This window comes from Rhizobium sp. 01T444, assembly GCF_056398305.1.
Genome location: NZ_JBFTPD010000004.1, coordinates 285,672 through 338,558, shown reverse-complemented (window position 1 = coordinate 338,558; position 52,887 = coordinate 285,672). Strand labels below are relative to the sequence as shown.

Sequence of the window (52,887 nt, the reverse complement as noted above, 5' to 3'; positions counted from 1 at the left end):
GGTCTGTCATCCGGGCCTCGCCAACCGTCTGCCCGCCGGCCTCAACGGCACGTCGGGTCTCTTCTCGTTCATATTCCGCGAAGGCATCGACATCAGGGCCTTCGCAGATCACCTCAAGCTTTTCAAACTGGGCGTAAGCTGGGGTGGGCATGAAAGCCTGATCGTACCGGGCGAAGTTGTGCTGCAGCAGAAGGCACAGCCGAATTCCGCACAGGCCTTCGGCATCAGCCCGCGATCTGTGCGCCTCCATATCGGCCTCGAAGGAACCGAGGCCCTGTGGAGGGACATCGAGGAGGCGATTGCCGTCGCCTCTTAACCGAAACCTCACAACAACTACGGAGGGGAACCAAAAATGAAAAAGTTTATTCTCTCAACACTCTTCGCCACGATGATGGCGGGTACGGCTTTTGCGGACACCACGCTGAAGCTCGTGGAAGTTATCACCAGCCCCGAGCGCACCGAAACGCTGAAATCGATCGTCGGCAAGTTCGAAGCCGCCAATCCCGGCACCAAGGTCGACATCATCTCGCTGCCCTGGAACGAAGCTTTCCAGAAGTTCGCCACCATGGTTTCGGCGGGCGATGTGCCCGACGTGATGGAAATGCCCGATACCTGGCTGTCGCTCTATGCCAATAACGGCATGCTCGAAAGCCTGGAGCCCTATCTTGCAAAGTGGGAGCACACCAAGGAGCTGACGCCGCGCGCTCTGGACCTTGGCCGTGACGTCAACAACACCGCCTATATGCTGCCCTACGGCTTCTATCTGCGCGCCATGTTCTACAACAAGAAGCTGCTCGCGGAAGCCGGCGTCAAGGAGCCGCCGAAGACCATGGAGGATTTCACCAAGGCCTCCGAAGCCGTCTCCAAGCTCTCGGGCAAATACGGCTACTGCATGCGCGGTGGTCCGGGTGGCCTCAACGGCTGGATGATCTTTGCCGCCTCCATGGCCGGCGACAACAAGTACTTCAAGGAGGACGGCACCTCGACCATGAACAGCGAAGGCTGGGCAAAGGGTATCGAGTGGATGGTCGATCTCTACAAGAAGGGTTATGCCCCGAAAGACAGCGTCAACTGGGGCTTCAACGAAGTCGTCGCCGGCTTCTATTCCGGCACCTGCGCCTTCCTCGACCAGGATCCGGATGCGCTGATCGCGATTGCCGAGCGCATGAAGAAGGAAGATTTCGGCGTCATTCCGCTGCCGAAGGGCCCGGCCGGCAAGTCCTATCCGACCATCGGCTACGGCGGCTGGTCGATGTTCACGACGAGCCAGAACAAGGATCTCTCCTGGAAGCTGATCGCGACCCTCGAAGGGCCTGAGGGCAATATCGAGTGGAATAAGAAGATCGGCGCTCTGCCGGCCTATACTGCCGCAGAGAAGGATCCGTTCTACGCCGGTGACCAGTTCAAGGGCTGGTTCGAGGAGCTCGCCGACAAGGACACGGTTCCGACTGTTATGCCGACCTACCTCGAGGAATTCGCCTTCTTCAAGGATTCCATGGCGATCAAGACCTCGCAGCAGGCGCTGCTGGGTGACATCTCCGCCAAGGACCTTGCCGATCAGTGGGCCGATTACCTTACCAAGGCGCAGCAGAAGTTCCTCGCCAAGAAGTAAGGTCAACTGCGCAAACGGCGGCGGAGATTTTCCGCCGCCGCTCATGCAACGACAGACGGCGCGCCGAAGCGCCGCAAGGGGAAGTATCGGGTAATGACCATCACCGCTGACACGCTCGAGACGCGCCGCGACCGCCGGCCATGGCTACGCCGCTTGGCGGATGCCTCGGAGCCCTATCTTTACAGCGCGCCTTCGTTGATCCTGATCATCGCTGTCATGCTGGTGCCGCTGGTGGTCGGCGTTTCCTATGCCTTCCGTGATATACAGCTGCTCAACCCCTTCTCCGGCGGCTTTGTGGGGATCGAACATTTCCGCGAACTGTCCCGCGATGCGGCGTTTTATGGTGCCCTCAAAAATACGCTCTGGTGGACCGGCGCTTCCGTCATTCTGCAGTTCATCTTCGGCCTCATCCTCGCACTTCTACTCGACAAGCCATTCTGGGGCAGGGGTATCATCCAGGCTCTGGTCTTCCTGCCCTGGGCCGTGCCGTCCTTTCTTGCCGGCCTCAACTGGGCCTGGCTCTTCAATCCGGTCATCGGACCGATCCCGCACTGGCTCTTTGCACTTGGGCTGATGAACGAGCCGGGCAATATCCTCTCCGATCCGCAATATGCGATGTGGGGGCCGATAATTGCCAATGTCTGGTGGGGCATTCCCTTCTTCGCCATCACACTGCTCGCCGCCCTGCAGGCGATCCCGCGCGATCTCTATGAGGCGGCTTCGATCGATGGCGCCGGCTGGTTCCAGCGCTTCTGGTCGATCACGCTGCCGTTCCTCGCGCCGACGATCGCCATCACCGTCATGCTGCGCACCGTTTGGATCTCGAATTTTGCCGATCTCATCGTCGTCATGACCGGCGGCGGCCCGGCGGACAGAACACAGATCGTCGCCAGCTACATCTTCACCCAGGCCTTCAAGCGGCTCGATTTCGGTTATGCCTCGGCGATCGCGCTGGTGCTGCTGATCCTGCTTCTCGCCTATTCTATGCTGATCATCCTGCTACGGCAGAGCCTGCTGGCCAAGGATTGAGCCATGAGACGTTCCATTCTCCCCACTGTCGCGCACCGTCTGGCGATCCTCGTCTATGTCGTTTTCGCGCTCTTCCCGCTCTTCTGGCTCCTGAAGGTCTCGGTCACGCCGAATGATCTGCTCTATACCGAGGGTGTGCGCATGTGGCCGTCGCGGACCACATGGGAGCACTACAGCTTCGTGCTGGAGCACAGCGCCTTTCCGACGTTCTTCAAGAACAGCGTCATCGTCTCGGCTTCGACGGCGGTGACAGTGACGATCTGCGCCGCGCTGTCGGGCTATGCGCTGTCACGCTTTAACTTCCGTGCGAAATACTGGATCGTGGCGCTGATGCTGCTGACCCAGATGTTCCCGCTCGTCATGCTGGTGGCGCCGATATTCAAGATCCTGTCGCCGCTGCATTTGACGAACAGCCTGACGGGTCTCGTTATCGTCTACACAGCCTTCAACGTGCCCTTCGCAACCTTCCTGATGCAGTCCTTCTTCGATGGCATCCCGAAGGATCTCGAGGAGGCGGCGATGATCGATGGCGCCACCCAGTTCACGGCCTTCCGGCAGATCATCCTGCCGCTGACCCTGCCCGGCATTGCGGCGACCCTCGGCTTCGTCTTCACGGCGGCCTGGAGCGAACTTCTCTTCGCGCTGATGCTGATCAACGGCAATGACGCGGCGACCTTCCCGGTCGGCCTTCTTACCTTCGTTTCGAAGTTCTCCGTGGATTTCGGGCAGATGATGGCGGCAGGCATCATGGCGCTTATTCCGGCCGGCCTCTTCTTCCTGCTCATCCAGCGTTATCTCGTCCAGGGCCTGACGGCCGGCGCGGTCAAGGGTTAGTCACATGGCATCGATCGACATCAAGAATATCCAGAAATCCTATGGTCATATGTCCGTGCTGCACGGCGTCGATCTGGAGATCAAGGACGGTGAATTCGTCGTGCTGGTCGGCCCGTCCGGCTGCGGCAAGTCCACGCTGCTGCGCATGATTGCAGGCCTCGAAGAGGTGACCGGTGGCGAGATCCGTATTGCCGGCAACCGCGTCAACGAGTTGCATCCGAAGGATCGCGACATCGCCATGGTGTTCCAGTCCTACGCGCTCTATCCGCACATGAATGTCGCCGGCAATATGAGCTACAGCCTCAAGCTCAGGAAGACGGCGAAGGAGAAGATCGCCAGCGCTGTTGCCAGTGCCGCCTCCAAGCTCGGTCTCGACCCGCTGCTCGAACGTCGGCCGAAAGCGCTGTCCGGCGGCCAGCGCCAGCGCGTCGCCMTGGGCCGCGCCATCGTGCGCCAGCCGMAMGCCTTCCTGWTSGACGAGCCGCTGTCGAACCTCGATGCGCGCCTGCGCGAGCAGATGCGCGCCGAAATCAAGAAATTGCATGGCGACCTCAAGGCAACCTCGATCTACGTGACCCACGACCAGATCGAGGCGATGACGCTGGCGGACCGGATCGTCGCCATGCATGGCGGGGTCGTGCAGCAGGTCGGCAGCCCCTTGGAGCTTTACGATCGCCCCGCCAACCTCTTCGTCGCGGGCTTCATCGGCTCGCCCGGCATGAACTTCCTCGATGCGAGCTATGAAGCAGGCGGCGTGAAGCTGAAGGATGGCACGATCGTGCCGCTCAACACGTCGCTGCCCTTGTCGAACGGCGAAAAGGTGACGCTTGGCATCCGGCCTGAACATGTCGTCATGACAAATGATGGGGCCGGGATTACCGCCGACGTCGAGCTCGTTGAGCCGACCGGCTTCGGCATCATCCTGCATCTTTCGCTGCATGGTCTGCCGTTCAAGATCTTCACGCTCGATCGTGAGGCGTTGACTGCGGGACCGAAGGTCAATGTCGCCTTTCCGGCCAAGCATCTGCATGTGTTCAACGGCGAGGGCAATCGCGTCGATTGAACGGAAGGAAGGCGATAGAATGTGGCTGTCGCTTTCGCCATACTGCTGTCCTCAGGGATCGAGGGGGCGATATGCTTGTTGCGCAGATATCCGATATCCACGCCAGTCCAGATAGTCCGTCGCTGCTCGCATTCGAAAGAGCAATCGATTGGTTAAAGGCTTTCCGGCCGGATGCGTTTGTCCTGACCGGTGATCTGGTGGACGACGGATGGCAACAGGGCTATCGCCAGATTGCGGAAAGCCTGAATGCGCTGGATTTCCCTACCTATCTCCTGCCGGGTAACGGTGATGATCAATCGGTGATGCGAGCCGAGCTTGCCGAAGTTGGTAACTGGGCAGGCGCGGCGGGGCCGATGCATTTCCGGGCGGCTCTCAATGATACAACCCTTGTTGGCGTCGATGTAACGGTAACCGGCCAAAGCCATGGCGATATCCGGCCGCATCTGTCGTGGCTGAAGAGTACGCTCGCCGATGTTGCGGCGCCTTTTCTCCTCTTCATGCACCAGCCGCCGTTCGGCATCGGCATAGAAGTGCTCGATCAGGTCAGGTGCAGAAATGATGATGATCTTTTTGAGCTTTTGAACGCGGGCAGATCTCCGCCGCTTGGAATTCTCTGCGGCCATGTTCACCGGCCAGTTTCCGCCAGAGTAGGCTTGATTACCCTCCAGACATGCGGTTCGCTTTGCCCGCCCAATCCTCTTCTTCTCGGGGATCGGGCTGATCTTGCCGTTCTCGACGCTTCCTCCTTTCTGGTGCACGAGGTCAGGAGCGACCGGCTGCTATCGCATGTGGTATCGATGCAGACGATTGCCGGCGCTTAGTCCGCTGGGAGCCGAAAAGAGCTTTCATCTCATGGCCCTCGATGGCTATATGATCAGATGATGATCATGCTGGAATGGATATTATGACAGACACTGTTCTCGACCGTTTTCTCCGCTATGTCGTCATCGACACCCAATCCGATCCCGCCTCATCCACGCAGCCGACCACCGAAAAACAGAAGGATCTCGGCCGGGTTCTGGTTGAGGAACTCTTGGAGATCGGCCTTTCGGATGCGCATCTTGACGAGCACGGCTATGTTTATGCGACCATTCCGGCCAATACCGACAAGCGCGTGCCGGTCATCTGCTTCTGCTCGCATATGGACACAGCGCCTGACTTCACCGGCAAGAACGTCAAGCCGCAGATGGTGAAGGCCTATGCGGGCGGGGATATCCAGCTTCCCGGTGATCCGAGCCGGGTGATCCGTGTTTCAGAACATCCTGAGCTGAAGAACCAGATTGGCAACGATATCGTTACGACCGATGGAACGACCCTGCTCGGCGCCGACGACAAGGCGGGCCTGGCGGAAATCGTGGCTGCCGCGCAGATCCTCGTCAATAATCCCGGGATCAAGCATGGGACGATCAAGATCCTGTTTACGCCAGACGAAGAGGTCGGCCGTGGCGTCAACAAAGTCGATCTGAAGAAGCTCGGCGCGGAATTTGCCTATACGATGGATGGCGAAACCGCCGGCCATATCGAGGACGAGACCTTCTCGGCAGATAGCGTCGATATCGTTATCGCCGGCGTGGCAATCCATCCGGGTTTTGCCAAGGACCGGATGGAAAATGCCATCAAGATTGCCGGCGCGATTATCGACCGGCTGCCGAAGGAGATCGCCCCGGAGACGACCGAGGGGAAGCAGGGCTTCATCCATCCGACAGGGGTGGCGGGCTCGATGGAAAAGGCTGCGATCAGCCTCATCATTCGCGATTTCACCGACGAGGGTCTGACCGAGAAAGAGACAATGCTCGAAGCGATCGTCAAGGATGTGATGAAGGCCTATCCGGGCTCTACCTATCGTTTTGACGTTAAGGAACAATACCGCAACATGAAGGTTGTGCTCGACCGTCATCCTGAGATCGTCGAGAACGCCGTCGAGGCGGTGCGCCGGGCGGATATGACGCCAGTGCGCGGCAGTATCCGCGGCGGCACCGACGGCTCGCGTCTTTCCTTCATGGGCCTGCCGTGCCCCAACATTTTCGCTGGTGGTCACGCCTTCCACTCACCGCTCGAATGGGTTAGCCGCCAGGATATGGAAAAGGCCGTCAGGACGATCGTGGAGCTCGCCAAGGTCTGGGAAGAGCGCGCCTAGCGCTCTTCATTCTTCCGCAATCAGCCGCCGTTTGCCGAAATGCCTGGTCGCAACATCACGCTGTCATAGGCAGGGCGCGGTGTCGGGATGGCGATAGGCGTGCCGGGTTCAGGCTCGATCGCGGTCGCTGCTGGTATCGGCAACGGGTTGGTACTTGCCGTCGCCGCGGGGTCTGGGGACGGGATCGGTACCGGAACATCTGACGGGATCAACACCTCGAATTGTGGCGGCAGCATGCTTTCGCCGGGCACATAGTTCATCGCGACTTCGTAGGACGGCAGTGGTGGCGGCGTTTCGAGCGTTCCATCTTCGTCGCGCTTCTCGTAGAAGGCGTTGCCGCCCGCGACCGTCACATAGTGCATGTTATTGTAAGGAAATTTCAATCCTGCGGTGTGGAAGAACATCGCGTCCTTCACGGCCGGATGGCGTTCGCCCTTCAGGATCGCGTCAGCCGCGGTCGCAAGCTCAGGCTCTGCCTGCGGCTTGACCTCGCGTGTCATGACACCGGGCGCAAACTGCCTCTTCTGGGCGACGACGCCGCAGATGGAATCGGCATAGGCGCCGGAGGTCAGCCTGTTCATGACCACACTGCCGACAGCCAGATAGCCATCCTCATCCGAATGCTGCGATTCGAAGTACATCGCCCGCTTCAGGCAGTCGCGATCTTTTGTGGTGTAATTGAAAGTGACCTTTGCCGGTTGAACCTGTTTCGATTTGGCTTTAACCGGCGCTGCCGCCGGTTTCGGTGTCGTCGTGCAGCTCGCGGCTGCCAGTCCTACGAATAAAATCCCGACCAGGGATTTTCCAAAGGAAATCTCCGCCCTCAACGCCAGGTGCCTCCTATTGGAATTAGTCCAGCCCTTTTCGATCTAAGCGAAAACGTTTTTACCCGGCATGTGACAAAAATACAAACAACCGGAGATCACAAAAATAACAAAGGGTTCCCGCCGAAATACGATTCTGGCGGGAACCGGTGATATCAATTCCGGAAAAGCTTCCAGCGTATCGGCTTGAAGGCGACGCGGGACCGGTCGAGCCTGTCGGCTTCGCTCGGCGGAAGCTCGATCTCGATATGCGGGCGGTCCTTGCCGATGTCGAGTTCGATATGGCGGGTACCTGCGACGCGCCGGCTGGCGACTGGTTGGCCGGCGATGCAGTTCTCGGCGGATTCGCAGAGCCGGACATCGTGCGGGCGGAAATAGAGCTGCGCAGCACCATCGGCCTCGCTCTCGGCATTGAGGCCGAGCGAGCGACCCTCGAAGTGGATATCGCCGCCGGCGACCTCCACCTGCAGGCAGTTCGACTGGCCGACGAAGCCGTAGACGAAGGGTGAGTTGGGGCTGTCATAGACCTGGTCCGGCGTGCCGACCTGCTCGATTGCACCCTGGCTCATGACGACGACGCGGTCGGCAAGCTCCATCGCCTCATCCTGATCGTGGGTGACGAAGACGGTGGTGTGGCCGGTGCGGTCATGGATTTCGCGTAGCCATTTGCGTAGGTCCTTGCGCACTTGCGCATCGAGCGCGCCGAAGGGCTCGTCGAGCAGCAGGACGTTCGGCTCGACCGCCATGGCGCGGGCAAGGGCCACGCGCTGGCGCTGGCCGCCGGAAAGCTGCGCCGGATAGCGCTTTTCAAGACCCGAAAGCTGTACGAGGTCGAGCAGTTCCAGCGCTCGCTTGCGGATTTCCGCTTTCGGCGGACGGCGCGACGCATTGCGCACCTTCAGGCCGAAGGAGACGTTGTCGAGCACTGTCATATGGCGGAAAAGCGCATAGTGCTGGAACACGAAGCCGATATTGCGTTGCTGGACTGTCTTCCTCGACGCATCCTCTTCGCCGAAGAAGATCTGGCCCTCGGTCGGGCTTTCAAGGCCGGCGATAAGGCGCAGAAGCGTGGTCTTGCCGGAGCCGGAGGGGCCGAGCAATGCGATCAATTCACCTGAGCGGATATCGAGCGAGACATCGTGCAGCGCCGGAAAGCGGTCGAATTCCTTGCGTATGTTTTGGACGCGTACTTCCATTCTAATTCCTTCAGTGCCGCCGGCTGGCGGCGATTTCGGCGCTATAGCGCATTTCCAGCAGCGTCTTCAAAACAAGTGTGACGAGGGCAAGCAGGGCCAGAAGCGAAGCGACCGCAAAGGCCCCGGTGAAATTATACTCGTTGTAGAGGATTTCCACCTGCAACGGCATCGTATTGGTCTGCCCGCGAATATGGCCCGATACGACCGACACGGCGCCGAACTCACCCATAGCGCGGGCATTGCACAGCAGCACGCCGTAGAGCAGGCCCCATTTGATGTTCGGCAGCGTGACGTGCCAGAAGGCTTGCCAGCCGCTTGCGCCGAGCGAAAGGGCCGCTTCCTCATCCTGCGTTCCCTGTTCCTGCATGAGCGGGATGAGCTCGCGCGCCACGAAGGGAAAAGTGACGAACATGGTGGCGAGGATCAGCCCCGGCGCCGCAAACAGGATCTTGATGTCGTTGGTGCTCAGCCACTGGCCGAGCCAGGTGTTGGCGCCGAAGAGCAGCACGAAGACAAGGCCTGAAATGACCGGCGAGACCGAAAACGGCAGATCGATCAGTGTGGTCAGGAACGCCTTGCCCTTGAACTCGAACTTGGCGATCGCCCAGGCGGCGGCAACGCCGAAGGCGAGGTTCAGTGGCACACTGACGCCGGCGACGATCAGCGTCAGGCGGATGGCCGAGAAGGTTTCAGCATCCTGAAGGGCTGTGAAAAATGAACCGACACCCTTGCGGAAGGCCTCTACGAAGACGGCTGCGAGCGGCAGAAACAGGATCAGGAGCAGGAAGAGCAGCGAGATGACGACCAGCACGATGCGGGCGACCTTGCTTTCGGTGACGGCCGAATGAACCTTGTGCGCCCCGGCCGTCGAGGTGATTGCGACGGAATCAGACGCCATAACCGTACCTCCGCCTGCTCCAGCTCTGGATGAGATTGATGACGAGCAGCATCGTAAAGGAGATGATCAGCATTATAGCAGCAATACCCGTTGCGGCCGCGTAATTATACTCTTCGAGCTTGATGACGATCAGCAGCGGGGCGATCTCCGATTTGAACGGCAGGTTGCCGGCAATGAAGATGACCGAGCCGTATTCACCGACGGCGCGGGCGAAGGCAAGGGCGAAACCTGTCAGTACTGCGGGTGCAAGGCCCGGCAGCAGCACGCGTGCGATTGTCTGGAAACGATTGGCGCCGAGCGTGGCGGCAGCCTCCTCCACTTCCTTGTCGATCTCTTCCATGACCGGCTGGACCGTTCGCACGATGAAGGGCAGGCCGACGAAGATGAGGGCGACGACGATACCGGCCGGCGTGAAGGCGATCTTGATGCCGAGTGGCGTCAGGAACTGCCCGACCCAGCCGTTCGGAGCGTAGAGGGTTGTCAGTGCGATGCCGGCGACAGCCGTCGGCAGGGCGAAGGGCAGGTCCACCATGGCGTCGATAATGCGTTTGCCGGGGAACCGGTAACGAACCAGGACCCAGGCGAGGATGACGCCAAAGACGACATTGAGACAGGCGGCGATGAAGGCGCAGCCGAAGCTGATGCGCAGCGCGCTCAGCGTTCGCTGGTCGAATGCAATGCCGAAGAACTTCTCCCAGCCGAGTGTGCTCGACCGCCAGGCAAGGCCAGACAGCGGGACAAGGACGATGAGGGTAAGCCAGATCAAGGTAAGGCCGAGCGCCAGTCCGAAACCCGGAATGACGCTCGGCCGCTTGAACCGCCACCGTGTGGGGTTATGTGCGCTCATAAGACCTATTATTGGGCAGGCTTGTAGATCTGGTCAAATACGCCGCCGTCGCCGAAGAATTTCGGCTGTGCGTCCTTCCAGCCGCCGAAGTCGTCAATCGTAGCGAGCGTCAGCTTCGGGAAGCGGGCAATATCAGCCGGATCGGCTGCTTCCGGCTTGATCGGGCGGTAATAATGCTTTGCCGCGATCTTCTGGCCTTCATCCGAATAAAGGTAGTTCAGATAGGCTTCCGCGACCTTGCGGGTGCCCTTCTTGTCGACGTTGCCATCGACGATTGCGACAGGCGGATCGGCGCGGATCGAGAAGGCGGGGGTCACGATCTCGAACTGGTCGGGGCCGAGTTCCTCAAGCGAGAGATAGGCTTCGTTTTCCCAGGCGAGCAGCACATCGCCGAGGCCGCGCTGGACAAAGGTGGTCGTAGCGCCACGTGCGCCGCTGTCGAGAACCGGAACGTGCTGCAGGAGTTTGGTCACATAATCCTGCGCCTTGGCTTCGTCACCGCCGTTCGCCTGCTTGGCCCATGCCCAGGCCGCAAGGAAGTTCCAGCGAGCGCCGCCGGAGGTCTTCGGGTTCGGCGTGATGACCTGCACGTCGTCCTTGATCAGATCACTCCAATCCTTGATGCCCTTCGGGTTGCCSTTGCGCACGAGGAAGACGATCGTCGAAGTGTAGGGGGTCGAATTGTTCGGGAACTTGGTCTTCCAGTCAGCCGGGATCTTCCCCGTCGCCTTGGCGATCGCGTTGATATCGCCTTCGAGAGCGAGGGTCACGACGTCGGCGTCAAGGCCGTCGATGACCGAGCGCGCCTGGGCGCCGGAACCACCATGAGAGGCCTGGATCGTTACGGCTTCGCCGGTGTCGGCTTTCCACTTTGCGGCGAAGGCGGCGTTGAAATCCTTATACAATTCGCGTGTCGGATCATAGGACACGTTCAGAAGCGTCTGGTCGGCGAAGGCCGGTGCGACGCTGCCGATCGCAAAGCTGCCTGCCATGACCGCGGCCGCGATGAGCCGGGTGAGCCTTAAAGTCTGCATGGGAACCCTCCGTGGTTATGCGCTAAACTCTATCAACTAGGTCGTATAATGAAACGAAGATTGTTCCGGTTCCGGGGACCAACCTTAGAAAGCCATCCCATTTTCAGCGGGTGATTGCGAATGGGACGTGCTGTCAGTTGGCCGCGGCCAATTAAGGCGCCACGCCACAGTCGTGATTTTTCTGCCACAGTTCGATCCTGAAAGTGGCATTGGTGTGTCGATTTTTAGTCATCTTTTGCAGCACTGACGTTTTCGAGTGCCTACATGGATTTCCGGTCGTTGGGATTCGGCGACCGATGGTGGGGGTGCCCTTGAAGCACTGCTCGCCTCTTTCAAACCGTAAAAGGTCTTTCTGATGTCTATTAAAACTATCCTTCTTGGCTCTGTCGCCGCCCTTGCAGCGGTTTCCGGAGCCCATGCAGCCGACGCTATCGTCGCAGCCGAGCCGGAGCCCGTAGAATATGTTCGCGTTTGCGACGCCTACGGGACTGGCTACTTCTACATCCCGGGCACCGAAACCTGCCTTCAGATTAGCGGTTACATCCGTTTCCAGGCTAACGTTGGCCAGAATACCGGCGCCTCCACAACCAACCCGAACGACTCCGACTGGGATGCCGTTACCCGTGGTCAGGTCACCTTCCAGACCAAGAACGACACCGAGTACGGCACGCTCACGGGCGTGATCACGCTGCGTACCAACGCTGACAATGCCACCAACCAGACCACCACGCTCGACGAAGGCTACATTGATATCGCCGGCTTCCGCGTTGGTAAGCAGTACAGCTGGTGGGATGACGATCTGAGCGGCGAGACGGACACGCTCTCGAGCAACGAGACGACCCACAACTCGATCCGCTATCAGTACGAGACCGACAACTTCGCAGCCGGTATCTCGGTCGACGAACTTGAAGAAGCCTATGCCGAGAAGCCGGGCGAAGGCCCGAACAACTTCGGCGTTGCAGCCCAGGTTTCCTTCAAGAGCGGCGCATTCAGCGGCTACCTGCTCGGGGGCTACGATTCCGACAACGAGGAAGGCGCCATCCGCGCAATCCTGTATGCCGACATCGGCCCCGGCACCCTCGGCCTCGCTGGCATCTGGGCTAGCGGCGCCAACTACTACTACGAAGAGTCCGAATGGACGATCGCTGCAGAGTACAAGGTGAAGCTCACCGACAAGTGGGCCGTTACCCCGGCCTTCCAGTACTTCGACAAGATCGATCTCGATGCTGACGGCAAGGGCTTCAGCGGCGGCAGCGCCTACACGACCGGCGTGACCGTCGACTACCAGATCGTTGAAAATCTGCGCAGCAAGCTCAGCGTTCAGTATCACGACGAAGAAGACGGCGACGACGAAACCTTCGGTTTCCTGCGTCTCCAGCGCGACTTCTAATAAAAAGGGGCCGAAGCGGCCCCTTGTCATCGATTTGCCTTCCCCCCGCTACGGCGGGGAGAAGGTCGAGAACGCGAAGCGAATTTATCCTTACACGCGCGAATCCGCGATGAAATCCGAGTAGAATTCATCGACACTTCTGGCCTTGCGCATGGCCGCCAGGACGCCTTCCGATTGAAGCCTGCGGGCGATTGCGGCAAGCACGTTCAGATATTCCCCGCGATTATTTTCCCCGAAGAGCAGTACGAAGGCGATGTCCGTCGGGATATCGTCGATCGCATCGAAATCCAGCGGCTGCGCGAAACGGATCAGCAGGCCACGCGGGCTCGTCATACCGTTGATGGCTGCATGGGGAACGGCAATGCCGTTGCCGATGCCGGTGGAGCCGAGCTTCTCCCGCGATTCGAGCGCTTTCAGCACGGTCTGACCGTCAATGCCGAAGGCGTTGCCAGCCTTTTCGGCAATCGCCTGCAGCGCGCGCCACTTGGTCGTCACCGACAGGCCGATGAAGGTGTGCTCCGGCCGGATGATATTAGAGAGGTTCATTTCATTCTCGATGCTGTACGAGGCGGGTATCAGTCAGGCTCGCGGAGCCGATAGCCGACGCCGGTCTCGGTGGTGATATAGTGTGGCTGGTCGGGAATCTGCTCGACCTTTTGCCGCAGCTGGCGCACATAGACGCGCAGATACTGCACGTCCGCCGCCGGCCCCCATACCTGCTTCAGGAGAAACTGATGTGTCAGCACCTTGCCGGCATGCTGAGCAAGTACGCGCAGGATGTCGTATTCCTTCGGCGACAGCTTGATCTCCCTGCCGTCGACCTTGACGATGCGCTTGACGAGATCGATCGACAGCCCGCCCGTCTGAAAGATCGCCTTTTCGCCCTGTTGCTGCAGCCGGTGGCGGAGCGCCACGCGGATGCGGGCACCGAGTTCGTTGACGCCGAAGGGCTTCGTCACATAGTCGTCAGCACCGCTTTCCAGCGCCTTGACGATGCCGGCCTCGTCGGTACGGCTCGACAGGATGACGACAGGCATGGTGAGCCCGTCCTCGCGCCATTCCTGCAAAAGGTCATGGCCCGGCATGTCGGGAAGGCCGAGATCGAGCACGATGAGATCGGGCTGGTCGTCCTTGACGGACTGGCGGGCCGCCCCGGCATTCGGCGCCTCATGAACTTCATAGCCCTGCGCGGTGAGGCCGACGCGTAAAAGCTTGCGGATCGGGGGCTCGTCGTCGACGACGAGAATCTTGACGGCTGAACCGGTCATTTGAGTTCATCCAGTTTGGGAATATCATTCGGTTTGGGAAGGCGGATGGTGAAGACAGCGCCGGACCGGTCCGTCCGGTTGCCGGCGGTGATCGTCCCGCCCATCGCCTCGATGAAGCCCCGGCATATGGAGAGGCCGAGGCCGGTGCCGGCGCGCACCTGATCGCCCTTGCGCACACGGTAGAAGGTGTCGAAGACACGGGTAAGGTCTGCAGGGGGAATGCCCGGGCCTTCGTCGGAGACCTGTACGACGACATTATCGGCATCCGCCCAACCCTCGATGCGGATGACGGAACCCTCGGGCGCGTATTTGGCGGCATTGTCGAGCAGATTGAAGAGGACCTGTTCGAAGAGAACAGGATCGACGCGAACCATGGGCAGGTCAGCAGCGATCGTCATCTCCGTCCTGTGATGGTCGAGGATCTTGGCAGCCCTTCGCAAAGCGGTGCCGGCGATGTCGCCGGCATAGTGCAGCGCATAATTCGGTTCCATAGCACCGGATTCGATCTTCGTCATGTCGAGCAGGTTGGCGATAAAGCGGTTGAGGCGCTCGGATTCATCGACCACGGTCGAGAGAAGATCGGTGCGGTCCTCCGCCGGCATGGAATCGAAATAGTCGCGTAGCGTGCCGGACGCGCCGAGGATAGCTGCAAGCGGCGTTTTCAGATCGTGCGAGATCGAGGTCAGCAAGGCAGACCGCAGGCGATCGGCTTCCGCCGCAAGCTTGGCGCGATCGACATCGGCGACGAGCTGAACGCGCTCGATGGCGAGTGCCGCCTGGTCCGCAAGAGCGTCCAGAAGACGCTGCTGCTCGGGTGTCAGCAGCGGGCCGTCGCGGCGGTCGCTGTCCAGCCCGATGACGCCGACGGCGGTGCGGCCGGTGCGCAGCGGTACATAGAGGCGCTTGGCACCGGGCAGAGTATCGGCGCCGCGCCCGGCCGCATGATTATGCTCCCAGGCCCAGCGGGCGGCGGCTATATCGGCATCGACGAGCGTATCGTCAGGCGGATAACCGGCCTTGACCGCGATGGAATTGTCCTCCGGCAGAAGCAGAACGACGCGCACCTTGAGCATCGAGGCGATCTGGAAGGCGGTTGCCCAGAGAACGTCATCGAGCGTGCCGGTGCCGGCGAGCTTCTTGGAAAAGAGATAGAGGTCTTCCGTCGTTCGCGCCCTCTGCCGGGCGGCGACCGCCTGCCGCTGCACCGTCGCCGTGAGATTTGAGGCGATAACGGCGACGCCTAGGAAGAAGAAGAGCGCCAGCACGCTTTCAGGGTCGCTGATCGTCAGCGTATAGCGCGGCGGCAGGAAGAAGAAGTTAAAGGAGAGGGCGCTGACGATACAGGTATAGAGCGCGGGCCTCAGGCCATGGATGACGGCTGACGTCAGCACCGCCATCAGGAAGACGAGCGCCAGATTGCGTACGTCGAGAACCTGATCGAGCACCACGCCGACAGCCAGCGCAATGGCGACATAGGCGGTGGAGAGTATGTAGGCCCGGAGATTCAGCGTCGGGGCGCTCGAAGCCGCCTTGACGCCGCGCTGTGAAGCCGTGTCTTTCTCGTTCCCGGAAATGACATGAACGCTGATATCGCCCGCCCGCCGGATCAGCTCGTCGGTTGTCGAACGGCTCCACCACCCCTCGCGCCAGGTCGGCTTTTTCGGGGCACCGATGACGATGTGCGTGACATTGTTGGCGGTGGCGTGCCGCACCAGCTCTTCCGCCACTTCGCGACCGGGAATGGTGATTGCTTCACCGCCGAGCTGTTCGGCAAGCCGCAAGGTGGCTGCGATCGTGTCTCGCTGCGTTTCCGAAAGATTGATGGAGCGATTGGTTTCGATATAGACGGCGGCCCAGGGGCCACGCAGGCGCGAGGCCATGCGCGAGGCATAGCGGACGAGCGAGGCAGAGCGGGGATGCTCGTCGATCGACACCAGCACGCGTTCGCCGGCGGCCCACGGGCCGGAAATCGCATGCGCCTGCATATGGGTCAGCAACTGGTCGTCGACGCGCTGGGCGGTCTTGCGCAGGGCGAGTTCGCGCAGCGCCGTCAGGTTGCCGGGCGTGAAATAATTGGTCAGCGCGCGCTCGGCGGTCTTTGCCACATAGACCTTGCCATCGTGAAGACGCTTGATGAGGTCGTCGGGTGTCAGGTCGATGATCTCGATATCATCAGCCATGTCGATCACAGAGTCCGGGACGGTTTCGCGCACCCGGATGCGGGTGATCTGCGAAACGACGTCGTTCAGGCTCTCCACATGCTGGATGTTCAGCGTCGAATAGACATCGATGCCGCGGTCGAGCAGTTCCTTGACATCGAGATAGCGCTTCGGATGGCGGCTGCCCTCGGCATTGGTATGAGCGAGCTCGTCGACGAGAACGAGATCGGGCTTGCGGGCGAGAATGGCATCGAGATTCATCTCTTCGAGCGACTGGCCGCGATAGGCGATCTTCACACGCGGAACGATCTCGAAACCGGCAAGCAGCGCCTCGGTCTCTTTGCGGCCATGGGTTTCGACGACGCCGATCACCACGTCAAGGCCATCGGCCATCTTGGCGTGGCCGGAGACCAGCATTTCATAGGTTTTGCCGACGCCCGGTGCAGCGCCCAGGAATATCTTCAGACGCCCGCGCGACTCCGCCCGGGCCTTTTCGAGAAGCGCATCGGGAGAGGGCCTGCCGGCCTGGTCGCGGTTGTCGTCTGGCATGCGGTTCGGTCTTTCTTCACGAGCAAGCCCCGGCCCGCTTGTCGCGCTCCGGGGCTCTCAACCTTTACTGAGTCATAGAAGCATCAAGGCTCTGGTTCAACGCCAGAACATTGACGGTCGGCTCGCCGAGCAGGCCGAGTTCGCGGCCCGTGACGGCTGCATCGACCAGCGCCTTGACCTTGGCTTCATCGACACCGCGGGCTTTGGCGACACGTGGCACCTGGAAATAGGCGGCATCCGGCGAGATGTGCGGATCGAGGCCGCTGCCTGAAGCGGTGACGAGGTCGGCGGGAACCTCGGCATTCGGGTTGGTCGCCTTGGCAGCCTCATAATCGCCTTTCACGCGATCGATCAGCTTCTGGCTGGTTGGGCCGAGGTTGGAGCCCGAGGATGCAGCGGCATTATAGCCATCGCCCGCGGCGGAAGGGCGGCCGTGGAAATACTTGTCGCTGGTAAAGGCCTGACCGATCAGCGTGGAGCCGATGACCTTCCCGTCCTTTTCAATAAGGCTGCCATTTGCCTGGAAAGGGAAGATGGCCTGAGCGGCACCCGTCATGGCAAGCGGGTAGAGAAGGCCGGTGATAGCCGTGGTGGCAACAATCATGACGATTGCCGGACGAAGTTCTTTCAACATTGTTGTAACTCCTTAGGCGAGGCCGACGGCCGTGATGACGATGTCGATCGCCTTGATGCCGATGAAGGGGACGATGATGCCGCCGAGACCGTAGATCAGCAGGTTGCGGGAGAGCAGCGCGCCGGCGCCGATCGGACGGTAGCGCACACCCTTCAGTGACAGCGGGATCAGCGCGATGATGATCAGCGCATTGAAGATGATCGCCGACAGGATGGCGCTCTGCGGCGTGGCGAGGCCCATGACATTGAGCACGCCAAGCTGCGGGTAGAACGTCAGGAACATCGCCGGGATGATGGCAAAGTACTTGGCGATGTCGTTGGCGATCGAGAAGGTCGTCAGCGCGCCGCGTGTCATCAGCAACTGCTTGCCGATTTCGACGATCTCGATGAGCTTCGTCGGGTCGCTGTCGAGGTCGACCATGTTGCCGGCCTCACGGGCTGCGACCGTGCCGGTGTTCATGGCCACGCCAACGTCGGCCTGTGCGAGGGCGGGAGCGTCGTTCGTGCCGTCGCCGCACATGGCGACCAGCTTGCCCTTGGCCTGCTCTTCGCGGATGAGCTGCAGCTTGTTCTCAGGCGTTGCCTGGGCGAGGAAATCGTCCACGCCGGCTTCGGCGGCGATGGCGGCTGCGGTCATCGGGTTGTCGCCGGTGATCATGACGGTCCGGATACCCATGCGGCGAAGCTCGTTGAAGCGTTCGCGGATGCCGCCCTTGACGATATCCTTGAGCTGGATGACGCCAAGCAGCTTGCCGTCGCGGGCAACGGCAAGCGGCGTTCCGCCGGCCTTGGCGATCTCATCTGATATCGACTGCAGTTCACGGACGATTTCGGCGCCGTTCTTCGAGGAGGCATCGCCATTGACGTAGGTCAGCACCGCATCGACAGCGCCCTTGCGGATCGCGGAGCCTTCAAGATCGACGCCGCTCATGCGTGTCTGGGCGGTGAAGGGCACGAAGGTGGCTTTCAGGCCGGCCATGTCGCGGCCTCGGATCGCATATTTCTCCTTGGCGAGCACGACGATCGAGCGTCCCTCAGGCGTCTCATCGGCAAGCGAGGCAAGCTGGGCCGCATCGGCGAGATCCTGTTCGGAGATGCCGCGGACCGGGCGGAAGCTGGTGGCCTGGCGGTTGCCCAGCGTGATCGTGCCAGTCTTGTCGAGCAGCAGCGTATCGACGTCACCGGCGGCTTCGACGGCGCGGCCGGACATGGCGAGCACGTTGAAGCGGACGAGGCGGTCCATGCCGGCGATACCGATTGCCGACAGCAGGGCGCCGATGGTGGTCGGGATCAGCGTGACGAAGAGGGCAACGAGCACGATGATCGGGATCGAGCCACCGGCATAGGCGGCAAAGCTCGGGATCGTCGCCGTGGCGAGCACGAAGATCAGCGTCATGCCGGCGAGCAGGATGTTGAGCGCGATTTCGTTCGGCGTCTTCTGGCGTTCGGCGCCTTCGACGAGTGAGATCATGCGGTCGAGGAAGGTCGAGCCGGCAGCAGCGGTGATGCGTACGCGGATCCAGTCGGAAAGAACCTGCGTACCACCTGTCACGGCCGAGCGGTCGCCGCCGGATTCACGGATAACAGGGGCGGACTCGCCTGTTATGGCCGCTTCGTTGACTGAGGCGACACCTTCGACGACTTCGCCGTCCGAGGGGATGATGTCGCCAGCTTCGACGAGGACGAGGTCGCCGACCTTCAGGCTCGTGCCGGGCACCATGCGGTAGCCGCTACCGTTGTTGGCGGTCAGCAGCTTGGCCTGGGTCTCGGTACGCGCTTTGCGCAGCGAGTCGGCCTGCGCCTTGCCGCGGCCTTCGGCGACGGCTTCAGCGAAGTTGGCAAACAGCACGGTGAACCAGAGCCAGAGGTTGATCTGGAAGGAGAAGGCGAGATTGCCGTTGCCTGAGACTAGGTCGCGCAGGAACAGGACTGTGGTCAGTGCCGAGACCGTGGCCACGACGAACATGACCGGGTTCTTGGCGAGGGTGCGCGGGTTGAGCTTGGTGAAAGCAGCGCCCACGGCCGGAATGAGGATGCGAGAATCCAGGATGCTCGCGGATTTTGCCTGGCTCATAAGAGACTCCAGCTTTGAAACGAGGATGGCGAACCGGATTGCCGGTCAGCCCTGTAAGATTCTGATCGCGCAGACGATGACGAGCAGGCCTGCCATCATCACCAGGATGATGTCGGAGGCGCGCGGCGTCCGCTGGGCTCCACGCCCCGACAGACCGGGACGTGGATGGAAGGCTTTTCGAAGCCTGTGACGGATGATCATGACACCCACCTCAGAAGGTCTGGCCGGCAATGGTGACCAGGTGCTCGACGACGGGGCCGAGGGCCAGTGCCGGGAAGAAGGTGAGACCACCGACGATCAGGATCGTGCCGATGAGCAGGCCGACGAAGAGGGGGCCATCCGTCGGGAATGTACCTGCCGAGGCCGGAACCGTCTTCTTCGTGACCAGAGAGCCGGCAATCGCAAGAGCCGGAATGATGACGAGGAAGCGGCCCATCAGCATGCCGATGCCGAGCGTGATGTTATACCAGGGCGTATTGCCCGTCAGGCCGCCGAAAGCCGAGCCGTTGTTGGCCGCAGCCGACGTATAGGCATAGAGGATTTCGGAGAACCCGTGCGGGCCGGCCGTGCCGATCGAGGCGACTGCCGAGGGCAGCACGCTGGCGATCGCGGTGAAGACCAGCATGGCGAGCGGCAGGCAGAGGATGGCGAGAACGGCCATCTTCATCTCCTTCGCCTCGATCTTCTTGCCGAGATATTCCGGCGTGCGGCCGACCATGAGGCCTGCCACGAAGACGGCGACGATGATGAACATCAGGATGCCGTAGAAGCCAGCGCCGACGCCGCCGACGATGACTTCGCCGAGCTGCATGTTGATGAGCGGGATCAGGCCGCCAAGCGCCGTGAATGAGCCGTGCATGGCATTGACCGCGCCGCAGGAAGCAGCCGTAGTGATGACCGCAAACAGCGAGGACATGGCAACGCCGAAGCGGACTTCCTTACCTTCCATATTGCCGCCGCCGAGACCGAAGGCATGCATTAGCGGGTTGCCGGCAGCTTCCGCCCAGTAGGTGATGCCGACGCCGACGATGAAGAGCAGGCCCATGGAGGCGAGGATCGCCCAGCCCTGGCGCTGGTTGCCGACCATGCGGCCGAAGACGTTGGTGAAGGCTGCACCGATCGCAAAGATCGACACCATCTGGATCATGTTCGAGATATTGTCGGGGTTCTCGAAGGGATGGGCGGAGTTGGCATTGAAGAAACCGCCGCCATTGGTGCCGAGCATCTTGATCGCAAGCTGCGAGGCGACGGGGCCGACGGCGATCGTCTGCTTGGCGCCTTCGAGCGTCGTGGCATCGACATAGGGGCCGAGCGTCTGCGGCACGCCGAGCCAGACATAGGCAAGCGTCAGCACGATGCAGATCGGCAGCAGAATGTAGAGCGTGGCGCGGATCATATCGACCCAGAAATTGCCGATCGCCTTGCCCGATGCGCGCGAGAAGGCGCGGATGAACGCAACGGCAATCGCCATGCCTGTCGCAGCCGACACGAAGTTCTGGACGGTGAAGCCCATCATCTGTGTCAGGTAGGACATGGTGCTTTCGCCACCGTAATTCTGCCAATTGGTATTGGAGACGAAGCTGACGGCGGTGTTGAAGGAGAGTTCCGGACCGACGGCGGCCATGCCGGCCGGGTTATAGGGCAACGCGCCTTGCAGGCGCATCAGCGCATAAAGCACGATGACGCCCATCAGGTTGAACATCAGCATGGCGAAGGCATAGGAGGTCCAGTGCTGGTCTTCACGTTCGCTGGTGCCGGCAACGGCGTAAAGTCCTCGTTCGATCGGAACGAGGACCGGTGAAAGAAATGTGTGCTCGCCGCTGAAGACACGCGTCATATAGCCGCCGAGCGGTTTGACGAGCATGAGGACGATCCCGCAGTAAAGCAGAATCTGAAGCCATCCGTTGAGGGTCATGGGAGGAAACTTTCAGTACCCGGCTGCTTCAATCAGAAGCGCCGGCTCTTTCAGAAACGTTCTGGGCGGATGAGAGCGTAGGTGAGGTAGACGGTGAGAAACACGGTCACGGCACCGCTCAAGATATAATCGAGGGTCATCTGTTCTCTCCTGTCAAAGCCTGTCGCAGGCGCGCGTATAGGCAAAGCAAAGTCCGAAAAATACGATTGCAGTGCCGAGTAGAATTATATCCATCATCGATCTTGACTCCGGTTTGTTATTCTTGGAGTCAGACAAGACAAAGGGCGCCGGCTCAGTGGAAGCGACACCTTTTATGCTTTCTGGCGTGGAGATGATCTTTGCGATCTCTCGGACATTAATATGCGGCCGAAGTGCATAAAGGTTCGAGATTGCATCGGGGGCATCAATATAAAAATCTTATAAATGCCTTTATGCGGTCAAAACGTGCTTATGCGGCCGGAAAGACAAAAAACGCCGTGCCCGGACGGAACGGCGCTATTTCGAACAGCTTGATATCGGAAGGTTCAGGGATCGACCCGGAACTGGTAGTGGCCCTCAGCACTGTGGCCGTCCATCGAGAGTACGCGCCAGTTGAGCGTATAGACGCCAGGCGCCATGGACGGATCGAGCGGGACCTTGAAGACGGAGCCTTCCGGTCCCGAAAGAAACGGCTTGCCGGTCGGCAATGTCAGGCCCTGGGCATCGAGAAGGGTGGCGGTCGAGCGGGCGAGATCGACAGGGCCGGTGAAGGTGAGCTCGAGATTGGCCGGCACCAGCTTTTCTTCCTGCTGCGGCGGCGGAAGCGATGCTTCTTCGATCGCCGCAGACGCCTCGTTTGCGGCAAAGAGAAGAGATGCGAACAGGCAGAATGACACAATCGATTTCATGACGGTCTTCCTTACATTGCCGATCCGCATGGTGTCGGGAGCGTCATGCACCCGCCGCGCCATGCCGTCGCATGCTTAATAACGCTGCGGAGGGCGATTTCGATCCCGCGCCCGTGCAATAACCCGCACTGGCTGCAGCAGTGGCTGCGGTTGGCGGCCTTGCTGGAGTGCAGCAACGGTCTCGTCCACCAGGTTGTGCCAGAATTCGCGGAGCTGTCGCGTGATCTGCGAGTTGGAAGACAGGTTTCTGCCGACATTATCGTTGTCGTGCGTCATCGCGTTACTCCTTTCCACTTTGTCGTGGTCCTTGATGGTAAATGTAGTCCTCGCCGGGCCTTTCTGGAATCATACGGACGTCTAGTGCGAGCTTATCTTTCGGGTGATAATCATGTGAGCATTTCGTCACATAATGAGCAAAAGCCTGATGGAGATGATTGAATTGCTGGGCCTTGCGGTCTTATAGTCGCCGCAACGGCGCCCCATGAATCGCGGGAGCCATAGGGAAGGAAACCGATCATGACCAAAGTCCGTGCGCTGGTACTGGAGCGCCAGCATGAGCTTGCGCTTCGCGATATCGATCTACCTCTGGAGACAGGGCCTGGGCAGGTGAAGATCAAGATCCACACCGTTGGTGTCTGCGGCTCCGACGTGCATTACTACACGCATGGCAAGATCGGCCCCTTCATCGTCAACGAGCCAATGGTGCTCGGCCATGAGGCGGCAGGCACTGTGGTCGAGGTCGGCTCCGGTGTGACGCATCTGAAGGTCGGCGATCGCGTCTGCATGGAACCCGGTATTCCCGATCCCAATTCCAAGGCAAGCCGGCTCGGCATGTACAATGTTGATCCGGCCGTTGCCTTCTGGGCGACGCCGCCGATCCACGGCGTGCTGACGCCTGAGGTCGTGCATCCGGCCAATTATACGTTCAAGCTGCCCGACAATGTCAGCTTCGCCGAAGGCGCGATGGTCGAGCCTTTCGCGGTCGGCATGCAGGCAGCCACCAAGGCGAAGATTGCACCCGGCGACACGGCCGTCGTCCTCGGTGCCGGCCCGATCGGCACCATGGTTGCGATTGCTGCTCTTGCCGGCGGCTGCGCCCGCGCGATCGTTGCCGACCTCGCCCAGCCGAAGCTCGATATTGCTGCACAGTACCAGGGCGTTATACCGGTCAATATCCGCGAAAAAAACCTCGCCGAGGAAGTCAGCCGACTGACCGATGGCTGGGGTGCGGATGTGGTCTTCGAATGCTCGGGCTCACCGAAGGCCTGGGAGACGATCATGGCGCTTCCGCGCCCCGGCGGCGTCATCGTCGCCGTCGGGCTGCCGGTCAACCCGGTCGGCTTCGACGTCTCGACGGCCTCCACCAAGGAAATCCGCATCGAGACGGTGTTCCGCTACGCCCATCAGTATGAGCGCTCGATCGCCCTTCTCGGATCGGGTCGTGTCGACCTTAAGCCGTTGATATCAGAGACCTTCACCTTCGAGGATTCGATCAAGGCCTTTGACCGCGCGGTCGAGGCGCGTCCGACGGATGTCAAGCTGCAGATCGTCATGGACTAAGGCCCTTTACGGGTACTTGATCCCAAATTTCCTCTTGCGAAGCACCAGCGCCGCGCCCGCGATGAGGGCCGCGGCGCCGAGTGCGATCAGCAGATGATGATGCAGCGGCAGGCGACCGAATATCTGGTGAATCCCGTGCCCAAAGGCATAGCCGAGTGCCGTGAAAAGCTGGCCCCAGATGAGCGCCGCCAGAAGGTTGAGCACGAGGAACCTCTGCGTCGATATATGCGTCGTGCCGATGACGATCGGGCTGATCGTCCGCAATCCCACCAGAAAGCGGAACGCAAAAATGAAGCCGGTCGGATATTTTTCGAGAAGTTGCGTGACCCGTGCGAGCGCCGGCGTCTCCATCACGCGGCGAACGAAACTCCATTGGGCGGCATAGCGGCCGGCAAAGAACCACATCTGATCTCCGGCGAATGATCCCGCCGAGGCGGCCATTGAGGCGGCCCAATAGGTCAGAAGGTCGCGATGCGCGATGACGCCGCCGAGAAAGGCGGCAGTTTCACCCTCAAAGGCGGTGCCGAGAAAGATCGCCGGGAGGCCGTAATTTTCGATCAGCAGTTCGATATTCAATGACCGGTCTCCCGCTGATTGCGATCTTCGGGATCAGATCGCCTTCAAATCACCCAGCAGCGTCGGGATCAATTCCGAAACGGTCGGGTGTATCGGCACGGACCACCGCAGCACCGGATAGGTCGTGCCGGCATTCATGGCATCGATGAAGCCGTGGATTGCCTCGTCGCCTTCGATGCCGAGAATGGCTGCACCCAGGATTTCCTTGGTCTCGGCATCTGCGACCACCTTCATGAAGCCCTTGGTTTCGCCGCGCTCATTGGCGCGGCCGACCCTGCTCATCGGCCGCGTCGAGACCATGATCCTGCGGCCTGAGGCGCGTGCCTGCTTTTCCGTCATGCCGACGCGGCCAAGCGGCGGATCGATATAGAGGGCATAGGCCAGAATGCGGCTCGAAACTTTGCGGTCGCCACCGTCCAACAGATTGGCGGCGGCGATCTCGAAGTCATTGTAGGACGTATGGGTGAAGGCGCCGTGGCCGTTGCAGTCCCCGAGCGCCCATATGCCTTCGACATTGGTGGCCAACCGGTCGTCGACGGTAATGAAGCCGCGCTTGTCGGTGGCCACACCCGCGGCATCGAGGCCGAGGTCGTCGGTATTCGGCGTCCGGCCGGTGGCGACAAGCACATGGCTTGCCTCGATCGTTTCGGAGTCGGCTGTGACGGTCACACCATCGGCGCCCTTGGCAAAGCGGATGTCCTTGACGTCGGTATGGATCTTTATGCCCTCGGATCTCAGGATTTCGGCGATCGCATCGGAAATATCCTCGTCCTCGCGGGAGGCGAGTTTCGGGCCGCGCTCGATCACCGTCACCGCCGTACCGAAACGCCGGTACATCTGTGCGAATTCCAGGCCGATATAGCTGCCGCCGATAATGGCGAGATGCTTCGGCAGGCTGTCGAGATGGATGATGCCGGTGCTGGTCAGATAATCGATATCGGCAAGGCCCGGCATATCGGGGATCGTCGGGCGGGCGCCGACATTGAGGAAAATCTTCGGTGCCGTCAGCGTCTCGCCGTTGACGACGACTTCTTTCTGGCCTGTGAAGCGGGCATGGCCGTAGATGACTGTCATAGTCTTCATGCCACCGAACCAGCCGCTTAAACCGTTGCGCGCATCCATTATGATCGTCTCTGCGCGATGGCGCACGGTCTTCATGTCGATTGCGATTTCGCCCGGGATCTGCACGCCGTAATCGGCGCCACTCCGCGCCACATGGGCAGCGCGGGCGCTTGCTACCAGTGTCTTCGTCGGCATGCAGCCTGCATTGACGCAGGTGCCGCCGAGGAACTTGCGCTCGATCAGCGCCACCTTCATGCCCGTTTCCGCCATGCGGGCGGCGAGGAATGGGCCGGCCTGGCCGGCGCCGATGACGATTGCGTCGAAGCTCTTCATCAGACTGCCCACGCGATGATAATGGCGCCAATGACAGCAACGGCATCCTCGATCAGGGCCGCCGGACGATCCTGGCCGAAGGAGGCCGCGAGCTTGCCGCGGGCGGCTGCACCGCCGAGCGTGCCGATGACCGCGCCGATGATGCCGGCGATCAGGCCGGCGAAGAGCAGACTGCTTGCGGCGCCGATGACGGCACCGCACAGCGCGCCGACGATGATGCGGGTGGCGAACTGGATCGGCACCTTGCGCGAGGGGGTGGAAGGTAACTGGTCGGTGATGAGCTCAATGATGGCAAGCGCCGTGAATATCCACGGTGTCCACTGGTAGCCCATGAAGGCAAGCGGCGTCTGAGAGATATCGAACCAGCCGAGTGCCGCGCCCCAGGCGATGGCGGCAGGTGCGGTCATGGCGCGAAGACCGGCAATGACGCCGATCAGAAGTGCGAGCAGCAGAAACATATGCAAATCCCCCTTGCACCGCAGGCCTCTCTGCCGCGGCAAGGGGAGGTTTGCACATTGTTGTCAAGGTTGCAATTCGCCTCGCGCGCGACTGAATTAGTTGGAGAAGGCGGCAATGCCTGTGATCGCACGACCGAGAATAAGCGCATGAATGTCATGCGTTCCCTCGTAGGTGTTGACCACTTCGAGATTGACGAGGTGGCGAGCGACGCCGAACTCGTCGGAAATGCCATTGCCGCCCAGCATGTCGCGGGCTGCACGAGCAATCTCCAGTGCCTTGCCGCAGGAATTGCGCTTGAGGATCGACGTCAGTTCGACGGGCGGATGACCTTCTTCCTTCATGCGGCCAAGACGCAAACATCCCTGAAGCCCGAGCGAGATTTCGGTTGCCATATCGGCAAGCTTCTTCTGGATGAGCTGGTTGGCGGCGAGCGGCCGGCCGAACTGCTGGCGGTCCAGCGTATATTGCCGGGCCGTCGCATAACAGGCTTCAGCTGCACCCAGCGCGCCCCAGGCGATGCCGAAGCGAGCGGAGTTGAGGCAGGTGAAAGGTCCTTTGAGGCCGCTGACGTCGGGTAGCAGATTCTCTTCCGGCACGAAGACATTGTCCATGACGACTTCGCCCGTGATCGAGGCGCGAAGCCCAACCTTGCCCTGGATCTTCGGGGCTGAGAGACCCTTCCAGCCCTTTTCCAGGATGAAACCGCGGATGAGGCCATCCTCGGTCTTTGCCCAGACGACGAAGACATCGGCAATCGGCGCGTTCGAGATCCAGGTCTTGGAGCCCGTCAGGCTATAACCGCCATCGACCTTCTTTGCCCGCGTCGCCATGGAGCCCGGATCGGAGCCGTGATTGGGCTCGGTCAGGCCAAAACATCCGATCCATTCGCCGGTCGCAAGTTTCGGCAGATATTTCTTCTTCTGCTCTTCGGAGCCGAAGGCGTCGATCGGCACCATGACAAGCGAGGACTGCACGCTCATCATCGAACGGTAACCACTGTCGACCCGCTCCACTTCGCGGGCGATCAGGCCGTAAGCGACGTAGCCGAGACCAGCGCCGCCATATTCCGGATCGATCGTGGGGCCGAGAAGGCCGAGTTCGCCCATCTCCCGGAATATTTCCGGATCGGTCTTCTCATGGCGGAAGGCTTCGAGGACACGGGGGCCGAGCCTTTCCTGCGCATAGGCCTGGGCGGTCTCCTGTACCATGCGCTCCTCGTCGGTCAGTTGCTCCACCAGCCGGAAAGGATCGGCCCAGTCGAAAACCTCGCGCGTGTGCTCCATGTCCAGTCTCCTCACCGCTGTTCAGGGCCATTCTAAAGGCATGCCTGATTTAAAGTCGCATAGACCCGCCCGTTTGCGGCGTCAACAAGGCGGTCATCGTGCCAAAGATGCAGCACCCATCTTTTCAAACGGCGGCTGGTGCGCCAGTTTGCGCGCGACGGATTCTCGCCAGATAGATTCTGGCCAGATAGATTCTGGAGTGAGGAGGCAGGCATGTCATCGAGCGATCTTTTCGTATCGGCCGAAGGTGCCGAATGGGTAAACCCCGAGCCAGGTGTGACCCGCCGCATCATGACCTATTTGCCCGAGATGATGATGGTGGAAGTGGCCTTCGAGGCTGGCGCCGTGGGGGCTGCCCATTTCCATCCGCATATCCAGGCAAGCTATGTTGCTGAGGGAAGCTTCGAGGTGACGATCGATGGCCGCACTGAAGTCTTGAAGCAGGGCGGCAGCTTCATCGTGCCGCCCAATCTGGTCCACGGCGTCAAGGCGCTGGAAAAGGGTCGCCTGATCGACACCTTCACGCCGCATCGCGCCGAATTCCTGAAATAATCACACCTCTGCCTTTACCTTTCGCGCTGTGCCGATGTAGGGCGGGATGAAACAGGCGTCTTCGCTGCGTGCCGTTTCCCGCAGGAAGTCGATGACGGCGCGCACACGCGGCGCTTGCCTCAAGTCGCGGTGGCATGTGATCCAGTAGTGTCGCTTGAGATCGATCTCGTCGGGCAGCACGCGCACCAGTTCGGGATAACGGCAGGCGAAGAAATAGGGCAGGATGCCGAGGCCAAGGCCGTTTCTGGTGGCCGTCAACTGCGCGAAGATGCTGGAACTCTGGAATTGCGGCTTGATGCGCGGATGCACGTCGCCAAGATAATCGAGCCCCGGTGCGAAGATCATTTCCTCGATATAGCTGATGAAGGGATGGTTCAGCAGGTCATCACGCGTGCTGATGGGTGCTGCGCGGGCGAGATAGTCGCGCGAGGCGTAGACCTGCAGATGATAGTCCGTCAGCTTCTCGGCAAAGTAGGGGCCGCCTTTGGGCTCATCGAGGACGACGGAAATATCGGCCTCCTTGCGGGAGAGCGACATGATTTGCTGGATGGTGACGAGTTCCAGCGCCAGATGCGGATGGCGGGCGGCAAATTGCGGCAGGACGGTCGCAAAGAAGAAATTGGCAAAGCCTTCGGGAGCGCTGAGGCGCACGAGGCCGCGCTGGCTGAGCGACCCATCGGCGAGATCGGCCCGCAGCCGTTCAGTTTCCTGTTCCATCTTCTCGGCGGTTTCGACAAAGCGTGTGCCCATGGCGGTCAGCACGTAGCCGCGCGGATTTCGCTCGAAAAGCTTGACCTTTAGCGCAAATTCCAGCCGGTCGATGCGCCGTGAGACGGTCGCATGGCTGGAGCGCAACTGCCGCGCGGCCGTTGAAAGCTGGCCGGTGCGGGCAACGGCTAGAAAAAACTGCAGATCGTCCCAAGTAAATTGCGAAGCATGGCTCATCGGCGTCGCCCATCCATCTACGTCTTTGGTCTAATGCCGCCGGCAAAGGAGAGCGCTGTGACTGTCGCCACAGCGGCATTATGGCCGCTTCTGTTCAAAAACGAACAGATACTGTTTGGAATTAGATGTAAACCGGCAGTTGCCTCATCGAGGAAATTCCGTGATCGTAAGGGCGGAGCGGCCGCTTTGAGGAGGGCGGGTCGCCAAATTTGAACAGATTCGTTATCTGGCCAATCTCTGGGAGGAGAGACTATGCGAAAGAATTTCATTGCGTCCGTTGCATTTTTGCTTGCAAGCAGCACCGCCGTGTTTGCCCAGAGTGCTGCCATTTCCGATGGTAAGGTCAAGATCGGCATTCTGAACGACCAGTCGGGCGTTTATGCCGACTTCGGTGGCAAGTCCTCTGTCGAGGCTGCCAAGATGGCCGTCGAGGACTTCGGCGGCAAGGTGCTCGACATGCCGGTCGAAATCGTCGATGCCGACCACCAGAACAAGCCTGATATCGCTTCCAACATTGCCCGCCAGTGGTATGACACCGAGCAGGTCGACGCCATCATGGAGCTGACGACCTCTTCCGTGGCGCTTGCTGTGCAGGCCATCGCCAAGGAAAAGAAGAAGATCGATATCGTTACCGGTGCTGCGACAACGGATCTCACCGGCAAGGCCTGCTCGCCTTATGGCTTCCATTGGGCCTATGACACCCATGCTCTGGCCGTCGGCACCGGCGGTGCGCTGGTCAAACAGGGCGGCGACAGCTGGTTCTTTCTGACAGCGGACTATGCCTTCGGTTATTCGCTGGAGCAGCAGACCACCGATTACGTGAAGGCGAGCGGCGGCACGGTCGTCGGTTCGGTGCGCCATCCCTTGTCGACCCAGGACTTCTCGTCCTTCCTACTGCAGGCGCAATCATCAGGCGCCAAGGTCATCGGCCTTGCCAATGCCGGTCTCGATACGTCGAACGCCATCAAGCAGGCTGCTGAATTCGGCATCACCCAAGGCGGCCAGCATCTGGCGGCACTGCTCTTCACGCTTGCCGAAGTTCATGGCTTGGGCATGGAGGCCGCACAGGGCCTTACGCTGACGGAAGGCTATTACTGGAACCGCGATGACCAGAGCCGGGAATTCGCCAAGAAGTTCTTCGCCCGTACCGGCAAGATGCCGAACATGGTCCACACCGGCACCTATTCGGCTGTTCTGCAATATCTGAAGGCGATCCAGAAGGCCGGCACGGATGAGACGGAAGCCGTCGCCAAGCAGCTGCATGAAATGCCCGTCGATGATGTCTTCGGCCGTGGCGGCACGGTCGGCCCGAACGGCCGCATGATCCACGACATGTATCTGCTGCAGGTCAAGAAACCCGCGGAAAGCAAGGAGCCTTGGGACTACTTCAACGTCCTCGCCACCATTCCGGGCAAGGAAGCCTATATCGACCCCGCCAAGAGCGGCTGCGATCTGGTGAAGTGAGCGATGGCGGTTTCCGCAATTGAAACTCAGGCCAAGCCGCGGGTGGTGCTTTCCGCCCGCGGCCTGCGCCGTGATTTCGGCGGCTTCACGGCCGTCAAGAATGTCGACCTTGATGTGCATGATGCAAGCGTGCATGCGCTGATTGGGCCAAATGGTGCAGGCAAGACGACGGTGTTCAACCTGCTCACCAAGTTCCTTCAGCCGACATCAGGCACGATCACGCTGATGGGGACCGACATCACCAGGACGCCACCGGATCGGGTGGCGCGCATGGGCCTCGTCCGCTCATTCCAGATCTCCGCCGTCTTCCCCCATCTCTCCGTGCTCGACAATGTGCGGGTCGCCCTGCAGCGGCCAAACAATCTTTCCACGCAGTTCTGGCGGCCGCTTTCGGCACTCGACAGCCTGAACGACCGCGCCGAGCAACTGCTTGCCAGTGTCGGGCTTTCCAAGGAACGCGATCATATCGCCGCCGATCTTTCCTATGGCCGCAAGCGCGTGCTTGAAATCGCCACAACGCTGGCGCTCGATCCGAAAGTGCTGCTGCTCGACGAGCCGATGGCCGGGATGGGCCAGGAGGATGTCAGCGTCGTCTCCGCCATCATCCGCGATGTCGCCCGCGAGCGGGCGGTGTTGATGGTTGAGCACAATCTCTCTGTCGTCGCCAATATCTGCCGGTATGTGACCGTGCTACAGCGTGGTGAAATCCTCGCCGAGGGCGACTACGCGACCGTCAGCCAGGACGAGCGCGTGCGACAGGCCTATATGGGCACGGAGGAGCACCACTGATGGCGCCGCTTCTCGAAATTCAGGGTCTGAATGCCTGGTATGGCGAAAGCCATGTCCTGCACGGGATCGACATGACGGTCGGTGAGGGCGAGATGATCACCATTCTCGGCCGCAATGGTGTTGGCAAGACGACGACTTTGCGCACCATCACCGGTATCGTGCGCTCCCGAAAGGGTAGGATAAGCTTTGCTGGCACGGATATGATGCAGGTGCCGCTGCATAAGACCGCACATAAGGGTATCGGTTTCGTGCCGGAGGAGCGCGGCATCTTCGCGACGCTGACGGTTTCGGAAAATCTGATGCTGCCGCCTGTGGTGGCGCCTGGCGGCATGACCCTCGATGAAATCTACGAGCTTTTTCCAAACCTTTATGAGCGGCGCACGAGTTCCGGCACCAAGCTTTCGGGCGGTGAGCAGCAGATGCTGGCGATCGCCCGCATCCTGCGCACCGGTGTGCGCCTGCTGTTGCTCGATGAGCCGACCGAGGGGCTAGCGCCTGTTATCGTCCAGCGTATCGGCGAGGTTTTGAAGACGCTGAAGGAACGCGGCATGACCATCGTGCTCGTCGAACAGAATTTCCGCTTTGCAAGCCGTATTGCCGATCGCTTCTATCTGATGGATCATGGCCAGATGGTCTCGGAATTCCCGGTCGGCGAGCTGCCGCAGCGCATGGATATGCTGCACAAGGTTCTGGGAGTGTGACGCGATGACGATGATCTTCGGCATTCCCTTGCAGGCGCTGCTCGGCCAGCTGCTGATCGGCCTGATCAACGGGTCTTTCTATGCACTTCTGAGCCTTGGTCTTGCGATCATTTTCGGTCTTCTGCGCGTCATCAACTTCGCGCACGGCGCCCAGTACATGCTTGGCGCCTTCGTCGCCTATCTGCTCTTGAATTATCTCGGTATCGGCTACTGGCCGTCGCTGATCCTGGCGCCCGTCATAGTCGGGATAGCCGGCGCTGTTGTCGAGCGTCTCTTTCTGCGCCGGCTCTACGATCTCGATCCGCTCTACGGCCTGCTCTTCACCTTCGGTCTGGCGCTCGCCGTCGAAGGCACGTTCCGTTATCTCTACGGCTCTTCGGGCCAGCCCTATGCAACGCCGCCCGCACTTGCCGGCGGCATGAACCTGGGATTCATGTTCCTGCCGATCTACCGCGGCTGGGTGGTCGTCGTTTCGCTCGTGATCTGCATTGGCACCTGGCTCTTGATCGAAAAGACCAAGCTCGGCGCCTATCTGCGCTCGGCGACGGAAAATGCCACTCTGGTGCAGGTCTTCGGCGTCAACGTGCCGGTTCTCTTGACCTTCACCTATGCGCTCGGTGCCGGCCTTGCTGCCTTTGCCGGTGTGCTTGCTGCACCCATCTACCAGGTTTCGCCGCTGATGGGGTCGAACATGATCATCGTCGTCTTTGCCGTGGTCGTCGTCGGCGGCATGGGCTCGATCATGGGCGCCATCATTACCGGCTATGTGCTTGGCATCGCGGAAGGCCTGACCAAGGTCTTCTATCCGGAAGCCTCCAATATCGTCATCTTCGTGATCATGGCGATCGTGCTTCTCATCAGGCCCGCGGGCCTCTTCGGTCGGGATGCGTGACATGGCTGACATCACCGAAACCATCCGAACGGAAAAGAGCCGCACTGCCCTTTCGGTGCAGACAGGGTTCCTGATCATCGGGTTGCTACTTCTGCTGCTGGCGCCCTTCTTCTTCTACCCGATCTTCCTGATGAAGCTGCTCTGCTTCGCGCTCTTTGCCTGTGCCTTCAACCTGTTGCTCGGCTATACCGGCCTGCTTTCCTTCGGCCATGCGACTTTTTTCGGCGGGGCTGCTTATTTCACCGCCTATACAGTAAAGAGTTGGGGATTTCCGCCGGAACTCGGGATTCTCGTCGGCGTTGCCGGGGCAGCCCTTCTCGGCCTCGTCATGGGCTTCTTCGCGATCCGCCGGCAGGGCATCTATTTCGCAATGATTACGCTGGCGCTCTCGCAGATGTTCTTCTTCTTCTGCCTGCAGGCAAAATTTACTGAAGGCGAGGACGGTATCCAGTCCGTGCCGCGCGGCCACCTCTTCGGCTTCATCGATCTCAACAGCTCCACCAACATGTACTATTTCGTGCTGGCGGTGTTCCTGATCGGGCTGCTCCTTATCTGGCGCTTCATCAATTCGCCCTTCGGCATGATCCTGAAATCGATCCGCGAGAACGAGCAACGGGCGATCTCGCTCGGCTATTCCGTGGCGCGCTACAAGCTCGGCGCTTTCGTGATGTCGGCAGCCCTTGCCGGGCTTGCCGGATCGGTCAAATCGCTGGTCTTCCAGTTTGCGACGCTGACGGATGTTGCCTGGCAGATGTCGGGCGAGGTGATCCTGATGACGCTGCTCGGCGGCATCGGCACGCTGATCGGCCCGGTTTTCGGTGCAGGCCTCGTCGTGACGCTGCAGAACTATCTCGCCACCTCGGAATTTCCGGTGACGATCATCACCGGCGTGGTCTTCATGATCTGCGTGCTGATCTTCCGCCGCGGCATTATCGGTGAATTCTATGCCTCTCGGCTCGGGCGTAAACTGGGCTTTGTCTATCGCCGCTGAACGGGCGGACCTCTTTCCTGCAACGGGAAAGGATGTGCAGCGGCGCCGCGAAATCCCGCCCCCTCGGCCCGGGGAGGCGGGACGCAGCCATTTCGGAGTGCATGATCCATGGATCGCTATGACTATATCATCATCGGGGCAGGCAGCGCCGGCTGCGTGCTCGCAAACCGGCTATCAGCCGACCGCAATACAAGGGTCTTGCTGCTGGAGGCTGGTGGCAACGACAATTATCACTGGATCCACATTCCCGTCGGCTATCTCTATTGCATCAACAATCCGCGCACCGATTGGTGCTTTACCACCGCACCCGAGGACGGGCTGAACGGACGGGCACTGAACTACCCGCGCGGCAAGGTACTCGGCGGCTGCTCCTCGATCAACGGCATGATCTACATGCGCGGCCAGGCCCGCGATTACGACCTCTGGCGGCAGATGGGTTGCACCGGCTGGGGCTGGGATGATGTCCTGCCTTACTTCCGCAAGTCGGAGGATCATTATCAGGGCGAGGATGAGATGCATGGCGCTGGCGGCGAATGGCGCGTGGAAAAGGCGCGCGTGCGCTGGGCCGTGCTCGACGCCTTCCAGCAGGCGGCCAGGGAAGCCGGCATTCCGGAAACGGCGGATTTCAACCGCGGCAGCAACGAAGGTTCCGGCTATTTCGACGTAAACCAGCGTTCCGGCATTCGCTGGAATACGACGAAGGCCTTTTTGCGCCCGGCTATGAAACGCGGCAACCTTACTGTGATGACCAAGGCGCAGGTGCGGCGGCTGCTGGCAGAGGAAGGCGCCGTCGTCGGCGTCGAGTTCCAGCATGGCGGTACGGCCAAGCGGGCTTATGCCGCGAAGGAAACCGTGCTGTCGGCGGGCTCCATCGGTTCGCCGCATATTCTGGAACTTTCCGGCATCGGCCGCGGAGAGGTTCTGCATCAAGCCGGCATTGATGTGCTGACCGAGGTCAAGGGCGTCGGCGAAAACCTGCAGGATCATCTGCAGCTTCGACTGGCCTATAAGGTAACAGGCGTGCCCACGCTCAACGAAAAGGCGTCGAAGCTGATCGGTAAGGCGGCGATCGGGCTCGAATATCTCATGCATCGGTCCGGTCCGATGGCGATGGCGCCGAGCCAGCTCGGCATCTTCACCCGTTCCGGCCCGGACAAGGAAACGCCGGATCTTCAGTACCACGTGCAGCCGGTGTCGCTCGATAAGTTCGGCGATCCCGTCCACGCCTTCCCGGCGATCACGGCGAGCGTTTGCAACCTCAGGCCGGAAAGCCGGGGATCGGTGCATGTTTCCAGCCCGGATTTTGCCGCGCAACCGACCATTGCGCCAAGATACCTCTCGACGCAGCGCGATCGCGACATAGCTGTTCGTTCGATAAAGCTGACGCGCAGGATCGTCGCACAGCCTTCTTTCGCCCGTTTCCACCCGGAGGAATTCAAACCGGGGCCGAGCTATCAGAGCGAGGCAGAACTGGAAAAGGCTGCAGGCGATATCGGCACGACGATCTTCCATCCCGTCGGCACCTGCCGCATGGGTGTCGACAGGGAAAGTGTCGTCGATCCCCGGTTGAGAGTGCGGGCGCTCGGCAAGCTCAGGATCGCGGATGCCTCGGTGATGCCGGCCATCACGTCCGGCAACACCAATTCGCCGACGATCATGATCGCCGAAAAGGCGGCCAGCATGATCCTCGAGGACAACAGATAGGAGATAAGCATGGCAAGGATCGGATTTATCGGGCTTGGCAATATGGGCGGGCCGATGGCCGCCAATCTCGTCAAGGCCGGTCACGAGGTTCTCGGCTTCGATCTGGCCGCACCGGTGCTGAAGGCGGCCGAGGAAAGCGGCGTGAAGCCCGCCAGCCATGCCAGCCAGGCGGTGAAGGACGCTGAGATCGTCATTACCATGCTGCCGCAGGGCAAGCATGTGCTGACGGCTTGGGCCGATATCCTGCAATCGGCCAATCAGGGGGCGCTGGTCATAGACTGCTCGACCATCGATGTCGAAAGCAGCCGCAAGGCCCATGAGATGGCGAAGGCCACGAGCTGCCTGTCGCTCGATGCGCCGGTTTCCGGCGGGACGGGTGGAGCGAGCGCCGGCACGCTGACCTTCATGGCCGGCGGCTCGGAAGAGGCCTTTGCCAAGGCAAAACCGATCCTCGAGGCCATGGGCAAGAAGATCGTCCATTGCGGCGAGGCCGGAGCAGGGCAGGCTGCGAAGATCTGCAACAACATGATCCTCGGTATTTCCATGGTCGGCGTTTGCGAGGCTTTTGTACTCGCCGAAAAGCTCGGCCTCTCGCATCAGGCGCTCTTCGACGTTGCCTCCACTTCATCTGGCCAGTGCTGGTCGATCAACACCTATTGCCCAGTGCCGGGACCGGTGCCGAGCTCGCCTGCCAACAATGATTACAAGCCGGGTTTTGCCGCAGCTTTGATGCTGAAGGATCTCAGGCTTTCGCAGGAGGCCGCGCTCGCGAGCGGTGCCTCCACGCCCCTTGGTGCGGAGGCCGCACAACTCTATGCGCTCTTTGAGAAACTCGGCAACGGCGGCAGGGATTTCTCAGCCATCATCGAGATGTTCCGTGAAAAGGCGTGAGACGGATTTACCTCTCCCAGTAAGCGCCGATGCTCATCTTGTGGCGGTCGTGGCCACGTTCGGTCTTGAGGAAATCGCGGATACGCTTGGCCTCGGATCTTTCGCAGCCGGCCCAGACGAAGGTGTCGGCATTGGCGTCCGCCAGCGCATCCTTGATGGCGCCCTCGATCAGACCCATCGTGCCGGCGGGCGCGCCGTTGCGATGCATCCATGTGAGATTAACGGTGCCAGCTGACGGCAGCGGAAGCTCTTCCGAGCGACCATCGACTTCGAGGAAAATCCGCAACTGCGTTCCAGCCGGAACTTCCGCGGCAATGCGCGAGATGGCGGGCAATGCCGTTTCATCGCCGGCAAGGATCATTGATGTGGCTTCCGGCACACCGCCGCCGCCCGGGCCGAGCGCGCCGGCAATGTCACCGGGGTTGGCATTCAACGCCCATTCGGCGCCGGGCATGTTTTCCCCTTCATGCAGCACGAAATCGATATCGATTTCGCCGCGCTCCAGATCGATGCTGCGGAATGTGTAGATGCGCACGGTCAGCGCATCCTCGCTCTTTGCCCATTCGATGCGGCCGTCCGAGCGCAGTTTCGGCCAGACGGGCGTGCGACCCTTCGGCGGAATGAGCAGACGGAAATGCAATCCGCCGTGAGCGAAATGCTTGGCATCGTCGCAGGCCACGGTCACCCGGCGCATATGCGGGCTGATGTTGCGGGCGCTGACTACGCGGATCTCGCGCAGGTCAGGCAGGCGATCCGCCTTAGGCGCGTCCGACCAGGTAAGCTCCAATCTCTCTTCACCGGCGAACTGGAAGAGATGCTCGGCAAGCACCGAGCGGACATTCTGCAGCGCCCGGGCACTCTTGCAGGAGAGTTCGATTGCAAGCTCCGGGCCGTCGTGGCGGATGTCCGCCTTGCCGATCGTCATCTCCAGCGTCACCAGATCGCCGTCGCGTTTGACGGTGCTGTGTTCGACGAAATGCGAGCAAAGCTCGTCGAGCATTCGGCCGGGATCGACGGCGATTGCGACGCCGGATGCAGTGAAACGTTCAGCCATCATTGTTTGATGTCCTTTCGCGAAAGCAGCCAGATGAGATAGGGCCCGCCGATCAGCGCCGCGAAGAGGCCGACCGGCACCTGATAGGGGTAGATGACGACGCGGGAGAGCCAGTCGGCCGTCATCAGCACGCCGGCGCCGAAGAGCACGCTTGCGGCAAGCTGATGGGTGGGCCGATGAAAGCAGGCAAGCCGTGCAAGATGCGGCGCAATAAGCCCAGTGAGGCTGAGCGGTCCGACGAGGAAGGATGCGGTCGCCGTCATCAATGCGGCGAGGATCGCCAGCGCCAGCCGGCTTGCGCCGACGCGAAGGCCTAGCGCGCGACTGGAATTGCCGCCAAGCGGCAGCATAGCCAGCCAGCGGCGCAGGAAGGGCAGTGGTGCCACCAGCACGATAAGAGAGATCAGCGCCGTCCAGGCTTCGAAGGCTCCGGCGCGGTTTGTCGATCCGGAAAGCCACGTGAGCAGGATATAGCCGCGCATGTCGCCCTGCGCGAGTACCATGGTGACGATCGCCATGGCGAAGGCACCGATGCCGACGCCGGCAAGTAGCATGCGCTCCGGTGAGAACTGGGCGCGAGCCGAAATGGCGATCATCGCGCCGAAGGCCGCGAGTGCGCCCAGCGCCATGGCAAGCAGCATGACGACGGGCGAGGGGAAGCCGAAGAGGAAAAGCGCGATAGTCAGCCCCGCGCCGGCGCCGCTGCTGATGCCGAGCACTTCCGGGCTGGCGATCGGATTACCGGTCACGCGCTGCATGATGAAACCTGCTGCTGCGAGCATACTGCCGGCTCCGGCCGCAACGATGGTGCGCGGTAGGCGGAAGGGCAGCAGATCGGTGAAGAGCATACCGGTGGCGAAATGCCAGCCGTCATCGGCTGGGCCGAGGGTGAGGAAGACGATAAAGAGCAAAATGATCGCAGCAGAGAGCCCAGCGAGAGTGACCAAAGGCTTGGACAGCCTCTTCAGGGCCGCAGTCGACTGCGCGGCGACGGCCGAGGCGGAATGGACGCGCGGCAACAGGAAAAGCAGCAGCGGTCCGCCGAGCAGGGCGGTTGCGACGCCCGTCGGGGCAAGATCGGTAAAGCCGGGGCCGAGGATCTGTGTCAAGCAATCGGTGAAGAATAGCAGACCGGCACCCGTCAGTGGTGCTGCGATCATCAGGCTCCCGGTGCTGCGCGCGCCGAAGAGCCTTGCAATTGCGGGGGCAGCGAGGCCGAGAAAACCGATGATGCCTACTTCGGCGGTGACCGAGGCTGCGAGCCAGACGGCAAGAGCGAGGATGGCAAAGCGCGCGGAATGCAGGGCGAGGCCGAGGCTCCTGGCGCTGTTATCATCGAGCGTCAGAATGCGAAGTGGCCGTACGAGGAGCATGGCGGCAGCGAAACCGAGGATGAGGCGCGGCCCGAGTGAAAGCGCGCCAGTCCAATCCTGCTGGCTGAGCGAACCGGCGCCCCAGATATAAATAGACATGGCATATTCGCCGCGCGCCAGGGTGAGCGTAACGCTCAAGGAAGCGGCAATCATGCTGACGATCATGCCCGAGAGGGCGACCGTGACAGGATCGAGCCCGCGTCGCCAACTGAGCGCCAGCACGATTGCGACGGCGCTGAGCCCGCCGCCGAAGGCGACAATCTCCCGCGAAAACCCGATCAGCAGTGGCGAGAAGCTGAGGGCGGCCGTCATCGCCAGTTCCGCGCCAGAGGCAATGCCGAGCGTCGAGGCATCGGCGATCGGATTGCGCAGCACGCGCTGCAGCAGCGTACCGGAAAGGCCGAGTGCTGCACCGGCGATCAGCGCCAGCACGGCGCGAGGCAGAATGCTGTTCCAGAGCAACACGCCATCGAGCACAGCGGCTTGAGCGGTGTCGCCGGGTACCTGCGGGCGCGTTGCGATCAGAAGCGTGAAGGCAGCGACGCAGAGAACTGGTAGCACGATTGCGGCAAACGGAATGCTCTGGCCGCGGGCAGGTCGGGCGAGACTAACCATTCCATGCATGGCCAAGCCCCTCCTGCAAAAGATCGGCAAAGCGCAGGGCTGCCGGCAAAGCGCCGTAGGGATTGATGGAGCCGAGCATCAGCACGCGCTTCTCGCGCACGGCCGGCAGCGCATTCCAGAAGGCGCTGGTCGAAAGCGTGGCAAGCGCATCGGCCGGCTGCGGTGCGATCATCACGATCCAGGCATCCGGCATGGAGGCCAGTGTCTCGATGCCGACGGGCGCGGCGGCCGAATAGCTGGTATCGCCCTGCCAGGCATTGGTGAGGCCGACGCGCTTCAGCACCTCACCGAACATGCTATCAGAGCCGAAGACGCGGAAATGCCTGGCATCGCCGAGATTGATCGGAATCACGGGGCGGCCGTCGCCGGCAGCAAAACCTGTCTTGTAACGATCGAGTTTGGCAGAAAGCTCCTCAGTGAGCTGCCTTGCGGCGGCAAGCTGCAGCCGTTCGCCGATCGCGATCGTTGCCTGTTCGGCAAGCGCATAGGGGCTTTCGCCCGGCTTGTAGATCGCATGGCTTTCGACAGGCGCAATCGGCTGCATGCGGGCGTCCGCCCAGGCGTAGAAATTCGAATTGAAGATCAGCTCCGGGCGGGCAAACCGCAGCACTTCCAAATTCGGCGTGCCACGCAAGCCGAGATCGGCGACACCATCGGGAATAGCAGGTGTCACCGCCACCTCGTGGAACTGCCGCAACTCCGTTCCTGCAACGACATTGGCGCCGATCGCTAGCAGGGTTTCGAGCAGAGCCCAATCAAGGGTCGCGACGCGCAGGCTGTCACCCGCCCGCAGGAGCGCGGGGGCCGAAAGCGTAGCCGCCGCACCGGCCAGAAACTGCCTGCGGAAGAACAATGCCATGGGCTACAACAGATAGCTGACCGGCTCGTTGCGAACCGGATGCGGGAAGACGCCCATGCCGACGCCGAAGATCGACTGCAGCTTGTCGGCCTGCATGATTTCGGCCGGTGTGCCTTCGGCGGTGATCTTCCCGTGGTTGAGCGCGATGATCGCGTCGCAATAGCGCGCAGCAAGATTGATGTCGTGCAGCACGATAATGACTGTGAGCCCACGTTCGCGGCTGAGTTCCTGCACCAGCGAGAGCACGCTTGCCTGGTGCGCCAGATCGAGCGCCGACGTGGGTTCGTCGAGCAGCAGGCAGCGGGCGTTCTGGGCAAGCATCATCGCGATCCAGGCGCGCTGGCGCTCGCCACCGGACATGCTGGCGACCAGGCGGTCGGCAAAATCTTCAAGCTCGGTGCGGACGATCGCTTGCTCGACCATCTCGCGATCCGCTGCGCTGAAGCGGCCGAGCGTGCCGTGCCAGGGAAAACGGCCGAGCGCCACCAGTTCACGCACGGTCATGCCGTCGGTCGCCGGGGTGAATTGCGGCATGTAAGCGACATGGCGGGCAAAGGCGCGGTTACCCCAGTCGGCGGCCGCCTTGCCGTCGAAGGAGATCGAACCACTCTTCGGGGCAATCTGCCGGGCGATGGTCTTGAGGAGTGTGCTTTTGCCGGAACCGTTGGGGCCGACGAGGCCGTAGATGCGGCCAGCCTCAAGCGTCAGATCGATGCCGTTGAGGATGGTTCTGGCGCCGATGGCATAGTCTATTCCGGAAAGGCTCAGGAAGGACATGGACACGAGGAAACTCCGGCTTGGCTGCAAAGGGTTCGGGAGGGCCGAGCCCTCCCTTTATCGCAGCTTCCTGAAAAACTAAACTCGATTTGTCAACTTACCATTTCTTGCTAAGCTTGAAAGTGACCGTGCGTGCATCGCCATAACCGCAGACCGTCAGGCCTTGGCAGCTCGATACATATTCCTTGTCGAAGAGATTGGCGACGTTGAGCGAGGCGGCCCAGTTTTCCTTTTCGTAGCGGATGGCTGCGTCGAAAACTGTCGCTGCCGGCACCTTTTCGGTGTTCTGTTCGTCTGCCCATGACCAGCCCTGATGCCGAACGCCGGCGCCGAAGCTCAGGCCTTCCAGCGTGCCCGTCGTGACGAGGTAGTCGACCCAGAGCGAAGCCTTGACCTTCGGCGTGATGTAGGGAGACTTGCCGACGAGAAGGGGATTGGCTTCGTTTTCCAACACTTCCATGTCGGTATAATCGAGGCCGGCGGTGACCTTCCAGTTGTCGTTGACGTTGACCTTGCTTTCGAGTTCGAAGCCGCGTGAGCGTACCTTGCCGAGCTGGCTCTGCTCGAAGGTGATCGGATTGCTGACGGCATTGTTGCGCTTGTCGATCTGGAACACGGAAGCCGTGATAACGCCATCGAAGAAGGTCGGCTCATATTTGACGCCACCTTCGATCTGATAGCCTTCCTCGGGCTTGAGGGGGCCGGAAATGCCGGTGCCGATCAACGGGTTGAAGAAGCTCGCGACGCTGACATAGGGGGTCAGGCCGTTGTCGAATTCATAGGCGAGGCCGGCGCGGCCGCTGGCTGCGCCGTCGTCGAAGCTGTAGCTCGTCCCGATCGCCGCATCGGAGTCGATGTCGACATGGTCATAGCGGCCATTCAACGTCAGCAGCCAGCCATCGCCGAAATGGATCTGGTCCTGAGCGTAGATGCCGATCTGCTTCATGGTCACGATGCCATCAGCATAAACGAAATTGGCTCCCTGTGGCGTGCCGTAGACCGGATCGGTCGCGCTGATCGGATTGGAGCCGCAGCAGGCCTGCCAGTTGTCCAACCGGTAATATTTGTAATCGATGCCGGCGAGCAGGTCATGCGTCGCGCCGCCGAGCTCGGCATCGCCCTCTATGCGGTTGTCGATACCGACGGAATCGACGCCGGAGCGGCCTTCGAAGCCGATGCGAGCAAGGTCAGTCGGCATGCCGCCCACATAACCGTTGAGGTACGGGCCCTGCTCATGCTTGTCGAGACGGCCATAACGGAAGTTCGAAGTGAATTTCACGCCACTGTCGAATTCATGCTCGAATTCGTATCCCACCATCTTCTGGACATAGCTGCCATCATCGATATCCGGCTCGCCGTAGAAGGCGTCGCGCGGGATCTTGCCGAAAGGGGCATCCACGACCGTGCCGACATAGGGGAAGAAGCCGTTGCCGGTATGAACCTGGTCGAGGCCTCCAAGATAGCCCCAGACGGTGAAGCTCGTCGCATCATCAGGCGCGATCTTCAGCTGCGGCATGATGAAACCGCGGAAATCATGGGAGAAATCCGAGTAGTTGTCACCGCCGGAGATCTTGCCGGTGAGGCGGTAGGTCATGGTGTCGCTGGAGCCGACCTTGTCGGAAATGTCGAAACCGGTGAAGGCATTGCCGTTACTGTTGATGCCGATATCCGTATAATAGAGCGGCTCATCGAGCGGGCGCTTACGCACGAGATTGATGATGCCGCCCGGATTGGCGCCGCCGTAGAGCACGGAGGCCGGGCCTTTCAGAACTTCGACGCGCTCCAGCATGAAGGGATCGATCTGGAAACCGCCGAAGCCGTAGCTGAAGAGGTTCAGGTTATCGAAGAAGACGCCGGTCTGTGTGGCGTTGAAGCCGCGGATGTAGAACCAGTCGGTATCGGCGTCATTGCCGAAGGGCTGGGTCGTCACGCCAGGCGTGTAGAGCAGCGCCTCGTCGATCTTGTTGGTGATGCCGTGATCGTCCATTTCCTGCTTGCCGATGACCGAGACCGACTGCGGGATTTCGTTGATCGGCGTATCGCTCTTGGAGCCGGCAGACGAGGTCTTCGCGACATAACCTTTGACAGGAGCAGTGGCGCTATCGACGCCGCCCTGGATGACGATCGGCGCCAGTTGCGTCGGACTGGCGTCCTGAGCAAGAGCGGAGGATGCCGCCATGATGCCAGCGACGGCCGTTCCTGCCAGTAGATATGCCCTGAAGATGAGCCCCTTGGTCTGCGCTCGCATAGATTACCCCACTCGTGCCGCGGCTTTTCCCGCCGCGGTATGGCCTTGAATAAGTCGAGTGTTTAACTCAAATCTAATTGGGCGGATTGTCGTGATCGGGTGGAAATTGAACGTTCTTGGGCAATTTTCCGCGCTGCACGCAAAAGCCCAAGCGTGTTGCAATTACGCAATCTGCGCCTTTTTCCAGTTCGCCGGCGTGGTCCCCAGATTCTTCCGGAAAACGCGGGTGAAATGGGCCTGATCGGCAAAGCCAGTTTCCACGGCAATGGTCGTCAGGGGATATTCGCTGCGCACCAGCAGATGCTTTGCTCGATCGAGGCGGACATTGGTCTGATATTGATGCGGTGCCACGCCGGTCGAGGCCTTGAAGGCGTGGCTGAAATGCGATTGCGACAGGCCGGTGACGGATGCCAGTTCTTCCAGACGGATATTGCGCAGGAAATTTTCCTCGATGTAATCGGTGGCGCGGCGTAATTGCCAGCCTGCAAGCTTGCTGCGCTTGCGCGGCTGCACCTTGGTCAGTTTCAGCACATCGATGATGAGGGAGAGCGACAGGCCGTCGCCGTAGAGATCATGCAGCGGCTGCGGATTAACGCATTCGGCGGCAATCAACTGGGCGAGCGACAAAAGGCGCTCGTCGGAAAACAGAAGCTGGGCATTGGCGAGGCGCTGTGGATCCAGATCGTCGCCGAGCCTTCGGCTGATGGTCTCGACATCGAAATGGATGTCGAGATGGCGCAGCGAATGCACATCGACCAGATCGGCCCAGACTTCCATATCGGCCGGCACATAGGAGATCGGCCGCTTTTCGGTATCCTGCACCGTGCCGTGGGCGCGTGGCGAGAGCTTTACCCGCGAATTGCCCGGCCCGCGCTTTTCAAGGAGGATGAAAAGCCGCGGGTCGCGCGATACGTAGTAGCCACCGGAATGGGGAGCGCAGTCCACATCCCAGACATCGGCCACGATGCCGTTCCACACCCGGCGATTGACGCCCTTGGTGACGGAAAAGCCGTGAATTCTGTTTTGCATGCGCGGTTGAAACGTCATTTCCACTTCCGCCTCCGGCCTGACGGCCGAAATAAACCTTCGTAATAAACTCAAGTTTAATACAGGAGGCGAAGTGGGATGACAATCACCCAGTTTACGCAGGCAGAAATGCCGGTATCAGGCGACGGAGAGGGTCAATCTTGCGCCGTCGCTGAAGCGGATGTCGATCTCGCCGGGTTCGGTGAGTTCGACGGCGCCGCTGAGCGTGCCGGTCGTAATGAGCGCGCCGGATTTCAGAGAATCTTCGGGGCGCAGCGGGTCGTTGGCATAGTCGACCAGCCAGGTCATGACGTCGCCCTTCGGATGCTTGGCAAGACCATCATAGATCGTTTTGCTGCCCTGGGTGACCTTCAGCGGCGTGCTTGCGGCCGTATCGATGAAGCTCTTCGAAATGGAGGGGCCGAGCACATAGCCGCTATTGCCGAGACGATCCGCGAGGAAGAGGGGGAAGGAGACAGCACCGCTTTCCTTGACCGCGCTGACCAGCAGTTCGGCGCCGAGATAGGCGGTGGAAATCGCCTCCAGCACTTCAGCGCGGCTGTAGGGAGCACCCTTGCGGTAGGGAAGATCCTTGCCAAAGCGTACGGCAATTTCGGTTTCGAATTTCAGACCCGGATACCAGGCAATAGTGGCGCCAGACACGGCTTCGGCATAGGGATGGAGAGGCGCGGTGACCGGCTGGCCCTCGGGCGAGGCCGTCACCTTCCAGGCGTTGCTGGTGACCCCTTCTTCAGCCTTCAGGGCATTCTGGGTTTCCATCGCCTGCTTCAGATCAGCCGGCGGCGAAAAGGCGCCCGTCGGCTCCTGCTTTGCGGCCTGGCGCAGGCCGTGGAGTTTGGCGGCCAGTGCGCGCGGGTCGAATGGTTCAGTCATGCTGTTTCCTCCATCAAATCGAGAGGTGCCACACTAGCGGCGCAGCCGACATGAACAAGGCCAGTCTTGGAAACACTGTTATTCCATCGCGGCGTACCAGCGCTCCCGATAGGCGGAGAGGCCCGGAATTGCCTGGGGTGCGAAGTGTTTTTCCACACCGGATACCGGCTTGATGCCGGCAAGAAGGGCCGCCCCCTGGCTGGTGCCGGTCGAGCCCGGCAGCGCCATCGTATCGCGGCCGGTGATTGCAGCAATCAGCGACAGATAGGTCTCGTTCAATGCGAAAGGGCCCTCGACGATGATTGGGCCCTTGGCGCCAATCAGCCCCAGGCAGGCCTCCGTCATCAATGCGAGATAGAGGCAGGCTGCGGCATAGCGCTCCTGCCGGCTCGCTCCGTCCGCGTGGATCCAACGGCTGACCTTGCCCGGAAAGGGACCGGAGCCCGGTGCCACATTCGGTAGCAGCAAGATGCCTTTCGCCACGACATCAGCGATGGCGGCTTTTGCCTCGGCATCGCCGACCTGACCGATCTCGGCCGAGAGAATTTCGAATTCGCGGCCGCCCATGAAGCGGGAAGAGGGTACGGCGCGGCCATAGGCATCCACATTGGCGAGCGCATCGCGCTTGGCGTCAAGATGGGCCAGATCACCCCCGACACCGAAATTGATGACCCAGGTGCCGGTCGAGACCACGGCAAAGGGCGCCTCGCGGGCGACAAGATGCGGCAGGAGCGACGCATTTGAATCATGAATGCCGCAATAGACGGGCACGGAAAGACCGATCTCAGCGGCGATATCGGGCAGAACGGGACCAAGTGCATCGAAGGCCGAATGGATCGGCGCCATCCGGTCGGGAATGGCAAGCGTATCGACCAGCGAGGAGTATGCGCCTGTCTTCGGATTCCAGAGGTCCGTATGACAGCCGAGCGAGGTTGCCTCGTTCGCAGCGACACCAGTCAGCCGCGCCGACCAATATTGTGCATAGGTGAGGATGGTGGCGACCTTGGCGAATTCTTCGGCAAAAGCCGTCTTCTGGTAGTGAAGCTGCGCGCCGATATTCAGGCCCATCGAAAGACGGGGCGAGAAGGTCTCGGCAAAAGATGGCCGCAGCGCATCATAGGCGTTACGGATCTCAGGCGGATATTCATGCTCATAGTCGATGACGGGCATTGCCAGCTTGCCATCCGCGCCGAGCAAGGCGGCGGCTGCGCCATGGGTGGTGATCGAGATCGCGTCGAAACCCGGCTCGCTGGCAAAGGCTTTCAGCGAAGCAAGCGCGAAGCTCCAGAGCGTTTCGATATCATAATGCGGATAGAGGCCGTCGCGGATGACCGTATTCGGTTGCTTGCGGACGGCGATTTCGGCGCCCGTCGCGCTGTCGAGAACGACGACCTTGGCGTTTGTCTTGCCGATATCGAGAACGGCGATGTGGCGGTAGTCGCTCATGGCATATGGAAGACGGTCACGAGGTCACTCTGGACGGGAGAATTATCCGGATTGGATGCCATGATATCGGCCATATGCGCCCACCATTTCTTCATGACCGGATGGTCCGGCAGGCTTGCCATCGTGTGATCCTTCGGCCGGGTCAGCACGCCGAAAAGCGTATTGGTCTCGCGGTCGAGATGGATGGAATAGTCGCTGGCACCAGACTGGTGCAGCAGGTCGACCAGTTCCGGCCAGATCTCGTCATGCCGCTTCCTGTATTCGGCCTCCATGCCGGGATTGAGCTTCATCTTGAAGGCGTGTTTTTCCAGTGTCATTTGGCGCTCATGGCTTTGATGCGGCGGGCGATGATCGGGATCGCGATGGTGATGATCAGGAGCAGGCCGATGAAGATCGACATGACGATGCCGGGCACGTTCAACAAGCCAAGACCGAAAGTCACGAGACCCATGACGAAGGCGGCGATGACGACGCCGCCGATCGTACCGGAGCCGCCGAGAATCGAGATGCCGCCGAGCACGACCATGGTGACGACTTCGAGTTCCCACCCTTGCGCGATCGACGGGCGGGTCGAGCCGAGGCGCGAGGTCAGGCAGACCGCAGCGACACCGCTCATCACGCCGGTCAGTAGGAAGAGGATGAATTTCACGCGCTCGACCGGAATGCCGGAGAAGCGAGCTGCGAAATCATTGTTGCCGATCGTATAGACCTGCCGGCCGAAATTCGTGGCATGCAGCAGGATCGCAAAGAGAATTGCCAGCACGATGAACAGCACGAATTCGAAGGAGAAGACCCAGACGACGTAGCCCTGGCCGAAATAAGCGAAATCCGCCGGGTATTTGCCATAGGCCTGGTCGCCGAGCACGATATAGGAAATGCCGCGGAAGAGGCTCATCGTGCCGATGGTGACGACGATCGACGGCAGTTTCAGAACAGAGACGAGGAAACCGTTGAAGATGCCGCAGAGAAGCCCGGTGCCGATGCCGATCAGCACGAGGCCTGGCGTGCCGACACCCATCTGCGCCGCAGCGCCCATTGCTGTCGAGGCGAGCGCGATGATGGCGGCGACCGAGAGGTCGATCTCGCCGGCGATGACGAGCAGCGCCATGGCAAAGGCGATCATCGCCTTTTCGGTGAAGTTGAAGGTCGCGTCCGAGAGGTTCCAGGCATCGAGGAAATAGGGCGAGGCCACGGAATTGAAGATGAAGATCAAGACGGCGACCCCAAAGAGCAGCACTTCCCAGCTCGCCATGATGCGCTTGAAGGGCGTGCCGAGGCGATCGGGAATGACGCGCTTTTCCGGATTTGCGGAAACCATGCTCATGCTGCGACCTCCGCTGCTGCGCGATCACGCAGGATGATGCGGCCGCGATTACGCTCGCGCCTTGCATTGAAGACGACGGCGAGGATGATGACGGTTCCGGAGATCGCCATCTGGGTGAAGGGCGAAATGCCGATGACGGGAAGGGCGTTCTTGATGACGCCGAGGAAGAGTGCGCCGAGCACCGTGCCGGCAACCGAGCCAACACCACCGGCGATCGAGATGCCGCCGATCACGCAGGCCGCGACGCTGTCGAGCTCGAAACCGTTGGCAATATCGACATAGGCGACCGCATAGCGCGATACCCAGAGATAGCTGGAAAGGCCGGCGAGCGCGCCCGAGAGCACGAAGGCCAGGAATTTCGTCTTGCCCGTATCGATACCGGCATAGACGGCAGCCGTCGGATTGCCACCGGTCGCATAGGCCGAACGGCCGAACTGGCTGTAGCGCAGCAGCATATACATCAGAGCGACGATGATGATGGCGACCCAGCTTAAGATCGGCAGTCCGAGGATCGGCGTGCGGGGAACGGCAAGGAAGATCGGCGTCATCTGGTGCGCATTGACCCAGGCGCCGCCAGACAGCACGAAGGCCATGCCGCGATAGATGGTAAGCGTGCCGAGGGTGACGACGATCGGCGGGATTTCGAGGCGCCAGACGAGGAAGCCGTTGATGGCGCCGAGTGCTGCGCCGATCACGATCGCCGCAAGGATCAGCACGATCAGCGGCAGGCCGGGAAAGGCCGCGTTCATCATCGCGATTGCCATGCCGGTGAAGGCGAGATTGGCTGCGACCGAAAGATCGATCGATTTCGTCAGGATGACCGTCATCTGGGCAAGCGCCAGGATGATAAGGATTGCCGTATCGTTGAAGATACCGGCGAGATTGTCGGGAGTGGCGAAATCGGCTGCGCGCGTCGAAAAGACGGCGATCATCACCACGATGATGGCGAAGAGCAGGGTTTCGCGTTTTCTGATCAGTCTCATCATGCTCGTCCCCTCATGCATTTCCGGTCGCCGCACGCACTAGCGCTTCCGGCGAAAGCTGATCGCGCTCGAAGAGCCCTGCGGACAGGCCCTCCTTCATGACCAGTACGCGGTCCGACATGCCGATGATCTCGGGCAGTTCGGAGGAGATCATGATGATGGAAAGGCCTTCGGCCGCGAGTTCGCTGATGAAGCCGTGGACGGCTGCCTTCGAACCGATATCGATGCCCTTGGTTGGCTCATCGAGGATGATGACCTTGGGCATGGTGGCCAGCCATTTGCCGATGACGACCTTCTGCTGGTTGCCGCCCGATAGCGTACCAACCGGCACGGAAAGGGCCGCGGCACGCAGATCGAGCCGCTCGGCATATTTGCGTGCGAGCGCGAATTCTTCGGCCGCCTGCAGGAAGCCCTTGCGCGAGGTGCGTGTCAGCGACGGAAGCGTCATGTTCTGATAGATCGGCATCGGCAGCGCCAGGCCGTGGCGGCCGCGCTCTTCCGGTACGTAGACGATGCCGGCGCGGATGGCGTCATGCGGGGAATTGATCGAAATTTCCCGGCCTTCGAGCGTCAGCCTGCCGGAGAGCGGTTTGGTGATGCCGAAAAGCGATTGCGCCAGTTCCGAGCGGCCGGCGCCGATCAGGCCATAGATGCCGAGGATCTCGCCCTTGCGCAGCGTCAGCGAAATATCGCGGAATTCAGTGCGGTGGCTGTATCTTTCGACTTCGAGCACTGCGCCGCCGATTGCCACATCGATCTTCGGGAAGGCATTTTCGACATCGCGACCGACCATCATGCGAACGATTTCGTCCTGCGGCGTTTCCTTCAGCTTCCCGTGGCCGACGGCGCGGCCGTCGCGGAACACGACGTAATTGTCGGCGATCTCGTAGAGCTCATCGAACTTATGGCTAATGAAAAGGATGGCCTTGCCGCTTGCTTTCAGGCTCTCGACGATACGGAAAAGATCGTCGATCTCCTTGCGCGAGAGGGCAGCCGTCGGTTCGTCCATGATGACGATACGAGCCTCGATCGACAAAGCGCGGGCAATCGCCACCAGATGGCGCTGCGCAATCGAGAGGTCTTTAAGGCGAATCGTCGGATCAATATTGCTTTCGAGCGAGGTCAGCAGCGTTCTTGCGCGGCTGTTCATCTCGCTCCAGTCGATGGTGCGCCAGCGCGTGCGCGGCGCATGACCGAGGAAGATATTTTCGGCGACCGAAAGCTCGTCGAAAAGCACGGTTTCCTGGTGAATGGCGGTCACGCCGGCATCGATCGCGGCTTGTGCTGTCGCGAAGTGCACCGGTTTGCCGTCGACGATGATTTCGCCCTCATTCGGACGATAGATTCCGGTCAGGATCTTGACGAGTGTCGACTTGCCGGCGCCGTTTTCGCCGATCAGTGCCGTCACCTTGCCGGGATAGAGCGCGATGCTGACATTGTCGAGCGCCTTCACGCCCGGAAAAATCTGCGAGATGCCGCGCATTTCCAGAATGGCGGTTGCGTCATCGGCTTTTGGTTCCGAGACGGGGTGTTGAAGGGCAGGGGTCATCAGCAAGCTTACCACCATCGAAAGAGAAGCCCGGCGGCAGAGCCGCCGGGTGTCCGTTCATGATCTCTGAAATCAGAAGACCTTGGAGAACTGGTCGATGTTCGAGGCATTGTAGACAAAGGGGTCGGCCATAGCAGCTTCGCCATTGTCGCCAATCTTGATCTTGCCCATGCGGCCGGCTTCGATTTCGCTGCCCGGCTTGCCGTCGGCATCACCCTTTGCCAGGTGATAGGCGATCTGCGTTGCAGAGTAGCCAAGGTCGATCGGGTTCCAGATGGCGAATTCCTTGGTCGCGCCGGACTTGATCGCGCCAGCCATTTCAGACGGCAGGCCGAGGCCAGTCACGTAGACCTTGCCGACCAGACCCTTGTCTTCGACGACCTTCGAAGCAGCCAGAACGCCGACCGTCGTCGGAGCGACGATGACCTTGACGTTCGGGTTGGACTTCAGCAGGCCTTCGGCTTCACGATAGGACTTGTCCGAGAGGTCGTCGCCGTAAACCGTGGTGACGAGATTGAGGCCCGGGAAATCCTTGAGCTGCTTCTTCATCTGGTCGATCCAGATGTTCTGGTTGGTCGAGGTCGTCGTTGCCGACAGGATGGCGAAGTCACCCTTGCCGCCGTCAAGATGATCCTTGGCGAGCGTCAGGCACATCTTGCCGATCAGTTCGTTCGACGACGGGTTGAGCTGCAGGATGCGGCCTTCAGGGGCAACGCCGGAGTCCCAGGAAATAACCTTGATACCGCGCTGGGTAGCCTTCTTCAGCGCAGGAACGACGGCATCCGGGTCATTTGCCGAGATCGCGATGGCGTCAACGCCCTGCGCAATCAGCGAGTTGATAACTTCGATCTGACCTTCGGCAGTCGTGCTCGTCGGGCCGGTGTAGATGACTTCCACGCCGCCGAGTTCCTTGGCCGCTTCCTGGGCGCCCTTGTTGGCGGCGTCGAAGAAGCCGTTGCCGAGCGACTTTACGACCAGGCCGATCTTGATGTCCTTGGCGCTTGCGGCGCCAGCCATCATGGCGACGGCAAAAGCCACACCGATTGCAAGTGTCTTTGCAAATTTCATGTCATGTCCTCCCACTAAGATTTAGACTTCCACACCTCGCAGACGCCTCATGCGACCGACGAGGAATCCTCCTTCACAGCCTGGGCCACCGGGCTTGCCACTACGAGCCGGACGCCGGCATTCTCGATCATGCGAGCCGCTTCCTCCGAGATGCCGTCATCGGTGATGACCACGGATACGCGGTCGAGCGGGCAAAGAATGAGGCTCGACCGGCGATTGAATTTGCTTGAATCGACCATGACGATGAGTTCATCGGCCTGGTGCATCAGTTTCTGCTCGCTCTGGATGATGAGGGCATCCGCCTCCATGATGCCAAGCGGGCCGACGCCCTGGGCGCCGATGAACATGCGCCGCGCATAGAAATTGCGGATCGCGTCATTGTCGAAGGGCGACAGGATCAGGCTCTGCTCGCGATAAATCGCGCCGCCCGGCACCGTCACACTGTTCTTGGAATGCTTCACCAGATGTTCGGCAATGGCGAAGGAATTGGTCATGACCTGCATGCGATGGCCGGCCATGTAATGCACCATCTGGAAGGTGGTCGTGCCGCCATTGATGATGATGGCATCGCCCGCTTCACAGAGATCGACGGCTGCGCGCGCGATTGAGCGTTTTTTATCGATATTGACCGATTCTGAAACCCTGAATGGGCGTCCTGCAAGATTTCCAAGCTGCGGCGGGTGCACTGCCTCCGCGCCGCCACGAACGCGCCGGATCTTGCCCTGCACGTGAAGAGCCGCAATGTCGCGCCGGATCGTCGCTTCAGAAGCATCCGTCAGCTCGGAAATGTCCTGAATCGTAACGACGGACTTTTCCTGAACGGCGCTTAAGATAATGCGATGGCGTTCGCGTTCGTGCATTGGGCTCCTCCTCTTGTCATATTTATTTCGTATCCGTTAAAGCCTGTCAATCAGAAACGATCATAAATTTTCATATTGCGATGCAACATAATCGATTTTGATCGTTTTCGATTGACAAGCGCCATTTTGATGCGCGATACCGTGAGCGAAAGGGCGCGCTTATCGCGGCGCCCCGCAGGCCTATACACAAGCCTATATGGGAGGATGACATGGCGGCAAAGGTTCGACTTCTCGAGAACCGGTGGGATGAT

52 protein-coding genes (1 of these 52 cut by a window edge) are annotated in these 52,887 nt (G+C 60.6%); 18 read left to right on the top strand and 34 right to left on the bottom strand.

Annotation, left to right across the window (positions count from 1 at the left end; genetic code table 11):
- The 7 genes from AC1DTN_RS09970 to pepT form a co-directional block, all read left to right on the top strand.
- A partial coding sequence (locus tag AC1DTN_RS09970; protein WP_477920662.1) for a PLP-dependent transferase occupies window positions 1-316 on the top strand: 316 nt, incomplete at its 5' end.
- A gap of 36 nt (window positions 317-352) precedes the next feature.
- Window positions 353-1,612 carry an ABC transporter substrate-binding protein gene (locus tag AC1DTN_RS09965; RefSeq protein ID WP_113321480.1) on the top strand — a complete coding sequence of 420 codons (1,260 nt, stop codon included), beginning with the start codon at window positions 353-355 and terminating at the stop codon, window positions 1,610-1,612.
- Window positions 1,613-1,705: 93 nt separating this feature from the next.
- The gene (locus AC1DTN_RS09960; RefSeq protein WP_477920660.1) at window positions 1,706-2,641 is read left to right on the top strand and encodes a carbohydrate ABC transporter permease; all 936 of its coding nucleotides are present in this window, start codon (window positions 1,706-1,708) and stop codon (window positions 2,639-2,641) included.
- Between the two features lie 3 nt (window positions 2,642-2,644).
- Complete coding sequence (locus tag AC1DTN_RS09955) at window positions 2,645-3,475, top strand: carbohydrate ABC transporter permease (RefSeq protein ID WP_113321478.1); 831 nt, start codon at window positions 2,645-2,647, stop codon at window positions 3,473-3,475.
- A 4-nt stretch (window positions 3,476-3,479) separates the two neighbouring features.
- The gene (locus tag AC1DTN_RS09950) at window positions 3,480-4,538 is read left to right on the top strand and encodes an ABC transporter ATP-binding protein (protein WP_477920659.1); all 1,059 of its coding nucleotides are present in this window, start codon (window positions 3,480-3,482) and stop codon (window positions 4,536-4,538) included.
- Window positions 4,539-4,609: 71 nt separating this feature from the next.
- Window positions 4,610-5,359, top strand: coding sequence for a metallophosphoesterase (locus AC1DTN_RS09945; protein WP_477920657.1), 750 nt, complete (start codon window positions 4,610-4,612; stop codon window positions 5,357-5,359).
- Between the two features lie 83 nt (window positions 5,360-5,442).
- Window positions 5,443-6,675 (top strand): peptidase T, encoded by a 1,233-nt coding sequence (gene pepT / locus AC1DTN_RS09940; RefSeq protein WP_477920656.1) that lies wholly within the window; start codon window positions 5,443-5,445, stop codon window positions 6,673-6,675.
- 20 nt (window positions 6,676-6,695) lie between these two features.
- Here pepT and AC1DTN_RS09935 read toward each other — a convergent pair whose 3' ends face one another.
- The 5 genes from AC1DTN_RS09935 to AC1DTN_RS09915 form a co-directional block, all read right to left on the bottom strand.
- A complete protein-coding gene (locus tag AC1DTN_RS09935) occupies window positions 6,696-7,502 on the bottom strand; it encodes a cell wall hydrolase (protein ID WP_439017748.1) in 807 nt (268 codons plus the stop codon).
- A gap of 152 nt (window positions 7,503-7,654) precedes the next feature.
- On the bottom strand, window positions 7,655-8,695 hold the full coding sequence (locus AC1DTN_RS09930; protein WP_477920655.1) for a sulfate/molybdate ABC transporter ATP-binding protein: 1,041 nt from the start codon (window positions 8,693-8,695) through the stop codon (window positions 7,655-7,657).
- Window positions 8,696-8,705: 10 nt separating this feature from the next.
- The gene (cysW, locus tag AC1DTN_RS09925) at window positions 8,706-9,593 is read right to left on the bottom strand and encodes a sulfate ABC transporter permease subunit CysW (RefSeq protein ID WP_439017749.1); all 888 of its coding nucleotides are present in this window, start codon (window positions 9,591-9,593) and stop codon (window positions 8,706-8,708) included.
- A complete protein-coding gene (gene cysT / locus AC1DTN_RS09920) occupies window positions 9,583-10,440 on the bottom strand; it encodes a sulfate ABC transporter permease subunit CysT (RefSeq protein ID WP_477920654.1) in 858 nt (285 codons plus the stop codon). Before cysT ends, cysW begins: the two co-directional genes overlap by 11 nt.
- 8 nt (window positions 10,441-10,448) lie before the next feature.
- Window positions 10,449-11,474: a sulfate ABC transporter substrate-binding protein gene (locus AC1DTN_RS09915; RefSeq protein WP_477920652.1), complete on the bottom strand. Its 1,026-nt coding sequence runs from the start codon at window positions 11,472-11,474 to the stop codon at window positions 10,449-10,451.
- Window positions 11,475-11,829: 355 nt separating this feature from the next.
- Between AC1DTN_RS09915 and AC1DTN_RS09910 the strand changes: the two genes are divergently transcribed.
- On the top strand, window positions 11,830-12,864 hold the full coding sequence (locus AC1DTN_RS09910; protein ID WP_477920651.1) for a porin: 1,035 nt from the start codon (window positions 11,830-11,832) through the stop codon (window positions 12,862-12,864).
- 90 nt (window positions 12,865-12,954) lie between these two features.
- Here AC1DTN_RS09910 and AC1DTN_RS09905 read toward each other — a convergent pair whose 3' ends face one another.
- The 10 genes from AC1DTN_RS09905 to AC1DTN_RS09860 all read right to left on the bottom strand — a co-directional run bounded on the left by AC1DTN_RS09905 (window position 12,955) and on the right by AC1DTN_RS09860 (window position 22,625).
- Window positions 12,955-13,410, bottom strand: coding sequence for a PTS sugar transporter subunit IIA (locus AC1DTN_RS09905; protein WP_439017751.1), 456 nt, complete (start codon window positions 13,408-13,410; stop codon window positions 12,955-12,957).
- A 29-nt stretch (window positions 13,411-13,439) separates the two neighbouring features.
- A complete protein-coding gene (locus AC1DTN_RS09900; RefSeq protein WP_007820889.1) occupies window positions 13,440-14,132 on the bottom strand; it encodes a response regulator transcription factor in 693 nt (230 codons plus the stop codon).
- Window positions 14,129-16,840, bottom strand: coding sequence for a DUF4118 domain-containing protein (locus AC1DTN_RS09895; protein ID WP_477920650.1), 2,712 nt, complete (start codon window positions 16,838-16,840; stop codon window positions 14,129-14,131). Before AC1DTN_RS09895 ends, AC1DTN_RS09900 begins: the two co-directional genes overlap by 4 nt.
- A 64-nt stretch (window positions 16,841-16,904) precedes the next feature.
- Window positions 16,905-17,474 carry a potassium-transporting ATPase subunit KdpC gene (gene kdpC, locus AC1DTN_RS09890; RefSeq protein WP_477920649.1) on the bottom strand — a complete coding sequence of 190 codons (570 nt, stop codon included), beginning with the start codon at window positions 17,472-17,474 and terminating at the stop codon, window positions 16,905-16,907.
- 12 nt (window positions 17,475-17,486) lie between these two features.
- Window positions 17,487-19,547 carry a potassium-transporting ATPase subunit KdpB gene (kdpB, locus tag AC1DTN_RS09885; RefSeq protein ID WP_439017754.1) on the bottom strand — a complete coding sequence of 687 codons (2,061 nt, stop codon included), beginning with the start codon at window positions 19,545-19,547 and terminating at the stop codon, window positions 17,487-17,489.
- Between the two features lie 45 nt (window positions 19,548-19,592).
- Entirely contained in the window at window positions 19,593-19,748 is a 156-nt protein-coding gene (locus tag AC1DTN_RS09880) for a hypothetical protein (protein ID WP_439017755.1), read from the bottom strand.
- Window positions 19,749-19,758: 10 nt separating this feature from the next.
- The gene (kdpA, locus tag AC1DTN_RS09875) at window positions 19,759-21,462 is read right to left on the bottom strand and encodes a potassium-transporting ATPase subunit KdpA (protein WP_477920647.1); all 1,704 of its coding nucleotides are present in this window, start codon (window positions 21,460-21,462) and stop codon (window positions 19,759-19,761) included.
- Between the two features lie 50 nt (window positions 21,463-21,512).
- The gene (locus tag AC1DTN_RS09870) at window positions 21,513-21,602 is read right to left on the bottom strand and encodes a K(+)-transporting ATPase subunit F (RefSeq protein ID WP_016556800.1); all 90 of its coding nucleotides are present in this window, start codon (window positions 21,600-21,602) and stop codon (window positions 21,513-21,515) included.
- A 384-nt stretch (window positions 21,603-21,986) separates the two neighbouring features.
- Window positions 21,987-22,349 carry a copper resistance CopC family protein gene (locus AC1DTN_RS09865; protein WP_113321486.1) on the bottom strand — a complete coding sequence of 121 codons (363 nt, stop codon included), beginning with the start codon at window positions 22,347-22,349 and terminating at the stop codon, window positions 21,987-21,989.
- A gap of 75 nt (window positions 22,350-22,424) precedes the next feature.
- The gene (locus AC1DTN_RS09860) at window positions 22,425-22,625 is read right to left on the bottom strand and encodes a hypothetical protein (RefSeq protein WP_477920645.1); all 201 of its coding nucleotides are present in this window, start codon (window positions 22,623-22,625) and stop codon (window positions 22,425-22,427) included.
- Between the two features lie 240 nt (window positions 22,626-22,865).
- Between AC1DTN_RS09860 and AC1DTN_RS09855 the strand changes: the two genes are divergently transcribed.
- Window positions 22,866-23,909 (top strand): NAD(P)-dependent alcohol dehydrogenase, encoded by a 1,044-nt coding sequence (locus AC1DTN_RS09855; RefSeq protein ID WP_439017758.1) that lies wholly within the window; start codon window positions 22,866-22,868, stop codon window positions 23,907-23,909.
- Window positions 23,910-23,915: 6 nt separating this feature from the next.
- Here AC1DTN_RS09855 and AC1DTN_RS09850 read toward each other — a convergent pair whose 3' ends face one another.
- From AC1DTN_RS09850 to AC1DTN_RS09835, 4 genes are all read right to left on the bottom strand, one after another.
- Window positions 23,916-24,485, bottom strand: a complete 570-nt coding sequence (locus tag AC1DTN_RS09850; RefSeq protein WP_439017759.1) for a DedA family protein — start codon at window positions 24,483-24,485, stop codon at window positions 23,916-23,918.
- 33 nt (window positions 24,486-24,518) lie between these two features.
- The gene (locus tag AC1DTN_RS09845) at window positions 24,519-25,880 is read right to left on the bottom strand and encodes an FAD-containing oxidoreductase (protein WP_439017760.1); all 1,362 of its coding nucleotides are present in this window, start codon (window positions 25,878-25,880) and stop codon (window positions 24,519-24,521) included.
- Window positions 25,880-26,338, bottom strand: coding sequence for a DUF4126 family protein (locus AC1DTN_RS09840; protein ID WP_113321460.1), 459 nt, complete (start codon window positions 26,336-26,338; stop codon window positions 25,880-25,882). Before AC1DTN_RS09840 ends, AC1DTN_RS09845 begins: the two co-directional genes overlap by 1 nt.
- Window positions 26,339-26,434: 96 nt before the next feature.
- A complete protein-coding gene (locus tag AC1DTN_RS09835; protein WP_439017761.1) occupies window positions 26,435-27,622 on the bottom strand; it encodes an acyl-CoA dehydrogenase in 1,188 nt (395 codons plus the stop codon).
- 213 nt (window positions 27,623-27,835) lie between these two features.
- On the opposite strand from AC1DTN_RS09835, the gene AC1DTN_RS09830 reads away from it, so the two are divergent.
- Complete coding sequence (locus AC1DTN_RS09830) at window positions 27,836-28,174, top strand: cupin domain-containing protein (protein WP_112546239.1); 339 nt, start codon at window positions 27,836-27,838, stop codon at window positions 28,172-28,174.
- Here the strand turns inward: AC1DTN_RS09830 and AC1DTN_RS09825 are convergent, their stop codons facing one another.
- Complete coding sequence (locus AC1DTN_RS09825; protein WP_477920644.1) at window positions 28,175-29,119, bottom strand: LysR family transcriptional regulator; 945 nt, start codon at window positions 29,117-29,119, stop codon at window positions 28,175-28,177.
- Window positions 29,120-29,371: 252 nt separating this feature from the next.
- On the opposite strand from AC1DTN_RS09825, the gene AC1DTN_RS09820 reads away from it, so the two are divergent.
- From AC1DTN_RS09820 to mmsB, 7 genes are all read left to right on the top strand, one after another.
- Complete coding sequence (locus tag AC1DTN_RS09820; protein WP_113321456.1) at window positions 29,372-30,583, top strand: ABC transporter substrate-binding protein; 1,212 nt, start codon at window positions 29,372-29,374, stop codon at window positions 30,581-30,583.
- A 3-nt stretch (window positions 30,584-30,586) separates the two neighbouring features.
- Window positions 30,587-31,372, top strand: coding sequence for an ABC transporter ATP-binding protein (locus AC1DTN_RS09815; RefSeq protein WP_477920642.1), 786 nt, complete (start codon window positions 30,587-30,589; stop codon window positions 31,370-31,372).
- Window positions 31,372-32,073, top strand: a complete 702-nt coding sequence (locus AC1DTN_RS09810) for an ABC transporter ATP-binding protein (RefSeq protein WP_113321454.1) — start codon at window positions 31,372-31,374, stop codon at window positions 32,071-32,073. Before AC1DTN_RS09815 ends, AC1DTN_RS09810 begins: the two co-directional genes overlap by 1 nt.
- A 4-nt stretch (window positions 32,074-32,077) precedes the next feature.
- On the top strand, window positions 32,078-32,965 hold the full coding sequence (locus tag AC1DTN_RS09805) for a branched-chain amino acid ABC transporter permease (RefSeq protein WP_439017763.1): 888 nt from the start codon (window positions 32,078-32,080) through the stop codon (window positions 32,963-32,965).
- A gap of 1 nt (window position 32,966) precedes the next feature.
- The gene (locus tag AC1DTN_RS09800) at window positions 32,967-33,956 is read left to right on the top strand and encodes a branched-chain amino acid ABC transporter permease (protein ID WP_477920640.1); all 990 of its coding nucleotides are present in this window, start codon (window positions 32,967-32,969) and stop codon (window positions 33,954-33,956) included.
- Window positions 33,957-34,064: 108 nt separating this feature from the next.
- A complete protein-coding gene (locus tag AC1DTN_RS09795) occupies window positions 34,065-35,660 on the top strand; it encodes a GMC family oxidoreductase (protein ID WP_477920639.1) in 1,596 nt (531 codons plus the stop codon).
- 9 nt (window positions 35,661-35,669) lie between these two features.
- Window positions 35,670-36,551 (top strand): 3-hydroxyisobutyrate dehydrogenase, encoded by an 882-nt coding sequence (gene mmsB, locus AC1DTN_RS09790; RefSeq protein ID WP_477920637.1) that lies wholly within the window; start codon window positions 35,670-35,672, stop codon window positions 36,549-36,551.
- 7 nt (window positions 36,552-36,558) lie between these two features.
- Here the strand turns inward: mmsB and AC1DTN_RS09785 are convergent, their stop codons facing one another.
- The 14 genes from AC1DTN_RS09785 to AC1DTN_RS09720 all read right to left on the bottom strand — a co-directional run bounded on the left by AC1DTN_RS09785 (window position 36,559) and on the right by AC1DTN_RS09720 (window position 52,636).
- Window positions 36,559-37,608 carry a DUF2218 domain-containing protein gene (locus AC1DTN_RS09785; RefSeq protein WP_477920636.1) on the bottom strand — a complete coding sequence of 350 codons (1,050 nt, stop codon included), beginning with the start codon at window positions 37,606-37,608 and terminating at the stop codon, window positions 36,559-36,561.
- Entirely contained in the window at window positions 37,605-39,593 is a 1,989-nt protein-coding gene (fhuB, locus tag AC1DTN_RS09780) for a Fe(3+)-hydroxamate ABC transporter permease FhuB (RefSeq protein WP_477920675.1), read from the bottom strand. The genes AC1DTN_RS09785 and fhuB overlap by 4 nt, the downstream gene beginning before the upstream one ends.
- A complete protein-coding gene (locus AC1DTN_RS09775; RefSeq protein ID WP_477920635.1) occupies window positions 39,586-40,461 on the bottom strand; it encodes an ABC transporter substrate-binding protein in 876 nt (291 codons plus the stop codon). Before AC1DTN_RS09775 ends, fhuB begins: the two co-directional genes overlap by 8 nt.
- A gap of 3 nt (window positions 40,462-40,464) precedes the next feature.
- The gene (locus AC1DTN_RS09770) at window positions 40,465-41,238 is read right to left on the bottom strand and encodes an ABC transporter ATP-binding protein (protein ID WP_477920673.1); all 774 of its coding nucleotides are present in this window, start codon (window positions 41,236-41,238) and stop codon (window positions 40,465-40,467) included.
- Between the two features lie 97 nt (window positions 41,239-41,335).
- Complete coding sequence (locus AC1DTN_RS09765; protein ID WP_477920634.1) at window positions 41,336-43,486, bottom strand: TonB-dependent siderophore receptor; 2,151 nt, start codon at window positions 43,484-43,486, stop codon at window positions 41,336-41,338.
- 162 nt (window positions 43,487-43,648) lie between these two features.
- A complete protein-coding gene (locus AC1DTN_RS09760; RefSeq protein WP_477920633.1) occupies window positions 43,649-44,533 on the bottom strand; it encodes a helix-turn-helix domain-containing protein in 885 nt (294 codons plus the stop codon).
- A gap of 117 nt (window positions 44,534-44,650) precedes the next feature.
- Window positions 44,651-45,406: a fumarylacetoacetate hydrolase family protein gene (locus AC1DTN_RS09755; RefSeq protein ID WP_477920631.1), complete on the bottom strand. Its 756-nt coding sequence runs from the start codon at window positions 45,404-45,406 to the stop codon at window positions 44,651-44,653.
- Between the two features lie 78 nt (window positions 45,407-45,484).
- On the bottom strand, window positions 45,485-46,852 hold the full coding sequence (locus AC1DTN_RS09750; protein WP_477920630.1) for an FGGY-family carbohydrate kinase: 1,368 nt from the start codon (window positions 46,850-46,852) through the stop codon (window positions 45,485-45,487).
- Window positions 46,849-47,169, bottom strand: a complete 321-nt coding sequence (gene rhaM / locus AC1DTN_RS09745) for an L-rhamnose mutarotase (RefSeq protein ID WP_113321441.1) — start codon at window positions 47,167-47,169, stop codon at window positions 46,849-46,851. The genes AC1DTN_RS09750 and rhaM overlap by 4 nt, the downstream gene beginning before the upstream one ends.
- Window positions 47,166-48,176: an ABC transporter permease gene (locus AC1DTN_RS09740; protein WP_442206817.1), complete on the bottom strand. Its 1,011-nt coding sequence runs from the start codon at window positions 48,174-48,176 to the stop codon at window positions 47,166-47,168. Before AC1DTN_RS09740 ends, rhaM begins: the two co-directional genes overlap by 4 nt.
- Entirely contained in the window at window positions 48,173-49,162 is a 990-nt protein-coding gene (locus tag AC1DTN_RS09735; RefSeq protein WP_113321439.1) for an ABC transporter permease, read from the bottom strand. Before AC1DTN_RS09735 ends, AC1DTN_RS09740 begins: the two co-directional genes overlap by 4 nt.
- A 10-nt stretch (window positions 49,163-49,172) precedes the next feature.
- Entirely contained in the window at window positions 49,173-50,708 is a 1,536-nt protein-coding gene (locus tag AC1DTN_RS09730) for a sugar ABC transporter ATP-binding protein (RefSeq protein WP_113321485.1), read from the bottom strand.
- A gap of 72 nt (window positions 50,709-50,780) precedes the next feature.
- A complete protein-coding gene (gene rhaS, locus AC1DTN_RS09725; RefSeq protein WP_439017774.1) occupies window positions 50,781-51,776 on the bottom strand; it encodes a rhamnose ABC transporter substrate-binding protein in 996 nt (331 codons plus the stop codon).
- Between the two features lie 47 nt (window positions 51,777-51,823).
- Window positions 51,824-52,636, bottom strand: coding sequence for a DeoR/GlpR family DNA-binding transcription regulator (locus AC1DTN_RS09720; RefSeq protein ID WP_025669053.1), 813 nt, complete (start codon window positions 52,634-52,636; stop codon window positions 51,824-51,826).
- Between the two features lie 209 nt (window positions 52,637-52,845).
- Here AC1DTN_RS09720 and AC1DTN_RS09715 point away from each other — a divergent pair, with 209 nt between their 5' ends.
- Window positions 52,846-52,887: the 5' end (the start) of a bifunctional rhamnulose-1-phosphate aldolase/short-chain dehydrogenase gene (locus AC1DTN_RS09715; RefSeq protein ID WP_477920629.1), read on the top strand. 2,055 nt of this gene lie beyond the right edge of the window; only the first 42 of its 2,097 coding nucleotides appear in the window; it begins with the start codon at window positions 52,846-52,848; its stop codon lies beyond the right edge, outside the window.

Excerpts from the sequence above, each read along its gene's own strand:
- AC1DTN_RS09965 (WP_113321480.1), top strand. The coding sequence starts at position 353 with ATGAAAAAGTTTATTCTCTCAACACTCTTCGCCACGATGATGGCGGGT.
- AC1DTN_RS09960 (WP_477920660.1), top strand. The coding sequence starts at position 1,706 with ATGACCATCACCGCTGACACGCTCGAGACGCGCCGCGACCGCCGGCCA.
- AC1DTN_RS09955 (WP_113321478.1), top strand. The coding sequence starts at position 2,645 with ATGAGACGTTCCATTCTCCCCACTGTCGCGCACCGTCTGGCGATCCTC.
- AC1DTN_RS09945 (WP_477920657.1), top strand. The coding sequence starts at position 4,610 with ATGCTTGTTGCGCAGATATCCGATATCCACGCCAGTCCAGATAGTCCG.
- pepT (WP_477920656.1), top strand. The coding sequence starts at position 5,443 with ATGACAGACACTGTTCTCGACCGTTTTCTCCGCTATGTCGTCATCGAC.
- AC1DTN_RS09930 (WP_477920655.1), bottom strand. The coding sequence starts at position 8,695 with ATGGAAGTACGCGTCCAAAACATACGCAAGGAATTCGACCGCTTTCCG.
- cysW (WP_439017749.1), bottom strand. The coding sequence starts at position 9,593 with ATGGCGTCTGATTCCGTCGCAATCACCTCGACGGCCGGGGCGCACAAG.
- cysT (WP_477920654.1), bottom strand. The coding sequence starts at position 10,440 with ATGAGCGCACATAACCCCACACGGTGGCGGTTCAAGCGGCCGAGCGTC.
- AC1DTN_RS09910 (WP_477920651.1), top strand. The coding sequence starts at position 11,830 with ATGTCTATTAAAACTATCCTTCTTGGCTCTGTCGCCGCCCTTGCAGCG.
- AC1DTN_RS09905 (WP_439017751.1), bottom strand. The coding sequence starts at position 13,410 with ATGAACCTCTCTAATATCATCCGGCCGGAGCACACCTTCATCGGCCTG.
- AC1DTN_RS09900 (WP_007820889.1), bottom strand. The coding sequence starts at position 14,132 with ATGACCGGTTCAGCCGTCAAGATTCTCGTCGTCGACGACGAGCCCCCG.
- AC1DTN_RS09895 (WP_477920650.1), bottom strand. The coding sequence starts at position 16,840 with ATGCCAGACGACAACCGCGACCAGGCCGGCAGGCCCTCTCCCGATGCG.
- kdpC (WP_477920649.1), bottom strand. The coding sequence starts at position 17,474 with ATGTTGAAAGAACTTCGTCCGGCAATCGTCATGATTGTTGCCACCACG.
- kdpB (WP_439017754.1), bottom strand. The coding sequence starts at position 19,547 with ATGAGCCAGGCAAAATCCGCGAGCATCCTGGATTCTCGCATCCTCATT.
- AC1DTN_RS09880 (WP_439017755.1), bottom strand. The coding sequence starts at position 19,748 with ATGATCATCCGTCACAGGCTTCGAAAAGCCTTCCATCCACGTCCCGGT.
- kdpA (WP_477920647.1), bottom strand. The coding sequence starts at position 21,462 with ATGACCCTCAACGGATGGCTTCAGATTCTGCTTTACTGCGGGATCGTC.
- AC1DTN_RS09870 (WP_016556800.1), bottom strand. The coding sequence starts at position 21,602 with ATGACCCTCGATTATATCTTGAGCGGTGCCGTGACCGTGTTTCTCACC.
- AC1DTN_RS09865 (WP_113321486.1), bottom strand. The coding sequence starts at position 22,349 with ATGAAATCGATTGTGTCATTCTGCCTGTTCGCATCTCTTCTCTTTGCC.
- AC1DTN_RS09860 (WP_477920645.1), bottom strand. The coding sequence starts at position 22,625 with ATGACGCACGACAACGATAATGTCGGCAGAAACCTGTCTTCCAACTCG.
- AC1DTN_RS09855 (WP_439017758.1), top strand. The coding sequence starts at position 22,866 with ATGACCAAAGTCCGTGCGCTGGTACTGGAGCGCCAGCATGAGCTTGCG.
- AC1DTN_RS09845 (WP_439017760.1), bottom strand. The coding sequence starts at position 25,880 with ATGAAGAGCTTCGACGCAATCGTCATCGGCGCCGGCCAGGCCGGCCCA.
- AC1DTN_RS09840 (WP_113321460.1), bottom strand. The coding sequence starts at position 26,338 with ATGTTTCTGCTGCTCGCACTTCTGATCGGCGTCATTGCCGGTCTTCGC.
- AC1DTN_RS09835 (WP_439017761.1), bottom strand. The coding sequence starts at position 27,622 with ATGGAGCACACGCGCGAGGTTTTCGACTGGGCCGATCCTTTCCGGCTG.
- AC1DTN_RS09830 (WP_112546239.1), top strand. The coding sequence starts at position 27,836 with ATGTCATCGAGCGATCTTTTCGTATCGGCCGAAGGTGCCGAATGGGTA.
- AC1DTN_RS09825 (WP_477920644.1), bottom strand. The coding sequence starts at position 29,119 with ATGAGCCATGCTTCGCAATTTACTTGGGACGATCTGCAGTTTTTTCTA.
- AC1DTN_RS09820 (WP_113321456.1), top strand. The coding sequence starts at position 29,372 with ATGCGAAAGAATTTCATTGCGTCCGTTGCATTTTTGCTTGCAAGCAGC.
- AC1DTN_RS09815 (WP_477920642.1), top strand. The coding sequence starts at position 30,587 with ATGGCGGTTTCCGCAATTGAAACTCAGGCCAAGCCGCGGGTGGTGCTT.
- AC1DTN_RS09810 (WP_113321454.1), top strand. The coding sequence starts at position 31,372 with ATGGCGCCGCTTCTCGAAATTCAGGGTCTGAATGCCTGGTATGGCGAA.
- AC1DTN_RS09805 (WP_439017763.1), top strand. The coding sequence starts at position 32,078 with ATGACGATGATCTTCGGCATTCCCTTGCAGGCGCTGCTCGGCCAGCTG.
- AC1DTN_RS09800 (WP_477920640.1), top strand. The coding sequence starts at position 32,967 with ATGGCTGACATCACCGAAACCATCCGAACGGAAAAGAGCCGCACTGCC.
- AC1DTN_RS09795 (WP_477920639.1), top strand. The coding sequence starts at position 34,065 with ATGGATCGCTATGACTATATCATCATCGGGGCAGGCAGCGCCGGCTGC.
- mmsB (WP_477920637.1), top strand. The coding sequence starts at position 35,670 with ATGGCAAGGATCGGATTTATCGGGCTTGGCAATATGGGCGGGCCGATG.
- AC1DTN_RS09785 (WP_477920636.1), bottom strand. The coding sequence starts at position 37,608 with ATGATGGCTGAACGTTTCACTGCATCCGGCGTCGCAATCGCCGTCGAT.
- fhuB (WP_477920675.1), bottom strand. The coding sequence starts at position 39,593 with ATGGTTAGTCTCGCCCGACCTGCCCGCGGCCAGAGCATTCCGTTTGCC.
- AC1DTN_RS09775 (WP_477920635.1), bottom strand. The coding sequence starts at position 40,461 with ATGGCATTGTTCTTCCGCAGGCAGTTTCTGGCCGGTGCGGCGGCTACG.
- AC1DTN_RS09770 (WP_477920673.1), bottom strand. The coding sequence starts at position 41,238 with ATGTCCTTCCTGAGCCTTTCCGGAATAGACTATGCCATCGGCGCCAGA.
- AC1DTN_RS09765 (WP_477920634.1), bottom strand. The coding sequence starts at position 43,486 with ATGCGAGCGCAGACCAAGGGGCTCATCTTCAGGGCATATCTACTGGCA.
- AC1DTN_RS09760 (WP_477920633.1), bottom strand. The coding sequence starts at position 44,533 with ATGACGTTTCAACCGCGCATGCAAAACAGAATTCACGGCTTTTCCGTC.
- AC1DTN_RS09755 (WP_477920631.1), bottom strand. The coding sequence starts at position 45,406 with ATGACTGAACCATTCGACCCGCGCGCACTGGCCGCCAAACTCCACGGC.
- AC1DTN_RS09750 (WP_477920630.1), bottom strand. The coding sequence starts at position 46,852 with ATGAGCGACTACCGCCACATCGCCGTTCTCGATATCGGCAAGACAAAC.
- rhaM (WP_113321441.1), bottom strand. The coding sequence starts at position 47,169 with ATGACACTGGAAAAACACGCCTTCAAGATGAAGCTCAATCCCGGCATG.
- AC1DTN_RS09740 (WP_442206817.1), bottom strand. The coding sequence starts at position 48,176 with ATGAGCATGGTTTCCGCAAATCCGGAAAAGCGCGTCATTCCCGATCGC.
- AC1DTN_RS09735 (WP_113321439.1), bottom strand. The coding sequence starts at position 49,162 with ATGATGAGACTGATCAGAAAACGCGAAACCCTGCTCTTCGCCATCATC.
- AC1DTN_RS09730 (WP_113321485.1), bottom strand. The coding sequence starts at position 50,708 with ATGACCCCTGCCCTTCAACACCCCGTCTCGGAACCAAAAGCCGATGAC.
- rhaS (WP_439017774.1), bottom strand. The coding sequence starts at position 51,776 with ATGAAATTTGCAAAGACACTTGCAATCGGTGTGGCTTTTGCCGTCGCC.
- AC1DTN_RS09720 (WP_025669053.1), bottom strand. The coding sequence starts at position 52,636 with ATGCACGAACGCGAACGCCATCGCATTATCTTAAGCGCCGTTCAGGAA.